The following is a 57671-nucleotide window of genomic DNA, read 5'->3' as shown; positions in this document are numbered from 1 at the left end:
CGCTGTTTGGCTCTGGGTGCGCTTCGATGAACAGACCTGCCAGGCCAACCGCCATACCGGCACGCGCCAGTTCGGCAACCTGCGCCCGACGGCCGCCAGAAGCTGCGCCGAAGGGATCGCGAGTCTGCAGAGCATGGGTCACGTCAAAGATCACCGGATGGCCGCCCGTCACGTTTTTCATAACGTTGATGCCAAGCATATCGACCACCAGGTTATCGTAACCAAAGTTACTGCCGCGATCGCACAGGATCACCTGATCGTTACCGCCTTCCTTGAATTTGTCGACGATATTGCCCATTTGGCCCGGGCTGACGAACTGTGGCTTCTTGACGTTGATCACCGCACCGGTTTTCGCCATCGCTTCCACCAGATCGGTCTGACGCGCCAGGAATGCCGGCAGTTGGATCACGTCAACCACTTCGGACACCGGCTGAGCCTGTGACGCTTCGTGAACGTCGGTGATGATTTTCACGCCGAAGGTTTTTTTGATTTCTTCGAAGATCTTCATCCCCTCTTCCAGACCCGGCCCCCGGTAGGAGTGGATAGAAGAACGGTTGGCTTTGTCAAAGGAGGCTTTGAAAACGTAAGGGATGCCCAGTTTTTGCGTCACGGTGACGTAGTGTTCACAGATGCGCATCGCCAGATCGCGCGATTCCAGCACGTTCATACCGCCAAACAGCACAAACGGCAGATCGTTCGCTACGTCGATGTCACCAATGCTAACCACTTTCTGTTTCATGCTTTCGCCTTTATTGAAGTTACCCGTCGTGCCGCAAGCCTTGGCCTGTCGCGTTCAGGGCATAGTAAATGAATTAATGCAGCGTAACCTGTTTCGGTTCAATCGAGTGGATCTGTACCTTGATCACTTCGCTGACCGGGTCTTCAGGACACTGTTCGACAAAATAGTTAAGATCGGAAATCGCGATATGGTTGCATTCCAACTGGGCGTAAATCAGCCCGCGGTCACGGATTTCGTAAGGGTCTTCCGGATCGAAGCACAACACCGTTTCGCTGGCGCGCAGCGCCATTTCCATCTGTTTTTCTTCCATCAGGGCGGCTTTGAGCGTATCCAACATCTTACGCACCACCATGACGTTTTCTGACTCATCGAGATCGTCGTCTTCCAGTTCGGCGCCCAGACCCAGGTTGCCCTTGATCCACACTTCCAACTGGTGTTCGTTCAGCGTCTCGCCGTTCAATGGATTGATCAACCACATCTCTTCATCCAGCCAGTCTGCCCGCAGGATCAGTTGAGTGGGGAAAATAACCGGCAGCAGCGGTAAATCCAGATGAGCGGCGATATGAAGGAAAATGGTGCCGAGCGAAACCGGCGTGCCCTGACGACCTTCCAGCACCTTGTCGAGCCAAATAGCGTCGGACAGGCGATACACGCCGCTGGCGCCGCCAAAACCCCAGGTTTTGAAGAACAATTCAATGAGTGCGTCCAGTTGCTGTTCCTGGCTGAGATCCTGCGGCACGGCCGCACGCGCTTCGTCGACCAGCTGTTGCAGCTTGCGTTCGACCTCGGCGGCGGGGAAATCACGCCGCACGGACTGCGATACCAGGATCACGCCCTCGCTCAGCAGCGAGGTGTTAAATTCAAAATCAGCAATACTACTCATAAGTATCCCATCAGAAAGGGTATTTTCGTCGTGGCAAGTTTAATTATCAGGTACAAACAGCCCAATGCCAGCACAAACGCCAGTGTGCGCAGGTTCTGGTTTTTGGTCTTCTTGCCCAATGCGACGTAGCCAAGCAGGATATAGATAATAACGCCAAACAGCTTCTCGGTCAGCCATGAGTCCATACCCAACAGCGGATATAACTTGAACATCACCACCAGTGCGATGCCGCTGACGAACAACACCGTATCATTTATATGCGGGGTTATCTTCACCCAACGTTTGTTCATCATAGCCGAATTGCGCCATTTCCAGAAGAAACGCAATACAAACAAGACAATACTGATGGTGACCGTCAACAAATGCAGATGTTTTAACGCCGAGTAGACTGCCATATCGCTTCCTTATTTAATCGCTGTGTGCTTCGTTATTTTTGGTTTTCAGTGATTGCTGCGGCCATTGGCCAAAGGTGACGCGATCGTTACCGCCATAATCGCGTCGGGTATCGATCGAAATAAAACCGGCGGCCTGCAGCAGTGCGCGTACGCTTTCTCCCTGCTGCCAGCCATGTTCAAGCAGCAGCCAACCCTGTGATTGCAGGTGATACGGCGCCTGCTGCACGATAGCGGACAAATCCGCCAGCCCCTGCTGTGGCGCCACCAGAGCGCTACTTGGCTCAAAACGTACGTCGCCCTGTGCCAAATGCGGGTCGGCGGCGTCGATATAAGGAGGGTTGCTGGCGATCAGAGCAAAAGTTTCTCCGACCAGTGGGGCATACCAACTGCCCTGAAGGAACTGCGCGTTGCCGATCGACAGCTTCTGCGCATTGTGCTTGGCCAACGCCACCGCTTCCGGCTGTAAATCGACGCCGGTCACTTTGCAGTCTGGGCGTTCGCTGGCTAACGCCAGGGCGATGGCGCCGGTACCGGTACCGAGATCGAGAATGGCGCAAGGGGATGAGGGCAAAAGCTCCAGCGCCAACTCCACCAGGCATTCGGTGTCCGGACGCGGGATCAGGGTGGCGGGCGATACCGACAGCGGCAACGACCAAAATTCGCGCTCGCCAATCAGATAAGCTACCGGCTCACCGCGTTCACGGCGTGCCAACAATCTCTCCAACTGCTCTTGCTCTTGCGGCGTCAGCACGGTTTCGCCAAACGCCATCAGGAAAGTTCTGGCCCGGCCGGTCACGAACCCCAGCAGGATTTCCGCATCGCGTCGGGCGCTTTCACTCTGCGTCAGGCGGGCAACCGCCGCCTTCAGCCAGGATTGATAGTCCATTACTCCTGCTCGGCGGACAGCGCAGCAAGCTGGTCAGCCTGGTATTCCTGCACAATCGGCTGGATCAGCATGTCGAGCTTGCCTTCCATCACCTCGTCCAGACGGTACAGCGTCAGGTTGATACGGTGGTCAGTGACACGCCCCTGCGGGAAGTTATAGGTACGGTTGCGGTCTGAACGATCGCCACTGCCCAGCAGGTTACGACGGGTTGAAGCTTCTGCCTGCTGGCGCTTGGCCATTTCTGCTGCACGGATACGCGCACCCAACACCGCCATCGCTTTGGCTTTGTTCTTGTGCTGTGAGCGCTCGTCCTGACACTCCACCACAATGCCGGTCGGCAAGTGGGTAATACGGATCGCCGAGTCGGTGGTGTTAACGTGCTGACCACCTGCGCCTGAGGAACGGAAGGTGTCAATTTTCAGATCGCCCGCGTTGATCTCCGGCAGTTCAGCCTCCGGTATTTCCGGCATCACCGCCACGGTGCACGCGGAGGTATGAATACGCCCCTGCGACTCGGTTTCCGGCACGCGCTGTACGCGATGACCGCCGGATTCAAATTTGAGCTGGCCGTAAACACCGTCGCCAGAAACCTTGGCAATCACTTCTTTATAACCGCCATGCTCGCCTTCGTTGGCGCTCATGATCTCGACGCGCCAGCGGCGCATTTCGGCATAGCGGCTGTACATGCGGAACAGGTCGCCGGCGAAAATCGCCGCTTCGTCGCCGCCGGTCCCGGCGCGTACTTCCAGGAAACAACCGCGCTCGTCATCCGGATCTTTCGGTAACAGCAGCAGTTGCAGCTGCTGTTCCAGCTCTTCCGTCGCGGCCTTGGCCTGTTTCAACTCTTCCTGCGCCATTTCACGCATTTCCGGATCGTCCAGCATCATTTCCGCCGTAGCCAGATCGTCCTGCACCTGACGCCATTCCAGGAAACAGCGGCTGACATCGGTCAACTGTGCATATTCGCGCGACAGCGCACGGAACCGATCCTGCTCGGCAATAACGCCGGCATCGCCGAGCAGCGCCTGCACTTCTTCATGGCGCTCTTGTAACGCTTCCAGTTTGGCAACAATAGAAGGCTTCATGCGTGGTATTAAACCCTGTTAAAAGAGAAAACTAATGCTGATCCAGCCCGAGGCTGTCGCGTAATAATTGCAACCGCTCCACGTCGCCATCGCCGGCGGCCTGCTGGAGGGATTTGGTAGGGGCATGAATAAGACGATTGGTCAGCCGATGGGCCAGCTCGTGGATAACCTGCTCCACGTCGGCGCCCTGCGCAATCGCGGCCAGGGCTTTGGCTTCCATTTCCGCACGGATCTGATCGGCCTGCGAGCGGTAGTCGCGGATGGTTTCCACTGCGCCCTGTGAGCGCAGCCAGGCCATAAAGTTGGTGCTTTCCTGCTGAACGATCGATTCCGCCTGCACCGCCGCGGCTTTGCGCTGCGCCAGGTTGCTTTGAATGATGGCGTGCAGATCGTCCACGCTATACAGATAGGCGTTGGCCAGCTTGCCTACTTCCGGTTCAATATCACGCGGTACGGCGATATCCACCAGCAGCATCGGCTGGTTGCGACGCGCTTTCAGCGCGCGCTCCACCATCCCTTTACCGATGATCGGCAGCGGGCTGGCGGTAGAACTGATGATGATATCGGCGTCCGCCAGGCGTTCGTCGATTTCCGGTAATGTGATCACTTCCGCGCCAACTTCGTCCGCCAGCAATTGCGCACGTTCGCGGGTACGGTTGGCAATAATCATATGCCGAACTTTGTGCTCGCGCAGATGGCGCGCCACCAGTTCAATGGTTTCACCGGCGCCCACTAGCAGCACGTTCAATTCGGCAAGTGATTCGAAGATTTGACGCGCCAACGTACAGGCTGCAAAGGCCACAGAGACCGCACTGGCACCGATTTCTGTTTCGGTACGTACGCGTTTTGCGACAGAGAAGGATTTTTGGAACAGCCGTTCAAGCTCACCGGAAAGCGACTGGCCGCGTTGCGATTCGGCAAAGGCTTTTTTCACTTGGCCGAGGATCTGCGGTTCACCCAACACCAGCGAATCCAGACCGCTGGCTACGCGCATCAGATGGCTGACGGCGTCGTTGCCGTGGTGCCAATACAGGCTTTTGCTCACTTCTTCCGGGCGCAGATGGTGGTATTCACACAGCCAGGCAACCAGCTGTTCGTGAATATGTTCCTGTTGCTCCACGCTAAGATAAAGTTCGGTGCGGTTGCAGGTAGACAACACGACACCGCCCTGCACCAACGGTTGTTGGAGCAAGCTGGTTAGCGCCTGTTCGATCGACTCTGGGGAGAAGGTCACCCTTTCACGCAGAGAAACCGGAGCGGTTTTGTGATTTATACCTAACGCCAGCAGGGTCATTGCTTCGAGTAATACTTCTTTTGGTACGGGTTCTCGTTGAACGGCATTCTACTTGATGCGCGGGCTCAATAAAAGTAACAACCGCATCTTCCGTTCAATCGCTGAAATAGTCAGCATCAATCGATAAATTGCTAATAAATACAGCGGGATGACAATTAATTCGACGACATAACATACTGAATTTTAGTGCAGTATGCGATATTCCGCACAGTATTCAGCAATAACGATAACCCCTAAGCCGCCAGGCGGCGATCAAATATCCGGCGTTTACCAACCTAAAGTGCCGCAACGAAAGGTGGGATCCAAAAGAAAAGAGACCTGCTGACAAAAAACATGCTTTGCCTGAAGATAAAAAAATGCCGCACCCGCGAAGCATAACAGCGAAATAACAATGCGTACTGACAGCTTCATGACCTTGTATTCTCCTCCGGCGATAAACTATTGCAGCATACTGCTAGCAACCTCAACTAAACGCCAACGGCCTCCGCCCGACCAGAGAGATATTCTTGTGCCCACAGCGGCAGGGTTGGGCGATTGTGTTAATCTTATGTGCAAACGCAGCGCATACCCCCGAGGCTAACAGCGGTGACAAAGCCGGCCAGATTCAAAGCGATGCAGCAAAAAATTGACGCGCCGGCGCTACCCCGCTAGCGTAAACGCTGATACCAAGGTCTCGCTGTGCGTGCCCGTAAGGACAAAAGGACAAGAGAAAGTTATGCCAATCCGCAAAGTTAGTTTGCTACGCCTGATCCCGCTGGCCAGCCTGGTGCTGGCTGCCTGTACCACCACCAAACCCAGCGGCCCGGCCACCAGCCCGACATCACCGCAATGGCGCGCCCATGAGCAAGCGGTGCAACAGCTTGAGCAGTATCAGACCCGGGGCTCTTTCGCCTACCTGTCCGATCAGAAAAAAGTCTACGCGCGCTTCTTCTGGCAGCAGTATTCGTCTGATCGTTACCGCCTGCTGCTGACCAACCCACTTGGCAGCACCGAGCTTGATCTCAACGTGCAGAAAAATGTGGTGCAGTTGACCGACAATCAGGGCAAGCGCTATGTCAGCGACAATGCCGAAGAGATGATCCGCAAACTGACCGGTATGGCAATCCCGCTGGACAACCTGCGCCAATGGATGCTCGGCCTGCCGGGTGAAGCCAACGACTTCAAGCTGGATGACCAGTATCGCCTGAACTCGCTGACCTACCAGCAAGGCGGACAGACCTGGACCGTTGACTACCAGGACTACAACAACAGCCTGCAACCGCAGTTGCCAAGCCGACTTGAGCTGAAACAGGGTGACCAGCGCATCAAACTGAAAATGGATAATTGGACGCTCAAATGATCCGTCAGTGGCCATCGCCAGCTAAACTTAATTTGTTTTTATACATTACCGGCCAACGTGAAGACGGCTATCACCTGTTGCAGACGCTGTTTCAGTTTCTGGATTACGGCGACACGCTGACCATCGATGTGCGACAGGATGACCGTATTCACCTGCTGACCCCGGTGGCGGGCGTGCCGGATGAAGAAAACCTGATTGTCCGCGCCGCACGTCTGCTGCAACAGTATTGCGATCGCCATGGACTGAATACCGCGCCACGGGGTGCCGACATCAGCATCGAAAAGCGGCTGCCGATGGGCGGCGGGCTGGGGGGTGGCTCCTCCAACGCCGCTACGGTGCTGGTTGCGCTGAATGAACTGTGGCGCTGCGGTTTGAGCGACGACCAGCTTGCAGAACTGGGGCTGGCGCTCGGTGCCGACGTCCCTGTTTTCGTGCGTGGCCATGCAGCGTTCGCCGAAGGCATCGGTGAGCGTTTGCAGCCGGCCAACCCACAGGAAAAATGGTATCTGGTGGCGCATCCGGGGGTCAGCATCCCTACCCCGGCAATTTTTGGCGATGCGGAATTAAAAAGAGACACCCCGGTTCGTCCGTTAAGTGTGCTGTTACAGGCAACTTACGCAAATGATTGCGAACCTATAGCAAGAAAACGTTTTCGCGAGGTTGAACAGCTTGTTTCTTGGCTGTTAGAATACGCGCCGTCACGCCTGACTGGCACAGGTGCTTGTGTGTTTGCTGAATTCGACACAGAAACCGCCGCCCGTCAGGTGTTAAATCAAGCCCCGGAGTGGATACGTGGTTTTGTAGCGCGTGGCGTTAACGTCTCTCCACTACATCGCATCCGTTCCGGGCAGATGAAACCGTAGTTCTCGTTTCGCTGCGCAGGGTCATTCACACCTGGCCCTGTAATCCCTGCGCCGCTTCGGTTTCACGTTGTTTTTTTACACACCCGTATGATATTGCGCCGGCGTCGCTAACTGCCCCTTAGCGAAGGCCGAATGACAATATCTTCTCTGGACGCATGCCTGAGGTTCTTCTCGTGCCTGATATGAAGCTTTTTGCTGGTAACGCCACCCCGGAACTAGCACAACGTATTGCCAACCGTTTGTACACCAGCCTTGGTGACGCCGCAGTAGGTCGTTTTAGCGACGGCGAAGTGAGCGTGCAAATCAACGAAAATGTACGCGGCGGTGATATTTTCATCATCCAGTCCACCTGTGCCCCTACCAACGACAACCTGATGGAACTGGTCGTTATGGTAGATGCCCTGCGTCGCGCCTCCGCAGGTCGTATTACTGCTGTTATCCCTTACTTCGGTTATGCCCGCCAGGATCGCCGCGTGCGTTCTGCTCGTGTGCCAATCACGGCCAAAGTTGTAGCCGATTTCCTCTCCAGTGTAGGGGTTGACCGCGTTTTGACGGTGGATCTGCACGCTGAACAGATCCAAGGCTTCTTCGATGTTCCGGTAGATAACGTGTTCGGTAGCCCGATCCTGCTGGAAGACATGCTGCAACAGAATCTGGAGAACCCAATCGTGGTTTCCCCAGACATCGGCGGCGTAGTGCGCGCCCGCGCAATCGCCAAACTGCTGAACGACACCGATATGGCTATCATCGATAAACGCCGCCCGCGCGCGAACGTTTCTCAGGTGATGCACATCATTGGTGACGTAGCAGGCCGTGACTGTGTACTGGTTGACGATATGATCGATACCGGCGGTACCTTATGTAAAGCGGCTGAAGCGTTGAAAGAACGCGGTGCCAAGCGCGTATTTGCCTACGCGACGCACCCGATCTTCTCCGGTAACGCCGTGGAAAACATCCGCAACTCGGTAATTGATGAAGTGATTGTCTGCGACACCATTCCGCTGTCTCCAGAAATCAAGGCCCTGAAAAACGTACGCACTCTGACGCTGTCTGGCATGCTGGCTGAAGCCATCCGCCGTATCAGCAACGAAGAGTCAATTTCTGCGATGTTCGAGCATTAATCAGTTCTCTTTTCGGTGCGGCGCCCTGCCGTACCGAAGGGATTGATGGCCCGAAAGCAGAAAAAGAAAAACCCGTTGGTGCATAGCAGCAACGGGTTTTCTACGAGTAGTCAAACATGACCTTAAGCCTTAATGCGCGGCAGATTTCCTTTGCCGTAACGCCTGTTCCCTTCTCTCTTTCTAATCAATGTGACGAACGATGATGATCGTTGCGGCAACGTTTATCAAAGTGTTTTACCCACCAGTAACGGTCCGCTACCTGCTCACGACCGCCAATACGCGCACCAACCAGCCACAACAACGCACCCACGAAGATACTCATGATTGCGCCATGGGCGAAAAACTGCGGCAGGTTGAACTGCGAAACTTCAGCAACAATGGAGTATCCGACACCGCCGATCATCACGACCAGGCCCAGCCCCATAAAAAAGTTGCCCATTCTGTCCGCGTTTCTACGTTTCATATGCCACCTCCATAGTGCCATGTGCCAACCGGGATAACTCTCTAACTGGTTAACCCACTTTGATAAGTTAAGTATAGACCCTGGTTGGACAAGGTGATTGCGGAGAGGATCACAAATGGTAAAGAAAACATGACAAAACTTTACCAGAATGAGTCTATTAGCGATCAAATTGAATGATTCCGCTAATGAATTATTCTCTTTTCTGTCTATAGTTCCGTCAATGCGCGACCGGGCATATCAGGATTTTGTCATTCGTGGCGTCGACAGGTAGACTATTGCCCTTTCCATTATATCGATCATAGCGAATCTCCCAGTGAGCAGTATTAAATTGATAGTCGGCCTGGCGAATCCGGGCGCTGAATACGCGCAGACGCGGCACAACGCCGGCGCCTGGTACGTCGATTTACTGGCCCAGCGCCATAACCAGCAGCTCAAAGAAGAGAGCAAGTTCTTCGGCTACACCGCCCGGCTGAACCTGGCCGGCAACGACGTGCGGCTGTTGGTGCCTACCACCTTTATGAACCTCAGCGGCAAAGCGGTATTGGCGATGGCCAATTTCTATCGCATCGAGCCGGACGAGATCCTGGTGGCGCATGACGAGCTGGATATTCCCCCCGGCGTTGCCAAGATCAAACTGGGCGGCGGCAACGGTGGCCACAACGGGCTGAAGGATATTCAGAACAAGTTTGGCAATAACCCGAATTTCTATCGCTTGCGCATCGGCATAGGCCACCCGGGCGATAAAAACAAAGTGGTAGGTTTCGTGCTCGGCAAGCCACCGGCCAGCGAACAAAAAATGATTGATGAAGCGATCGATGAAGCCGCACGCTGTACGGAAGTGTTGCTGACTGACGGGTTGGAAAAAACCGTTCGTCGCCTGCACAGCTTCAAGGCGCAGGCCTGATCATCGTTGCAGCGGGCGTCGCGCCCGCTGCAATCTGCCTTAGGTGCGCAGTTTAAAGGTTTCTTCGCCGACGTTTGCGTCATCGGTTTGGTAGCCCTCTTCCGCCACGTAATATTGCGGATCGTCCAGTTCATGGCTGCAAAACGGGCCGGCCTGTTTCAACAGGCGTACACAGTCACCGCTCAGATGACGTAGCCGAATGGTTTTCCCCGCCGACAGATAGCGTGCCGTCAGTTTATCAATCGCCTCCACGCCGCTGGAATCCATCACCCGGGTACCGGCAAAATCCAGCACCACATTTTGCGGATCGTTTTTCGGTTCGAACAGTTCGGCAAAGGCCGTGGTGGAGCCGAAGAACAGCGGCCCGTCCAACTGATATACCGCCACCTCACCTTCCACCCGATGCTGACGCACGCGAATACGTGCCTGCTGCCAGGCAAATACCAGCGCCGAAATGATCACCCCGCTGATCACCGCCATCGCCAGATCGGTAAAGATGGTAATCAGGGTCACCAGCAGCATCACCAGCGCATCTGCCTTCGGCATCCGGCGCAGACGGCGCAGCGAGCTCCACTCAAAGGTGTTGTAACACACCACCAGCATCACCCCGGCCAGCGCCGCCACCGGCAACAGGCCGATATAGCCCGACAGACTGACCACAAACAGAATCAGCAGTATTGCGCCTACCGCGCCGGAGATGCGCCCACGCCCGCCTGAAGTGAAGTTGATGATCGACTGGCCAATCATTGCGCAACCGGCGAAACAACCAAACAGGCCACAAACCGCGTTGCCAGCCCCCTGGGCGATGCTCTCGCGGTTGCCGTTGCCTTTCTTGCCGCCCATTTCATCCAGCACCGTCATGGTAAGCAGCGATTCGATCAGCCCCACCAGCGCGATTACCACTGCGTACGGCAACACCACTTTCAGCATCTCGAGGGTAAAAGGCGCCATCGGCAGGCTGAAGTGCGGTAATGCACCGGAGATGTCCGCCAAATCGCCGACCCGCAGCGTTTGCAGGTTAAACCCGATTGCCAGAGCAGACACCACGATAAGCGCCGCCAGTGACGCGGGGATGATGCGCGTTAACCGTGGGAAGAACACCACCACCAGGATCGCCAGCGCCACCAGCCCATACATCAGCGGCCCCTGCCCGGCAATCATATGCAGTTGCGCCAGCATAATGACAATCGCCAACCCGTTCACGAAGCCGTGAACCGCGGGCAGCGGCACCAGTCGGATAAACTTACCCAGGCGGAAAATGCCGATCAGGATTTGGATAACCCCGGCAAAAATCGTCGCCCACAGTACGTACCCCATGCCGTACTGCGCTGCCAGGCTCATCAGCACCACCACGATTGAACCGGCCGCACCCGACACCATGCCCGGCTTGCCGCCAAACAGCGCGGTGACCAGCCCGATAATAAAGGCGGTGTGCAACCCGACGATCGGAGAAAGCCCGGCGACCAGCGAAAAGCCGACCGCTTCCGGGATCATTGAAACCGCCACCACAAAGCCCGCCAGCACCTCGTTCTTGACGGCCGACAGCCTGAAATTGTTCAGGTTAAACATGGATTATTCACTTCTGACAGATAAAACACATTCCCGCAGCACGGGAACCAAGGCCGCAGGGCGCGGCAAACCTCAGGAGGGAGAGAGCTTAGGGTGGACTGGGCAAGAAGGACATCCGGCACGTTTCCTGTAGGTTAATCAGAAGTGTCAGTATGTGTAAATGTGATCTAAATCTCAATCAAAAACCGGCACTGCCTCGGCATTTACCCATCACACACAGCCAGATCGAGAAAAACGGCCATTACGTGTATAATGGCGCCATTATTTCGTCCTTTATGCAGTGGGTTAAACCTAACCGGCTGATAGTTAAGATATTTAAGGTGATAACAACATGGGATTCAAATGCGGTATCGTCGGCCTGCCTAACGTAGGCAAATCCACCCTGTTCAACGCGTTGACCAAAGCGGGTATCGAAGCAGCCAACTTCCCGTTCTGCACCATTGAACCTAACACCGGTGTGGTGCCGATGCCCGATCCGCGTCTGGACCAGCTGGCCGAGATCGTCAAGCCACAGCGTATCCTGCCAACCACCATGGAATTCGTCGACATCGCCGGCCTGGTCAAGGGCGCGTCCAAAGGTGAAGGTCTGGGTAACCAGTTCCTGACCAACATCCGCGAAACCGAAGCGATTGGCCACGTGGTTCGCTGCTTCGAAAACGACAACATCATCCACGTTAACAACAAAGTTGACCCGGCTGACGACATCGACGTCATCAACACCGAACTGGCCTTGTCGGATCTCGACACCTGCGAACGCGCGATCCACCGCGTGCAGAAGAAAGCCAAAGGCGGCGACAAAGACGCGAAAGCGGAACTGGCAGCTCTGGAAAAATGCCTGCCACAGCTGGAAAACGCCGGCATGCTGCGTGCGCTGGATCTGTCCGAAGAAGACAAGGCGGCAATCCGCTACCTGAGCTTCCTGACGCTGAAACCAACCATGTACATCGCCAACGTCAACGAAGACGGTTTCGAAAACAACCCGTACCTGGACAAAGTGCGTGAAATCGCTGCGGGCGAAGGCTCGGTTGTGGTTGCCGTGTGCGCCGCAGTAGAATCCGATATCGCCGAGCTGGAAGACGAAGACCGCGAAGAATTCATGGCGGAACTGGGCCTGGAAGAGCCGGGCCTGAACCGCGTGATCCGCGCCGGTTACGAGTTGCTGAACCTGCAGACCTACTTCACCGCCGGTGTGAAAGAAGTCCGCGCCTGGACCATCCCGGTTGGCGCTACCGCCCCGCAGGCAGCCGGCAAGATCCACACCGACTTCGAAAAAGGCTTTATCCGCGCCCAGACCATCGCTTTTGAAGACTTCATCACCTACAAGGGTGAGCAAGGTGCCAAAGAAGCTGGCAAGATGCGTTCAGAAGGTAAAGACTACATCGTTAAAGACGGTGACGTCATGAACTTCTTGTTTAACGTCTAACTCCCGCCTCTGCAGCAAACTCCAAAATCCACGCCCCGGCGTGGATTTTTTGTTTTAACCGGTAATGTTGATTTTGGGCCATACCAACGCAATAATATACAGCGTATAAATATGGAGCATTCAATGATCACTACACACGTTTTCATCGCCACCAGCCTGGACGGTTTTATCGCTCGGCAAGATGGCGACATCGACTGGTTATTGCAACGCGACGCCTCGGCAGAAGATCATGGCTTCGATACCTTTATCGCTGACAAAGACATGATCCTGATGGGGAGAGGGACTTATGAAAAGGTACTCACCTTCGATAGCTGGCCTTATGACCTCCCGGTACTCGTACTGTCCAAACAACTGGCTAATGAGCCGGTCCCTTCTGCCCTGACAGGTAAAGTCCGGTTCGCCAACCTCACGCCAAAATATGCGCTTGAGCAGTTGGCTACACAGAATGTGCACCGCGTCTATGTGGATGGCGGGCAATTAATACAGTCCTTTCTGCGCGAAGGGTTGGTTAGCGATATGGTGATCACCAAGGTTCCCGTACTGCTTGGTTCGGGCAGGCCTCTGTTCGGCTCGCTGCAACAGGACATTGATTTAAAATTACTGTCGAACCGGAGCTTTCCTTCGGGCCTGGTGCAATCCCACTATCAGGTATTGCCCCAATGACTCGTCCACGCGGGCGTCCAACCAACGGAAAAGGAGTAACGCGGGATGACATTCTGGATTCCGCTCTTGGCCTGCTGGATGAAAGTGGTGGACAAGGGCTGACGATGCGTACACTCGCCACTCGGCTGGGCGTCACGCCGATGAGCCTGTATCACCATATTGGTGATCTGGCCGGGCTATTGCGTGCTTTGTCCGATCGCGTCTATGCCGAAGCCATGGAGGGGTTGAACGGATTGGCTGATCCGCGGACAGAAATTCGAACATTGCTCACGCGCTATCATCGCGCAGTCGGCTATCATCCCCAGCTCACGCTGGCAATCTTTGCCACGCCTGAGGCCTTTGCCGGGGTCACCCGTCAGATTACCGATCGCCTTACGGCCTTGCTGGCTGAGATGACGACAGAGCCCCTACAGTGGCGCGATATTTTGGTTGATCATGCCCATGGCAGCGGTTTGGCCCTTGTCGCGGTACGGGGAGACTCTCTACAGGCGCAGAGCCTGCAAGTACAGTATCTACAGGCCCTTGATCGTCTGCTGGACAGCGTATCATCGCGCCCGTAGCACCTTATCCACCAGCCCCCACTCTACGGCTTGGTCGGCGCTCATAAAGCGGTCACGATCGAGTGAGCGCTCAACCTCTTCGTAGCTACGACCGCAGTGTTCGGCGTACAGGCGGATCACTGTGTGCTTGGTGCGTTTCATCTCTTCGGCGTGGATAAGGATATCTGACGCTTGCCCCTGAAAACCGCCCAGTGGTTGGTGCACGTGCAGGCTGGCATTAGGCAACGCCATCCGGTGGCCGGCTTCTCCCGCCATCAGCAGGAATGACCCCATCGAGCGAGCTGTGCCCATACACAGCGTATGCACCGGTGCGTTGATGTACTGCATAGTGTCGTAGATGGCGAAGCCGCTGGTGATCACCCCGCCCGGTGAATTGATATATAAATTTATGGGTTTATCCGGGTTCTCAGCTTCGAGAAACAGCAGTTGAGCACAGAGCATTTCTGCCACCTGATCGTTAACCTTGCCGTTCAGGAAAACGATGCGGTCGCGCAGCAGCCGCGAATAAATATCGAACGAACGTTCTCCTTGGCTGGTCTGTTCTACCACCATCGGGACGAGCAGCATCGATTCACGCATCGGTGAACTCCTGTTTTCAGATTGGAATAATGAGTTGAGCGTCAGGCAGCGCGCATCAGCTGCAATCCACCGTCGTTCACTGCCGTCAACCTGGCGTCGTCGAGTTGGTGAATGACGCGTAACAGGCTTCTGCCGTCGGCGATGGGCAAAATCTGCAAGGTCACGGTACTTTCGAGGTACGGCGGTCGGCCATCACGCATCCGGTAGCTGATTGCTTCGCCCGGCGTTATCGCTACCGGTTCGGTATCGGCCAGTTCGGCATTCGGTAACCATTGTTCGCGCAATGCCGGGATCCCGATAGCCCGCCAGACTTTCTCTGGCGGCGCATCGAGTTGATACTCCAGCACCAGCGGCGGCTGCGTGGCGTCGGTTGGGGTCATTGATCCATGTCCTTTAGCAAAACGTTCAGCCTGTCGATGCGTGCCGGCCAGAAGGCACGGTATTTGTCCAGCCATTGCGCGATGACCGCCAACCCTTGCGGGTCAACCTGATAATTGACGAAACGGCCCTGGCGCGCCTCGCATACCAGCCCCGCCTGCCGCAACACGGCCAGGTGTTGAGACATCGCAGATTGGCTGATCGTCATGCCTTCACGCAGTGCGCTGGCATTCATGCCGCCAGCGGCCAGTTTTTCGAAGATGCTGCGCCGGGTGGGATCCGCCAGCGCTTTGAAGAGGTCATTTTCATTCATGACTACACATTAGTAGTCACTTATCTAATGCGCAAGTTTAGCGCGGAAAATAATCACGCTCACGCCAAAGAAAGGGCGTGATCATAATGCCACGCTCAAAGCACCGAGACCGATAAACAGCCCGGCGATGGTGGCGCTCATCAGATTAGACAAGGTAGCGGCCAGCAGCGCGCGCAAGCCCAGGCTGGCAATATCCGAAGCGCGTTCCGGTGCTACCGCGCTGAACGCCCCCACCACCACGGCTATCGAGCCGAAGTTGGCGAACCCACACAGTGCGAAAGAGATGACGGCGATGGTTTTAGGATCGAGCACCGCGACGCTGTCTTTGAGATAGGCTGAAAAATTCACGTATGCGACAAATTCGTTTATCGCCAGCTTCTGGCCAATCAGCCCACCTACTACCCCAGCGTTATCCCAGCTAACCCCCATGATATAAGCCAAAGGCGAGAACACATATCCGAACAACCTTTCCAGGCTAAGCTGTTGCCAGCCAAACAGGCTGCCGACGCCGCCAATCAGGCCATTAATCAGCGCAATTAACGCCACAAAGGCCATTACCACGGTAGCGACGCCCACGGCTATTTTCAGCCCGAGCATCGCTCCACTGGCCGCGGCTTCGATAATGCTCGCCGGGCGTTTTTCACTGAACGCCATCTGGCTGAACTCGACCTGCGACGCCTCGGTTGCCGGGCTCAGCATACGTGCGAACAGAATGCCGCCGGGGATCGCCATCAACGATGCCGCCAGCAGATATTCAATCGGTACGCCAAGGCCGGCATACCCCACCAACATTGAGCCGGCGATCGACGCCATTCCGCTGCAAATGACGGTAAACAGCTCATTGCGGCTCATCTTGTTAATAAAAGGCTTAAGCACCGCAGGCAGCTCGTTTTGCCCTAAAAAAATGGTGGTCACCGCGGCAAAAGCCTCCACCTTGCTGATGCTCAGCATCTTTTGGAATACGTAGCCCAACAGATTAATCACCCACCCCATCACGCCGAGGTAATAGAGAATCGAAATCAGTGCGGTAATAAAAATAATGGCCGGCAGAACATGAAAAGCGAAAACAAAACCTGCGCCGTCAAACAAGACATTCATTTTCGGGCCGACCAGTCCGCCAAAAATAAATGAGCTACCGGCATCGCTGTACGAAATGACTTTATTGACTCCACCGGCAATAGCATTAACCACCCACTTACCGGCGGGCACATATAACATAATTGCGCCCAACAGCACTTGCAGTATTAATGCGCTGAAAACGGTTCTCAGGCTGATTCGTTTACGGTTGTTGGAAAAAATAAAAGCAATAAGGAGAAGAATACAGATACCTGACAGGCTGCGTAGTAAGTCCATAAATCCGTCCCTTAATACCCGTCGTATTTCAGCCGTAGCGGAAATGTCATTGGGTATGTAAATGTACCTGTCCTGAAAGGTGAAAAGGGCAAAGCACTCCCCTCCACCTTTCAGGCTGGCGTTTTTATTTAATGTTGTTTATAGGGTAAAACTTAAGGAATAACGCGTCGTCTTAGGCGGCGGCCTCCTGATAACAACAGGCAATTTGCGCGGCCAGCTTGGCGTTGTTGAACACCAATTGAATATTGGCGGTCAGGCTGTCGCCCCCGGTCAATTCAGCCACTCTGGCCAGCAAAAATGGCGTGCTGTCCTTGCCCTGAACGCCTTGTTCAACCGATTCCCGCACGGCACGCTCAATGGCGGCATTAATTTTTTCCTCCGGCACCGCATACTGCGCCGGGATCGGGTTGGCAATCACCATGCCGCCCTCCAGCCCGGTCTGCCACTTGGTGGCCATGGCGCGTGCGATCTCCGCCGGGGCATCCAACTGAATGCTGACCCTGAAGGGGCTGGTACGGCAAAAGAATGCCGGCAGCGTTTGGGTCTGGTAGCCGATCAGCGGTACGCCGTGGGTTTCGAGGTATTCGGTGGTCAGCCCCAAATCCAAAATAGACTTGGCACCGGCGCAGATCACCGCGACATTGGTGCGTGCCAGCTCCTGCAGATCCGCCGAGATATCAAACGTGTGTTCTGCGCCGCGGTGCACGCCGCCGATGCCACCGGTGGCAAAGACGTGAATGCCCGCCATCTCGGCAATAATCATGGTTGAGGCCACGGTGGTCGCCCCGTGTTTACCGGCGGCGACGATGAACGGCAGATCGCGACGGCTCACTTTCGCCACCTTATGTCCCTCCTTGCCCAGCAGTTCTATTTCCTCACGGCTCAATCCCGCCTTCATGCGGCCGTTGATGATGGCGATGGTCGCGGGCACCGCGCCGTGATCGCGGATTTTTTGTTCCACTTCCAGCGCCGTCTGCGCGTTCTGCGGGTACGGCATGCCGTGAGAAATGATGGTGGACTCCAGAGCCACAACCGGGCGTTTGTGGGCCAAAGCCTCGGCCACCTCCGGCGAAATGTCCAGATAGTCATGGGAAATCATTTTATTTTTCATACTTGTAGCTCCAACAGTTTTTGTACGCTGCCATTCGACAGGTTCGGGTTATTGGTAAATTCGGATGCCAGCGTCAATGCCGAGCAACCCTGCGCAAAACGAATGCTGTCCGCCAGCGTCATATCTTCCAGCCAGCAATGGGCCAGGCCCGCCATCATGGCGTCGCCGGCCCCAGTCACATTGACGATGTCGACAACCAGTGGCTGCGACCAGCCGTTTTGCCCATCAATTTCGCTGTAATAAACCCCGGCTGGCCCCATGCTGAGCGCCAGGCGTTGTACCCCTTGTTGATGGAACCACCGGGCCACCGCTGGCGCATCCTGCGGCCCGTGGATCGCCATACCGCTGAGGATCTCGGCTTCGAGGCGATTGGGCTTGAGAGTATGGATATGCGAGAGCCAACGGCGGATTTTGGGCGCTTTAAATGCCGATACGGTGTCAACAAACACCGGTACGCTGCCGGAGTGCCCGAATAGCCAGGCCAGTGCGTCCTCGGTCAGGTTGCAGTCAACCACCAGCACGCCCGCATGCAGGATCAACTCTTTAGACGTGGCCAATAATGCCGGCGTGAGTTTCTCGAGAATGCGCATGTCGTTAATCGCCACCAGCATTTCGCCGTTGTTATCGAGTAAGGAGACATAGGTCGAAGTATTTTCACCGTGCAATTTATGGAAGCTGTCGACATGTACCCCCGCCAGCTTTGCCTGTTCGAATAAGGTTTCGCCATAGAAGTCGTCACCGACGACGGAAATAAGGTGACATTCCCGGCCTAACAAGGCGACATTCTGCGCAATATTTCTGCCCACCCCACCTGGCGTGCATTTTATTTTTCCCGGGTTGGAATCTTCATACACTAATTTAGAGGAAGCATAACCGCAGACATCCATATTGGTGGAACCTACGGTTACCACATAGCTGTGCTCCGACAATATATAACCCTTACCCTTTATATATCCTTTATTCATTAAATTCATAATGTGTCCGGCGACACCAGAGCGGCTAATACCTAAAACATCGGCAATTTCCTGCTGTGGGATCAAAGGATCACGTCTCAGAAGATGCAATATCTGTTTTTCTCTGCTGGTCATATTGGACACTTGTTTGTTTTTAAACATACGTTTGTTTTATATCGGGCATGAAAAACAGTAAAGTGGGATTGAAGGCTTTAGCGAAGATTTGGGAAGAGGATCGTAAGATGAATGAACCGGGTTTCAGCGTTAATTCTGTGATACCCATCAAATAATAAAGTCGGTTTTATCTTTCAAAAAGAGTCAAAAATAATCATTAGCCGAGACACAGCATTTTATTCTTATAATAATCTCAACAAAACAAACGGATAGAGTTTTCCGTGACGCAACCTAACATTTGTTGGGTTTACCGAACCTTACCCTTTTCTGATGGAGCTTGGGCAAGCCGTGTTGTCCCCGAAAAGAGATACCTTTCACATTTGTATTGAAATGAGGTCACGTTCTGGAAACTTGGTGCCCCTCAGCGAATGCCGAGGGGACGTGGATAAATCACTAATGCGCTTACAAAGTGGTACAGCCCAGATCGCCACTTGGGGCTTTTTTACCCTCCTGCGACTCCAGCGCAATCCTCGCTAATGGCGTGTCCTCATCATAGCGGGCTTGGGCGTCCAGGCTCTTCGAATAGCGGTTGTATTTCCACCAGGCGTAGCCGAGGAACACCACCAGCCCCCCTACGTTATAAAACACAATGGTCATGATACTGGCGCCGGTCGGGAAGGTTGACGCGATAAAGCCTACGGTAAAAATGACAATCAGCGTGCTGACAATCGCAATCCCCTGCAGCCGGGAGCCCATTTTAAAATCACGCTCCACGCGGTCGTACTTCAAACGCAGGTTCAGATAGGCCAGCATGATGAACAACGGCGGCAACATCGAAGCGGCAGCGGTCATGTTTATCAGCGTATTCATTAACTCCTGCACGCTGTCCGAACCCAACGTCGGGATCAGCATCAGCGGGATCACGATAAAGAACTGCAGCCAGGCGGCGCGGGTTGGCACGCCATGCTTATTCAACCGAATGGTCTTCTCGCCAAAGATGCCCTTGGGGATCTCGGTGAAGAAGATTTTGACCGGTGCGGCGGTCCACATCAGCAATGAGCCAAACATCGCGGTAAAGGAAACCAACCCCACGAAACGGTTCATCAGCACCGCAGGCAGGCCAAAGTGCGCCGACAGGCCTTCGAATACCTGCACCGTGCCACCGGTAAAGTGCAAATCGGCACGGCTAACGAACACGTTAAGCAGCAAGGACGCTACCGAATACAGCACGCCAATCACCAGCCCGGAAATGACAATCACCTTAACAAAAGAGCGGCTGCCGCCCTTGACGTCGTTGACGTACACCGCAACCGACTCTGCCCCGCCCGCGGCCTGAAAAATCCAGGCGGTAATGCCGAGGAAGGCCCAGCTAAAGCTTGGGGTCATGGCTTCTACGGTAATCGGGTTAGCCGGCTCTATACCGCCAATTACCGCCGCACCGGCCAGAATGATGTAGGAAAACGTCAGCAACAGCATCAACGATGAGGTCACAGAGGTCATCGGGCCCAGCAGTTTGGCACCGCTGTTTGAGATATAGGTCGAAAATGCGAACAGGAAAATACTGATGATCGCGGTAGTTAATGGCGTAAAGACGTAGTCATACCCCAAAAACGCGTAGGAGGCGTAAGCGATGACCCTCGGCAGCAGCGCGGTGAAGAAGAATAAATTCACGAACCAGTAGGTATAGGCGGTCATAAATGCCCAGCGTCCGCCTAACGCGCTTTTTACCCAAGCGTATACGCCCGCCTCGGAGTTTTTATTCAACGAGACGAACTCAGCAATGATCAGGCAGAAAGGAATAAAATAGATAATGGTCGCCACCAAAAATACTGGGGCGGATGCGATGCCAAGCTGGATATTATTATTTATCACATTATTGAAGCTGAACACTGCCGCGAACGTCATCGCCAGCAGGCCAAACTTGCCGATAGTATTTCTATTCGACACAGCCATAGACACTCTCCGAAATTTGTAGGGTACTTATACCCGTCATACTTCAAGCTACTTGGGTGTTGGCTGCACTATTCGGCCCATCCGTGGGCCTCACCCCTTACGGGGCCGCTGCAAGCAACGTTCAAATCTGCTCCCGGCAGATTTGCCACTCACCCCAGGATCGATCTTGATTAAGCTCCTGGGGCTTCGCTCAGTTGCCGCCTACAAGCAACTCGAATTATTTTGGGTATATATTGGAATAAGAGATTGCCGCTATTTATTCATAAAATAGCTGTCTTCGACGGTCACTTTTAAAATGACTTTTTTTACCTGGTGACTCTCTTTGAATCGGTGCGCCTGATGGTTCTCAAAAATAACCACGTTGCCCTCGCCTACGCGGTGTATTTCCCCCTGCCCGTTGAAAATTTCGCGGTCGGTTTCATCCTGATAGGCCACTACCGAAGTCAGTTCGCTTTTATCAGCAACCTCAATGTTCTCCTGGCCGGCCAGGTAATAGTGCAGATCAAAATAGCGGCGATTCCCCTCCAATCCACCATGCTGCTCCCCAGGGCCGGACGCCAGTCGGTAGACCAGCGAGTCGCCGACAGAATGAAAGACATTCGGCTCGATATTATTAATATTATTGATGGCCTCCATGCAGCGTAGCCATTTTTTCCCTGAGCGGTAAATGCGCTGAAACTCCGCTAGTGATTCGATAATAATCATGAGTTCGCCTTTTCTGACTGAGCGTTATTATTGACCGGCGCGTAATTAAACTCGGCCAGCTTCTCTGCCTGGGTTTCCTGCCGATTGAAAGGCACCAGCGTAAAGCCGTAGCTGAACGGCGACAGATAAACCCGATAAGAATCCAGCACCTCCGATCCCCAGGAGTTGGAACCAAGGCCCAGAATTTGATCGTCAAGGTTTAACGTCAGGTAATCACTTTCTTGCAGCTCGTTAATGTGCTGAGCCTGATGCAGCATGTCGGCGCTATAAGGCCACAGGCTGAAGTTGATCGGCCGTCGCGGCTGAATAAATATCCCTTTGCCTTCGCCATCCTGCAGGCTCAGCCAACGGACTTCTTGGCGGTTGCCGTTATCCTGCGGGAACGGATAGTGTTCAAACAGCTCGCCCACCCGCTGCTGATAATGGCCGATCAGGTTGGCCTGGCAGCTGTCCTGATAGTTTTCACCCGGCCCACGGCCATAGTATTCCACCTGTTCAAAGCGGCGGCTGAGGCCGAAATCCAGCCCAATCTTCGGAATGACCTGTTGGAAGTCGCCATAAGGCGCACCCGACAGATCCAGGCTGACATGCCCCTGCGGCGATATCTGCCAGCGGTAACGGCAGCGCATGCCGAAATCGAACACCGGCGGTGCAATCAGGGTGCAAACCTCAATCACCAGGTCGTCGCCCTGACGCTCCCAGAGCAGACTGCGGAAGTGATGCTGCATAATCTGCAGGTGGTGCGGATGCCAAATCCCTTCGTACTCTTGCTTATGGTTGTCGATCACCGGTTTGAAGAAGGAAAGGTGTGGCGCACGCCCCACCACTTCGTCCCCCGCCACCTGCCAAGAGAGCAGTTCACCGCTCAGACGTGAGAAAGCCAAACTGAAATTGTCGCCGCTTACCACCAACCGGTGGTTTTCTTCATGGCATTGCAGCGGCGAAGCGCGTTTATCTCCCGGCGGCGCAATGAGTAGCGGCGCAGCGGGTTGCAACAGATGCTGATACTGCCCAAGCAAATCACCACTTTCGCTGTAACGGGTGGCGCTGTCCTTATACACGGCAACGTCAATAAAGGTTTCTTGCGTGCCCAGCGCCAACTCAGGAAAATGCAGTTCTTCAGACTCGCCCGGCTGCAGGTGCGGCAGTTTGATGTCATAGCTGGCCAGTTGACGCCCCCCGGCCTTCACGCTGACGACCAGCGTAATATCGGCCAGCGAACTGAACCAATAGCGGTTTTTAACTCGCAGCACCGGCGTCCTCTCGCCTGCGCCGTTGACCTCTACCGGACACAGCACCTGCTTATATTCACGCAGGCCAGGACCGGGGCGCTGATCCGGGTAGATCAGGCCATCCATGCAGAAGTTATAGTTATTCGGGTAATCGCCGTAATCACCACCGTACTGATAGCGTTCGCGTCCCTGCGCGTCATGGCTGAGCAAACCGTGATCGCACCACTCCCAGATGTAATGCCCCTGAAGGCTGGCATGGCGGTTAAACACCGACTGATATTCGAACAGGCCTCCCGGCCCATTGCCCATGGCATGAGCGTATTCACACAAAATTCGCGGCTTGGCATGGGGATACTCGCCAAAGGCATTCATCATCGCCACGCGCGAATACATGGTGCTGATCACATCGACCACTTCCGCATCGCGGTCTTCTTCGTAATGCACCAGGCGAGTGGGATCCAGCGCCTTGCAGCGTTTAGCCATGGCGCGGATGTTACAGCCATAACCGGACTCATTGCCCAGGGACCAGATAATGATTGAGGGATGGTTTTTCTGCGCCATCACATGGCGCTCAATGCGCTCGACGTAGGCATTTTCCCAGCGAGGATCGTTGGTGATGCGGCTAATATCGCCAACGTTAGCGAATCCGTGGCTTTCCAGGTCGGTTTCCGCCATCACAAACAGGCCGTAGATATCACACAATTCGTAAAAGCGCGGATCGTTCGGGTAGTGGGCGGTTCGCACCGAGTTGATGTTGTGTTGCTTCATCAACACGATGTCGCGCTCAACCCGCGCCATGTCCACCGCGCGCCCTTTGCGATGATCGTGATCGTGGCGGTTCACGCCATGCAGCTTTAAATAGCGTCCGTTGACATAAAATAGCCCCTCACGCACGCCGATCTCACGGAACCCGACACGCTGCGGCACCACCGACACCAGATTACCGGCGTGGTCATACAGGCTAAGCAGCAATTGATACAGATAAGGGTTTTCTGCATTCCATTGCTGCGGCTGGCTGACCGGGATCTCAAATCGGCAGCGGGCAGTGGCCCCGATACTGAGCTCATTTTCCCAGCGTTCGGCGACGCAGGCTTCACCGTCAAAAAGCTGAGCCTGCAGGCGATAACCGCTTGCCACGGACGGGTTCAGGTTGCCAAGCTCGACATCCAGCGCCAGCACTGCGTCGCAATACTGTTCATCGAAACGCGTGACCAGCGTGAGATCATGAATATGGGTGCGTTGTTGACCGATCAGGTAAACGTCGCGGAAGATGCCGGCCATCCACCACATGTCCTGATCTTCAATATACGTCGAGTCAGCCCACTGCATGACGCGAACAGACAGCAGGTTTTCGCCCGCTTTCACATAGTCGCTAAGATCAAACTCGGCGGACAAACGGCTGCCTTTGCTGAAACCGACGTAGCGGCCGTTGAGATACACCTCAAAGTAGGTTTCCACGCCGTCAAACTTGATGATGACCTGCTGGTTTTCCCAGTCGCCGTCCAGCGTAAACTGGCGTTGATAGGCACCGGTCGGATTGTTGGTCGGCACGTAAGGCACGTCGATCGGGAAGGGATAGCCCTCATCGGTATACTGCAATTGGCCGTGACCTTCCATCTGCCACATGCCCGGCACGGTGATGTCGCCCCAGTCCGCCATCAGTTGGCTATAAAACGCCGCCGGCACCCGATTAGGGTGTTCGAAGTAACGAAACTGCCAACGACCGCTCAGCAGTTGAAATGCCGCACTGGCGTTGCGATCGAAGCTTAATGCCTGCGTGGCATTACGATAGCTGAAGAAGCTCGCTCGCGGCGGTAAGCGATTCTCTGACTGTTTTTCTATGTTTTCCCAATTATTCACGTCACGTCTCCCGACAACTTTCAATGGGAGAACGATAGTAAATATTTAGTAAAAACTACAGATCATATTTACCTAATGACGACGGGATCACAATAAATATGAAATGTCTTTTTTAATCATGACGTTAATTTTTGGCCGTTCGGCCTCCCTGTGCTGCCGCAATCGGCATAGGGCACAGGGGACCTTTTCAGGCAACGGTGGTATCGCGCAACTGAAGCGAACTGGGAACAAAGATCGATAATGGAATGGTCCGTTCGTCACGAATACGCTCAGTCAACAGATTGACGGCCTGAGCGCCCATGGTTTCGGAGGGTATGCGAACGGTTGATAACGCAGGGAAAATAAAACGTGCCGTGGGGATATCGTTCACGCTGATCAGCGCAATCTGGCCAGGAACCTGAACCGAATGCTCGTGCAAGGCACGCAGTACCCCGATGGCGATAGAGTCGGTCGCGACCAACAGAGCTGGCGGATAACCGCCCTTCTTCTCCAGCATTTGCCTGGCACACTGGTAGCCCGCCTGGCTGCTGAAGTCGCCGGTGTAAATATCCTGCGGCCGCACCACGTTTTTCAAGCGGCCGTATTCCACAAAGGCTTGCTCACGCTGATCGGCCAGCGCCGGATCGTCACGTCCGCCGATAAACCCAATGCGCGAGTAACCGCATTCGATGAAATAGTCGATCACCTTCTGGCTGATCTTGGTCAGATCGACATTGACACAGTCGAACTGCGGATCGTCGATGACACCGTCCACGAACACCACCGGCACTCGCTGCTGGCTTAGCTGTTCGTAAAGCGCAGGCTGCGGCCGGCCGATGACCAGCAGCGCGTCAGCCACAGGCAAGGGTTTTTCACCGTTGAAGTCGTAGCAGGCCACCAGCGAAACATCCAACTTTTCGCATTGAGTTTCAATGCCATAGCGCATCGCCAAATAGTAGGGGTCGTTAATCTCTATGGCTTGTTTATAGGTGAAAAGCGCGGCGAAAGTCAGCCGATGCCCGCTGTGACGTTTTGAGGGCTGGACTTTGTATTCGAGACGCTCCGCCGCTTCCAGGATTTTTTGCCGGGTTTGCGCCTTCACGCTCAGCGTGGGGTCGTCATTCAGCACCCGCGAAACGGTAGCAACAGACACGTTTGCAGCTTCTGCGATTTCTTTCAGTGTGGCCATAGAGTCTCAACGAATAGACAAAAACGCTAGCTTACCGGGACAGCTCAACGAGGTATACGCCTCGATACTCTCCCCCCTTTAAACCGCCAGAAACGTCCTTTTACCTCCAGCGCGGCGGTAGCTGGTGCTATGCGTAACTCTGCGGTTCGCAACGCCCGTAGCGAAGATACCCATTTCACTCTTTGTGATCAAGTTAACGATTTACTGATTTTGCGGTATTTTTTACTAAAACATTTACTAATATATTCTCCGTTTACCGCCGCTATGCGACGGTATTTTTATCTCCTCCCAGGGAATGGGGCCGGCCCACATGGCGTTAACGGTTCGAGTTGGCGGGTCCCCCCGCAGGCTCGCCATTGACCCAAACCCAATGCGTGTCCAGATGAAAATTAAATCCAATAATAAAATATTGCCCACGTTACTGCTGATGTTGCCGCTGCCGCTGTTAGCTCAGGAATCCGTGGTGCCGGCGGAACATAACGTTCTGCCGCCCCCCGAACTGACAAATACCGGCCCGACCGCCCTGCGCTTTTACGGCGAGTTGGGTATCGGCGGCAGCGTCTATTTAAACGGGGAGCACCAACACAAATACAGCGATGGCACCTATATCGAAGGCGGACTGGAGATCAAGCACGGCCACTGGTTCGGCCTGCTCTACGGCGAAGGCTGGACGGTACAGGCCGACCATCAGGGTAATGCCTGGACGCCGGACCACAGTTGGGGCGGGTTTGAGGGCGGCATCAACCGCTTTTACGCTGGATACCGCACCGATGACGGCACCGAAATGATGCTTAGCCTGCGTAATGATTCTTCGCTGGACGATCTGCAATGGTGGGCAGACTTTACCCCGGAATACGGTTATGTGATCCCCAATACCCGCGATCTCACCTATGCAGCCAAGCTGCAGAACCTGACCGGTAAATTCCGCTACAGCCTAACTGCCGCGCCAGAAAGCCGCATCGACGAGAGCAAGGCACTGTTGCACTTTGGCAAATATGACCGCTATTCGGATAAGTACCGCTACCGGGCTATGGTCAACGGCTATACGCAATACGATCTGCAGGAAGGCCTGACGTTATTAAACGGTCTGGAAATCACCGACGGCATGGGACAACTCTATTTGCTGGGGCTGAAAGGGAAAAATTTGGCCGGCCGGGTCTGGCAGCACACCGGCAAGGGGGACGGCAATCACCCTGGCTCGGAGTCGGGCCTGATGCTGAGCGCCATGGTTGAGGCCGCCAAGGGACTGTATTTCTCGACGGCCTACAGCTACGCCCGCCACCGGCTGGACAATGCGCCGGACACCGCGACCTCTTACGCGCAGGTCGGTATCTGGTACGAATATGCCGGCGGCAGGCTGGCCACCGCGTTGGACAGCAAATTTTATATGACCAACGACAGCACCGACGCCAGCAACTCGGTGTTTCTGATGCAGTATTTTTATTGGTAACGCATAAAGGCAAACATAATGAAGATGATTAATAAACTGCCGTCTCTGGCCCTGGCTATCTCCGCGGCCCTGACGATACCAGGCTGCATCTCTCACCCGGGTAACGAAAGCCCCCTGCGGGCGGAAGCCTATAAAAACGTGATTAATCGCAGCGGTGCCCCACACTACATGCTCGATTACGATTTCGATGAACACCAACGCTTTAATCCGTTTTTTGATCTTGGCGCCTGGCATGGTCATTTGCTGCCAAACGGCCCGGAAGGCATGGGCGGCTTCCCGGGTCCGGCGTTGCTCACCGAAGAATACATTAACTTTATGGCCAATAACTTCGACCGGCTCAGCCTGTATAAAAACGGGGAGAAAATCCACTTCAGCATGACCGCCTACAGCATCCCCGGCGCGCTGATCCAGCGGCTTACCGCCCCAGGGATCACGGTTAAACTGACGCTGCGATTCGCTACTGCCCGCACTTCACTGCTCGAAACCCAAATCACTAGCGATACGCCGCTGGAACTGGTGTGGGATGGCGAACTGTTGGAAAAATACTATGCCAAAGAACAAAAACCACAGTCCCCGCCAACCATCGAGCAGGCATTCCCCGACTATACGCGGCAGCTGTTGCCGACCAGGGACGGCCTGCGGGTTACCTTCGGCAGGGTGCGCGCGGCTTCACAACTGATGACCTCCGGCGAGTCCGAATACCAAATTCATAAATCGCTGCCGCAGCAAACGACGGTCAATGGCCATAGGTTTATCGCCAAAGCCACGATTTCCGGCTCCACCACCTTCTATACCACCTACTCTCACCTGCTCACCGCCGCAGAAGTCCAGCAGGAACAAAGCAAGATTGCTTCGATCCTCGCCGATCCCCAGCGCTACATGAGCGCATCGGCGCAGCGTTGGGAAAATTATCTCGACCAGGGACTGTCAAATCCGCATGCCACCCAGGCGCAGGAACGCGTGGCGGTTAAAGCGATAGAAACCTTAAACGCCAACTGGCGCGGGGCCGCCGGGGCGATGAAATTTGATTCGGTGACGCCTTCTGTCACCGGGCGTTGGTTCTCCGGCAACCAGACCTGGCCCTGGGATACCTGGAAGCAGGCGTACGCAATGGCGCATTTTAATCCTAACGTCGCCAAGGATAATATCCGTGCGGTGTTCGCTTTCCAGATCCAGCCAGACGACCCGCTGCGCCCGTGGGATGCCGGCTTTATTCCCGATTTGATCGCCTATAACCCCAGCCCGGAACGCGGCGGCGATGGCAGCAACTGGAATGAACGCAATACCAAACCCAGCCTGGCGGCCTGGGCGGTGATGGAGGTGTACAACACCACCGGCGATAAACAGTGGCTGGCCGAGATGTATCCGAAGCTGGTCGCCTATCACGACTGGTGGTTGCGCAACCGGGACCATAACGGCAACGGGGTGCCAGAGTATGGCGCCACGCGCGACAAGGCACACAACACGCCGGACGGTCAGATGCTGTTTACCGTTAAACGCGGGCAGCATCAGCAAAAGCTTGCCGGGTTGAACAACTATAATCGGGTGGTACGTTCCGGGCGTTTCGACAGCATTGAAATCCCGGCTCAGGTCGCTGCGTCCTGGGAGTCGGGCCGTGACGACGCCGCCGCCTTTGGCTTTATCGACCCGGATCAGTTGGCCCGTTACCTGGCACAGGGCGGTAAACGACAGGACTGGCAGGTGAAGTTTGCTGAAAATCGTGCGGCGGACGGTACTCTGCTCGGCTATTCGCTGCTGCAGGAATCTGTCGATCAGGCCAGCTACATGTACAGCGACAACAGATACCTGGCCGAGATGGCCGATATTCTGGGTCACAATGCCGAGGCCGCTACCTTCCGCAGCAAGGCCGATAAACTGGCGGATTACATTAATAACTGCATGTTCGATAGCACCAGCGGTTTCTTCTACGACATCCGCATCGAGGATAAACCGCTACCCAATGGCTGCGCCGGTTACCCCATCGTAGAGCGAGGTAAAGGGCCTGAAGGTTGGTCTCCACTATTTAATGGCGCCGCCAGCCAACAACATGCCGACGCAGTGGTTAAAGTGATGAAGGATCCGCGCGAATTCAACACCTACGTCCCTCTCGGTACGGCAGCGCTGACCAATCCGGCGTTCGGTGCCGATATTTACTGGCGGGGGCGGGTCTGGGTAGATCAGTTGTATTTCGGGCTGAAAGGCATGGAGAGCTACGGCTATCGCGCCGACGCTGTCGCCATGGCCCAGGCTTTCTTCAACCATGCCGACGGGCTGATGACCGACGGTCCCATCCGCGAGAACTACAACCCGCTGACCGGCATGCAACAGGGCGCGCCGAATTTCTCCTGGAGCGCGGCGCACCTCTACATGTTGTATAACGACTTTTTCACCCGGTAATCTGTCCGTCACCCTGCCAGAGTGAATACTGGCAGGGTTAATCAACTGGCTACTGTTTGATTGGGATGACCAGTACGTCGACATTCAATTGGTTGATGGCATGCTGGGTTGAGGAAAACAGCTTGTTCCACAGGTCATGGTGATGGCCAAAAACCACCAGATCGACACTTTTATCCACCACGGCATTCTTCAACTCTTCGATAAAATCGCCGTGTCCGATGATCACCTCATTGATCGGGTAATTCACATTCTGGGTCAGCGGCTCCAGCTCTTTCTTGATCTTCTCTTCAAAAGGTACGCCGTCGTAGCTTCGCTCAGAAAAACCAATCGCCGCATGGTAGGTATCGTAGTGGATATCCACGTAGATCAGAGAGAGCCTGGCCTGCAGCGCCGCGGCCAATCTCGCGCTTTTTTCCACCAGCCGTTTTCCGTCATCACTCAGGTCGGTGGCAATCATAATATGTTGATAGCACATAGCGCCTCCTGTCATTGATTCATAGAGACCCCGGTTTGCACGGCAACATTTCTGTTGTCCCGTTATGGATAATTTTAGTTCAGAAACCGGAGAGATGAACGGGCATCTTGCCGTTGGAACAGCCCCGTTACCGGGGCTGGAGATACCATGATGACGCGGGCCGTCAGCGCGTTATTTCTGGCTTTGGGTGTAAGGGGTATATACGCCCGTCAGGCTTTCGAGGAAGGCAACAATATCATCGACATCCTGCTGCGGCAGTTCGGTACCCACCTGATAGCGCAGCATCAGTTTGACCGCCTCATCCAGCGTGGCGACATCCCCGCGATGGAAGTAAGGCGCCGTCAGTGCCACATTGCGCAGGCCGGGCACCTTCTGCCGTAGCCTGTCGCGCGCTTCGCTGGTGACGTTCATCCGCCCGATATCCGCGGCGGTAATTTCCCCAAAATTGAAGTCGCGTTTCAGCCCCAAAGGCTCGAAGGAACGCCCACCGAGAATGGTTCCTCCGTGGCAAGTGGCGCATTTGTTGTCCTTAAACAGTTGATAACCGTGTTTCTGCTGCATCGTCATGGCTTTGTCATCGCCGCGCAGCCAGTTATCGAAAGGCGAATCCGGCGTGATTAAGGTTTTTTCAAATTCGGCGATGGCATCCGTAATAGTGTCGCCGCTGAGGCCCTGCGGGTAGGCGGCGACAAAATCACGGGTTAGTACCGGATCCTTGTCCAGCTTGCCGATGATCTCCTCCCAGGATTTGGAAGCCATTTCGATAGGGTTGAGCGGCGGTCCACCGGCCTGTACCTGCAGCGTTGGCGCACGGCCATCCCAGAACTGCTCGCTGTTGAACACGGAGTTGAATACCGTTGGCGCATTTATCGGCCCTACCGCGCCGCCAACGCCAATCGACGTTTTTCTGCCGTCTACGCCTCCGGTATTGAGCGAATGGCAGTGGGCACAAGAGAGTGTGCTGTCTCCGGAAAGGCGCGGGTCGTGATACAGTCGGAAACCCAGCGCCACTTTCTGTGCGTCGACAGGCAATGCCTTGGGGATCGGCTGAATCGGCTCATTACGGTGTTCCGCCGCAGCCTCGTTACTGGCGTAGTAACGCGCGCGCTGCTGCGCTATCCAGCCAAGCAAGGTCTCGCGCTCTTGCTCATCCACCTGCCCCGCCCAGTGCAAGGCGACATACCGTGTCGGCGGCATGGTCTTATGCTGCATTACCCATTCAATCTTGTTCAGATCGCTTTGTGATACCGCTTTATCTTCGATCAGGCTGGCACGTACAGGTTCCAGGTTAAAAGACTGATACCCGAGGCGGATATCGTATTCCATCAGCTGTTTGGCAATGGGAAATGAGGCATAGAAGGGGAGATCGGCAGAAGGTGTATGGCAATAATCGCAGCCCTTTTCTCTCAGCAATCCGAGAACCTGGTTATTCTTCTCCAGCGCAGATCGCGGTACCTGACTGTACACCGTACGCTGAGTATCGTGATACCAAACATAGCCCGAAAGCCCCAGATAACATAAGACAATGCCGGTAAGGGACATCGCCGCAATACGGGTGACCTTTTTCATTTTCAATCCTTATAAGGTATTGCCCATCCAATAGACAGTTGCCCGGTAATAGTAGAGAGGAAGATGCGCTGCATAATTGATAACAATCAATGAATAACCCAGCCTGCGCCTATAGCTGTAATAGTGTTTGCCTATCAGCGTGCCGATATAAAATCGGCGGCTATTTTCTTGAAGCATCCCGGCATTGAAATATCCCCAAGATTTCAAACGCCCCTTTATTTTCCAAACCCGGATAGTGCTTTGATTTTATAAAAAATTAATTCGGTAAACGTGACGACAGAAATAAATCACCGGCTCTACCCGCTCATTTTCATATTGAAACGCTTCTTTAGGGTTTATGGCCCTTCCCTTGTGCTCTGCTCTCAACCGGTCATTTTGGCTAAAAGCGCCGTTGACAGGATTTTCATCTAATGCGAGGATAATTGTATCGATTCGACACCAACTTCAGGTTCAGATAAACAAGCAAAAGGATAAATAACTATGTATATCAATGTTTTTGACACTCATGTACATACCAGGGATGGTCGCTATCTGCATTTCGACGTGTTCACCGACAGCAACGATCTGGCTCAGGCAAGACACTATGCGCAACAGTTCCTCAAACAAAACAACATTGAGGAGGACAATATCAGCCAAAGCAGCTGTGCATTCTGCCACAGCGAGTCCTCCAGCCCTGAGGTGGAGCAGGCTATTGGCCAAACAGGCTATTACATTTTTAAAATGCAGGGTTGCCAGGGGATGTCATGACAGCTTACCGGCCGATAGACTGCGAATTGCATGATTATTTGGAAATTGCCTGCCTCTACGGTTACCGGCTGAACGTTGAATTGGTTAACGGGCAGTGTTTCCAGGCAACGGCGTTAACCACCCAGACGCTGGAGAATGAGGGAGAGTTTATTTATTTCGATAATCAACGGGTTTGCCGCCTGGATCAGCTTTCGGCCATTACCCCGCAAGGGAGTCATGCCCTCTTCGGTCGCATCGCGCTGACGCAATGAGGGCAGGACAAGATAAGCCGATGGCAGGGATCACCGCACGCGCTGGGCTTCGAACCACACGTTGCACACCGACAGGATCAGCGTGTTGGCATCTTTTACCAGCACGTTATCCCCCGGTACGCCGTCGGTACCCTGATCGGTAATGCCTTTGATTGTGGTATCGGCATGCTGGATCATCACCCGTTCAACCGCCGGCGTGCTGATGCCCAGCATCGGGAAGTCGATATAAGAACTGCTGCCGGAGTTGTCCTCAACAAACTCCTGTGCTTCCACCGTGCTGAGGGTCGCCCCCTCGCTTTTCAACTCGGTACCGTTCCAGGTGAAACTCCCTGCTTTATAACCAATCTTGCCGCCGATCAGGCCTTTCGCCTGCTGTTCATCCCAGCAACCCACGGTTTGGGTCGGCAGGATCTTGCTGATATGCCAGTTGCCCAATAACGTTTTCGGGATCGGTTCCGCCACGCTCTCCGCCGCCTGAACCTGAGCCGCTGATACGCAAGTCAAAACCACCAATGGCAGCAACGCCTTGCGCCACATGTTAAATCGCATTGTCTTTTCCTTTCGCTATTCGCGCCCCGGTTGGGCTTTCCGTCATCATAATAAGCAGGCGGATCCCCCGTCAAAACAAACTGTATACCAGGGCACAAACAGGATACGCCAGGCCGATTACCCCAGTGGCCACCCCCGGCGCCCCTCTTCCCCTTCAACCCACTGCGCTTCTCCCGCTAACGGTAAGCGCCGATCGTCCAGATAACGGTAGTGGCGGCGAGCCTGCTCTAACAGGGTAAAATCCAATGTGGCTGACAGCGCCCCCTCCTCGCGGCCCAATCCGGCGACTTCGCGCCCCAGCGGATCGACAATCAGGCTTTCGCCGGCAAACTGCAATCCATCACCCTCACCGCAGCGGTTGGTCATGGCGACAAACATCTGGTTATCCTGCGCGCGGGCCAGCGCGGCATTGCGGTGCACCGGGCCATAGGGATCCATATTGCCATTCGTCACCAGCAGCAATTGGCAGCCCATAACGGCTAACGCCCGGGCATTTTCCGCGAACTCAAGATCGTAGCAAATCAGCAGCCCGATACGCGTTCCGCGCCAAACGCCGCACACTAACGTATCGCCGCGAAGAACGGTATTACGCTCATCCGGCCACAAATGGGTCTTGCGATAGTGCAGATAAATCCCCTGCTCCGGCGTGATCAGCACCGTACTGTTGAACACCCCCTTATCGGTACGTTCAAGAAAGCCAATCACCAGCGCGACATCGTATTGGCGGCTGGCCTGAACCAGTTGCAGCAATTCCACGCCGTCGCTTTGCAGGGCATAATCGGTGTCACCCTGCGCCGCAGCGAAACCGGTGAGCTGGGTTTCCGGGAACAGGATAAGGTTGCCGCCCTTGGCGTAACGCTCAATGAATGCCAGGGCCTGCGCCAGGTTGTCGGCAACGCAACCTTCCCGGCAGGGCAATTGGGCCAGGGTTATTTCCATTTTATCCTCCACGCGGAACACAGTAATAATAATGGTAGTATGCCCGAAACAGCCGTTCTGGCTATTCCATGACAGGGGTAACATCAGTGGGTAACAGCAGCCTTATTTCTCCCGAGACGCTGGCCTGGCATCGGGCATTCGGCCAACTGGTCGATAACCTCGACGGGGCGGATTTCTGGCTGAGCTGTGCGCGCCTGTTGAAGGGGCATATCCCGTTCGAAAACTGGGTGGCGCTGCTGTTTTCTCCCCAGCATCCACCACAGATCCTGGCTGCCAGCGACGAAAGCGACGGCAGTGACGAAGCGCTGTTTCACGATTACCAGAAAGGCCTCTACCTGCTCGATCCTTTCTACCTGGACGCCTGGGCGCGCCAACGCACCGGGCTGTTGCGCCTGGATGACGTTGCACCCGCCAATTTTGCGGCGACGGAATACTATCAACACTATTTCAACCACAACGTCGGTGGCGATGAGGTGCATTTCAACCTGCTGGTGGAGCCGCAGCGCATGCTTTGCCTGTCGTTTGGCGCCTCGCGGCGCTACAGCGATCGTCACCTCGGCATTCTGGCTCTGGTCGAAAGTTGGCTACTGCCATTGATGCGTCAGCGGATGCGTTTCGAAAACGCCAGCGATGATGGCGACAGCAACTTCTCACTGTCGTCGTTGCCCGGCGGCGCGCAATTGACGGAACGGGAAAACCAGGTCAGCCAACTGATGCTGGCAGGCTGTTCTACCAAGGAGATCGCCCGCAGCCTGCAGATTTCTATCGAGACGGTACGAGCGCATAAAAAGCACCTGTACTCGAAACTGGGCATCAACACGCAGTCCGAACTGTTTGCGCTATTTTGGCGCAGCCGCGGAGCCTGAAATCCCTCATAGCAAATCGCTATTAATCATAGAGAATCAGTATTTTATTTTAGCCAGCCGATTATCTAGAGTCAGTGCCACTCTTCAGCCTGCAATAACCAGCAGGCTATTTTGACAAGGACTCTGGGAAATGACATTTACGCTGAAAAAACTCGCCGCAGCGCTGGCGGTAACAAGCAGCCTGCTGCTGACTGCCTGTGGACCGACGGAACAAGACAACCACCACATCAAAGTCGGCATCAGCTCCGGCATCGATCAGGCTATGTGGGCGACCGTACAGAAAATCGCCAAACAGAAATACGATCTGGATGTGGAAGTGGTGACCTTCAATGACTACGTGTTGCCCAACGAAGCACTGAATAATGGCGATCTCGACATCAACTCCTTCCAGCACAAGCCTTATCTGGAAAAACAGATCCAGGAGCGCGGCTACAAACTGGTAGCGGTAGGCAATACTTTCGTTTATCCCATCGCCGGTTATTCCAAAAAAATCACGTCGCTCAGCCAACTGCCTGACGGTGCCCAGGTTGCGGTGCCCAATGACCCGACCAACCTCGGCCGTTCGCTGCTGCTGTTGCAAAAACAGGGGCTGATTGTGCTGAAAGAGGGCGTCGGGCTGCTGCCTACCTCATTGGATATCGTCAGTAATCCGAAGAAATTGAAAATCGTCGAGATTGAAGCGCCTCAGTTGCCGCGTGCGTTAGACGACAAACAGATCGCCCTGGCGATCATCAACACCAACTACTCCAGCCAAATTGGTCTGTCGCCCGCCAAGAACGGGCTGTTTGTCGAAGACAAAGATTCGCCTTACGTCAATGTTTTCGCCACTCGGGTGGATAACCAAAACAACGAAAACGTGAAGAATCTGATCAAGGCCTATCAGACCGATGAAGTTGCCGCCAGCGCCGCCGAAATCTACAAGGGCGATGCCGTTAAAGGTTGGTAATCTGCATTTCCCCCGTGGCAACCGTCACGGGGTAATCCTATCCTCCCTCACATTTCCCGCCATTTTTTGAACGCTTTTCACCCGCCTTGATCACAAATCAAACAATGCTTGTTAGGTGATAAAAGCTGCAATGTTGTATACAAGTTTGCGTAAATGTTTTCTATTTGTTTCAAAAAACCTCGGGTGAAAATAATGAAAAATAGAAAAATCAAGCTGTTGCTGGCTGCGGGTGCTCTGGCTGCCGTCGCGGCGCTGGCGGTCGCCGGCAAGGTGGAGAATGCCGACAAGACCTTCCTTTCCGTAGCCACCGCCTCCACCGGCGGCACCTATTACCCGATGGGCGTCGGGCTGGCCAACGTCTGGAGCAACCGCCTGAAGCAGAACGGCATCCAGGTTAGCGGGCAATCCTCTGCGGGATCGATAGAGAATATCGATCTGCTGCAGAAAAACGAGGCGCAACTGGCGATCCTGCAAAGCCTGATCGCCGTCGAAGCCTACCAGGGCGTACGCAACTTTGAAGGCCGCGCCTACGGCCATCTGCGTTCCATCTCGATGCTGTGGCCGAACGTAGAACACTTTGTGATGCTGGAAAACAAAGTCAAGGACGGCACCTTGAATGACATCGCCGGCAGCCGTTTCTCAGTTGGCCCACAGGCTAGCGGCACCGAGCAGTCCACGCTGATCATTTTGCAAGGGGTTAACCTGAGCAAGAAATCGCTGACGCCGGAATATCTGGGCTATGGCGACACCGTTTCAGCCATGCGCGACGGGCGACTTGACGGCGGCGCCCTGCCTGCCGGGGTACCGGCGGCAGCGGTAACCGACATGTTCGCCAGCGGCGTGCCCTCACGCATCCTCAACGTCACCGATGAACAGTTGGCCAACATCAACGCCATCGCCAATTCCTGGTTCCGTTTTGATATTAAAGCCGATACCTACCCACGGCAGAGTAAGGCGGTTTCCACTATCGCCCAGCCCAATATTTTGGTCGCGCTCAATGGCCTTGATGAAAAGCTGGTGTATGACCTGACCAAAACCCTGTTTGAAAACCTGCCGGAAGTGCATCAGGTCCACAGCGCCGCCAAATACATTTCGCTGGAGAATGCGCTGAAAGGCGTCTCTGTGCCGCTGCATATGGGCGCTTATAAATATTATCTCGAGGCCGGGGTCAGCGTGCCCGACTATCTGATCCCACCGGAAGCGGCAGCGCTTGCCGTCAATCGATAAGGAGGTCGTATGAGCACTAACAACCTGTCGCCGCAAAATGCCGTCGATCTGGACAAAGAAGCCGGGGCCGGTAGTCGCCCGCTGAGCGGTATCTATTTGCAGTTGGCCACGGTGCTGGCCATTGCGATTTCCGCTTACGCTATTTATGCCAATGCACTGTCGAATACCCAGGAGTTTTATCGCAATACTACGTTTCTCAGCGGTATCTTAATCCTGGGCTTCATACTGTTTCCGGTATCACGCCGCCACGCCACCAGCAAATTCAACCGCTGGGACTACCTGTTCATTATCCTGACGCTGGTCAGCTACGGCTATTTCTACGCCAGCTATCTGGACTTGCACGTGGTGCGCAAAAGCATTCCCAATACCACCGACTACGTGATGGCGGTGATCGGCATCGGCGTGCTGTTTGAAGCCGCACGGCGCACCACGGGGTATTTCATTCCCGGACTGGCGACCTTCGCTATCGTCTATGCACTGTTCGGCCAGTACTTTATGGGCATTTTCGGCCACGGCGGCTTCTCGTTCGAACGCCTGCTGTACCGGCTGTTTATGACCAGCGAAGGGATCTTCGGCATCACCCTGTCCACCGCCTCCACCGCTATCGTGGTATTTATCCTGTTTGGCGCGTTCCTCAGCGTCAGCGGGGCCACGGCATTGTTCAACGATTTGGCGCTGGCGATGGCCGGTCGGCGTCGCGGCGGCCCGGCGCAGGTCGCGGTGATCTCCTCGGCGCTGACCGGCTCCCTGAGCGGCAGCGCGGTGGCTAACGTCGCCACCACCGGCACCTTCACCATCCCGCTGATGAAAAGCATCGGCCTGTCGTCCCGCTTTGCCGGTGCGGTTGAAGCCACCGCCTCCACCGGTGGAATGATCATGCCGCCGATCATGGGCGCCGCCGCCTTTATCATGGCCGGCTTCCTCGGCATTTCGTATACCACCATCGTGATCGCCGCCATTATTCCCGCATTGCTCTATTACGCGGCGCTGATTATTGCCATCGATCTAGAGGCTAAAAAGCAGGGTCTGAAAGGCATCAGCAAAGAAAATATTCCCAAAGTGAAAGCGGTGCTGAAGGCGCGCGGCCTGCTGTTGCTGCCGTTGATCATCGTTATCGGCACCCTGTTGTTGGGCAAAACGCCGATCTATGCCGGGTTCCTCGGCATTATTTCGATCATCGTCGCCAGTTGGATCACCCCCGATACCACCGTACGCATGACGCCGAAAAAAATCGCTGAAGCACTGAACGAAGCGGCTCGCGGTTCTATTCAGGTGACGATAGCCTGCGCCGCCATCGGGGTAATCATCTGCGTGGTCACCATGACCGGTATCGGCTCCACGCTGGCGTTTAATATCGTCGCGATGACCAACAATACCCTGTGGATGATCCTGCTGGTGGTGATGCTGGTGTGCATCGTACTGAGTATGGGCCTGCCTTCTACCGCGCTGTATATCGTGGTGGCGGTTACCGTTTCGCCGATCCTGATCAAAGCCGGCGTGATGCCGCTAGCGGCGCACTTCTTTGTGTTCTGGTTTGGCGCCTTGTCCAACATCACGCCGCCGGTAGCGCTGGCCAGTTACACCGCCGCCAGCATCGCTCGCGCCGACCCGATGCAGACCTCGTGGGATGCCGTGCGCCTGGCGTTACCGGGCTTTATCATCCCATTCATTCTGGTCTATAACCCGATGCTGCTGATGCAGGGCGACGACCTTAATGCGCTGTCGGTGATCCATATGGTGATCAGCGCATTGGTGGGGATTTATGCGCTGTCGATCGCCAGCGCCAATTTCTGGATGATGAAAACCCACTGGCTGGAGCGGGTATTGTTTACCTTTGCGGCTATCCTGCTGATTAAACCGGGGCTGCTGACCGACTTGGGCGGCGCGGCGCTGATTGTTACTGCGGCGTCCGTGCATCTGTTGCGTTTCAGGCGGAGTCATCCGCAGAGGGCTGTAAATGATCAATAAGGTTACGCGCCAGAAAGCTTCTCATCAGGTCCTGGCGCAGTTGAAGGAAGGCATCTGTAACGGCACCTTCCCCGTCGGGGAAAAACTGCCGTCAGAGAACCTGCTGGCGGAGGCCTTTGGCGTCAGTCGGGTGCCCGTGCGTGAGGCGCTCGGCATTCTGGAGGTCAGCGGCATCATCTCCTCGCGGCAGGGGGGCGGCCATCGGGTGGAACAACATTCCCTGCTGAGCAAATACCAGCCGCTGGTGTTGGAAATAGCCGATCCGGATGAAGTGGAAGCGCTGCTGGAAATGCGTGAGGTGATTGAGCAACAGGCGGCGTGTATGGCCGCCGAACGCCATACCGAGCAGGAACTGCGGGCGATTGAATTGGCCCTTAACGACTTCAAACGCTGCACCCTCGACGAAGGTTTGATTGGTCATCGAGAGGATTATCTGTTCCACCGCGCCATTATGCAGGCCTCGCACAACCCGTTTTTCGTGCAGATCCTGGATAACATGCACGAATTGTATCTCGGCGTGTTGGTGTATTCACTCAGCAAGAACCTGGGCCGTCAGGACGAGCGCCAACGGGTGATCGACGAGCACCAACGGGTATTTATGGCAATCAAGGCTCGCGATCCGGCGGCAGCCACTGCCGCTATGCAAAACCATCTCAGCAACGTACGCGGCAAATTGCGCCGCCTGGACCATGAGGAGTTAGGATAACCATGCATGACGTGATCATTATCGGCGCAGGTCTGGTAGGGTTGGGCGTCGCCAACGCGCTGCAGGAAACGACCCCCCTGCTGCGCATCCTGATCCTGGAAAAAGAAAATGGCCCGGCGGCCCACCAAAGTGGCCATAACAGTAACGTAGTGCATTCCGGCATTTACTACACACCCGGCAGCCTAAAGGCGCGGCTGGCAAAACTGGGCAACCAAAGCATGTTCGCCTTCTGCCGCGAGCATGACCTCTATCAGGATCAATGCGGCAAAGTGATTGTGGCCACCCAATTGAAAGAGCTGGCTTTACTGGAGAATATCTACCAGCGCGGGCGACAGAACGGGCTGGCGGTCAGCCGATTGTCGCAGGCGCAGTTAAAGGAGCGTGAGCCGCACGTCAACGGTATTGAGGCACTGCTGGTACCCGATGCCGGTATCGTCAACTACAGCCAGGTGGCGGCAAAGCTGGCGGAAGTGATCCAGCAACGCGGCGGCGAGATCCACTATGGACAACAGGTTGAGGGCATCGTTGAAAGCAGTGGCGGCGTTAGCGTGCGTACCCCTCACACAGAATATCAGGGCAAGTGGCTGGTTAACTGCGCCGGCCTGTTCAGTGACCGCATCGCCGCCCTGGCCGGCTATCAGACCGGGATGAAGATCGTGCCGTTCCGGGGTGAATACTTTGTGCTGAACGACGAAAAAAACTATCTGGTGAACCACCTGATTTACCCGGTACCGAACCCGGATTTCCCTTTCCTCGGCGTGCATTTTACCCGTATGTACAACGGCAAGCGCGACGTTGGCCCCAATGCGGTGCTGGCATTCAAACGTGAAGGTTACCGCAAATGCGATTTCAGCCTGCGGGATCTGAGCGAGGTGCTCGGCTATCGAGGATTCTGGAAAATCGCCGGCATTTATCTTGGCGAGGGGCTGGCAGAAGTTCGACGCTCCCTGTCACGCAAACTATTTACCGAAAACGCACGCCAGCTTATCCCCGAGCTGCAACCGGAAGATATCCGGCCCGGCCCGGCCGGGGTTCGTGCCCAGGCGCTGACCGCCGACGGCAAACTGGTGGATGATTTTCATTTTGTTAAGGGCCGCCGCTCGCTGCACGTCTGCAATGCGCCCTCCCCGGCGGCGACCGCCTCACTGGAGATCGGCCGCGAGATCGTGCGACAACATCTTGCTGCGCTGTAATGTTAAAGCCCGCTGCCGCGGGCCTTTCCAGCTTACTTTGCCGCGTATTTTTGCATATTGGCCGGCGTGACCAGTTCAAACGGGATCCAATAATAGGGTTCCAGCTTTTCGCCCTTGATCATCCGCTGAGCCACGTCGACCGAGGCCTTGCCCTGGCCGACGGCGTCCTGGAAGACCGTGACCTGCATCTTGCCGGAAGATAATGCTTTCAGGCCGTCCGGGGTGGCGTCGATTCCGCCGATCAGCACTTTGTTGTCCTTTTTACCGGCCTGTTGCAATGCCATGATCGCGCCAATCGCCATCTCGTCGTTGTTGGCCGCGACGATATCAATGGACTCGCCGTTGGTTACCCAGTTCAGCATCAGATCCATACCCTCGCTGCGTGAGTAGTTGGCACTTTGCTTCTGCACCACTTTCATTTTCGGGTACTTCGCCACCACCTGCTCCACGTCTTTGGTGCGTTGCAGTGCACCGGCATCGGTCAGGTTACCGATCATGATGGCCACGTTGCCCTGATAATTCGCCAGGCGCGCCAGCTCTTCCATCTGCAAGGTGCCGGACTGCTTCTCGTCGGAGCCGACAAACACCACGCCGGACGGCAGCGTGCTGTCGCCCGGCGTACGATTCACATACACCAGCGGAATACCCGCCCTGGTCACCAACTTGGTGATCGCAGGCGTGCCCGCCGAGTTGACCGGGTCGACGATAATCGCGTCCACCCCGGCGCTGATAAAGCTCTGCACCTGATCGGTCTGGCGACCAACGTCACCGCGGGCATCTTCGAATTGCACGGTAATACCGCGCGCCTTGGCCTCTTTGTCGATCGAATGGCGGATGATGGTGAGGAAATTCTGGTCAAAATAGGCCATCGACACGCCGATAGTTTCCGCCAGTACCGAGGTGGAACAGCTAAGCGCCGCCACCAGCACGATTCTTTTTAGGTATTTCATGGTGATTCCCCTGAGGTAAAAAAAAACCGCCGGGCAAGCCGCACCGGCGGAGATTTACGGCAATCAGTGTTTTTTGCGGTTACGGTGCATGTCGATAGACACCGCGGCGACGATAATCACGCCTTTGATAATGTCCTGAATATAGGAGTCCACGCCGATAAAGGTGAATCCGCTTTTAATCAGCCCGAGGATCACCGCACCGATCAGCGTGCCGGTAATGCGCCCAACGCCCCCCATCAGGCTGCTACCGCCAATGACCGCGGCAGCAATCGCATCCAGCTCGTAGGACATCCCCATGCTCGACTGACCGCTGCTGACGCGCGCCGCCAGGACCACGCCCGCCAGTCCGGCCAGACCGCCGGCGATGGTATAGACCGTCACCAGGTATTTATTGACGTTGATACCGGAAACTCTGGCGGAGGTCATGTTGCCGCCGATGGCGTAGATGTATTTGCCGTAGCGGGTATGCTTCAACGCGATGTGGAAGATCACCGCAATCACCAGGAAGATGATCACCGGCATCGCGCCCTGGCCGATTGAGGTAAAGCCGTCGGACAAGAAGCTGACCGGGTTACCCTGGGTGTAATACTGCGCTAGGCCACGTGCCGACACCATCATGCCCAGAGTGGCGATAAACGGTGGAATGCCGGTACGGGTGATCAGGAAGCCGTTGATAAACCCACAAACAATACCTACCCCGATCCCCGCGCCGATCGGGATCGCCGCCGGCAGATCGAGGAGCGCCGGGTACATCGGCGAAATGCTGTCTGAGGTTTGCGCCAGGCTGGCCGCCACCACCGCCGTCAACGCAATCAGCGAGCCGGAAGAGAGATCGATACCGGTGGTGATAATGACCTGGGTCACGCCCACCGCGATGATGCCGATAATCGCTACCTGCAACACGATCAGCAGCAGCCGGTTAGGGTTCATCAGAAATGACTGATCGCGGATGTACCAGCCGAGGATTTCAAAGACCAGCGCGATGCCGATCATCACGATAAAGATGCCGGTATCTTTCGGCATTTTGCCGCTCAGGCCAGAGAACAGGGGCGCTTTACCCGCAAGCGGCTTCTCAATTTTTACATTACTCATGGTGGTTCACCTTTGCGTTATTCAGAGGCCAGCGCCAGGATTTTTTCCTGATCCGCTTCTTCTTTATCCAAAATGCCGGTAATACGGCCGCCGTGCATCACCATCACCCGGTCGCTCATGCCGAGAATTTCCGGTAATTCCGATGACACCAAAATAATGGCGACGCCGCGGTTCGCCAGCTCGCTGATCAGGCGATAGATCTCCGCCTTGGCCCCGACGTCGATGCCACGCGTTGGCTCATCGAGGATCAATATTTTGGGCTGGGCCAGCAGCCAGCGGGCAATAAGCACCTTCTGCTGATTACCGCCGCTGAGGTTATTGATGATTTGGTCCATGGTCGGGGTTTTGATGTTGAGCTTTTTGATCTGCTCCATGCAGTCTTTGGCCATTTGCACATGGCTGACAAACCCGTTCTTGCCGATGTACTCCGACAGGTTGACGATGCTCATGTTCTCAACCACCGACAGCACCAAAAACAGCCCGGATTTTTTGCGATCTTCGGTGAGAAACGCCAGGCCGAGTTCAATAGCTTTTGAGGGCGAATCGACCTTTGCCGCTTTGCCTTCGATAAAAATGCTGCCACCGTCCGCCGGGTGCATGCCGAACAGGCTTTCCATTACTTCGCTGCGGCCGGCCCCCACCAGCCCGGCGACGCCGAGGATCTCGCCCCGTTTCACGCTGAACGAGACATCGTGGAACCAGTCCGAACGCCGCAGTCCTTCGACCCGCAGCACTTCCTCGCCGATATTGTTGTTGAATTTAGGGAACATCTGGGTCAGTTCGCGCCCTACCATCATGGTGATCAGCGACTGTTTGGTCAGGTTTTCGGTTTTATCGCTGGCAATAAAGGTGCCGTCGCGGAAGATGCTCACCTCGTCGGTGATGGCAAAAATCTCGTCCATCTTGTGGCTGATGTAGATAATGCCTTTGCCCTGCTCACGCAGCTCACGAATGATGGCAAACAGATGCACCACCTCGCCTTCGGTCAGGGCCGAGGTGGGTTCGTCCATGATCAGGACGTCCGCGTTGTAGGACACCGCCTTGGCGATCTCCACCATTTGTTGGCTGGCGATGCTCAGCTCACCCACCAGCGTTTCCGGCTTGAGTTTGATGTTCAGCCGCGCCAGCAGCTCGCGGGTTTTCTTGTTCAGTTGGTCATGGTTTACGAAGCCCAGCTTCGCCGGCTCACGCCCCAGCCAGATATTTTCCGCCACCGTCATATAAGGCACCAGGTTCAGTTCCTGGTGAATCATGGAAATGCCCGAATGCAGCGCCTGCAGCGTGTCGCTGAAGGTCACCGGTTGGCCTTTTATTTTAATGGTGCCTTCATCGGGGTGATAAATACCGATTAAACATTTCATCAGCGTGGATTTTCCCGCGCCGTTTTCGCCCATTAAAGCGTGCACGCTGCCTGGTTTGATTTTAATTGAGACCTTATCCAGCGCCTTCACGCCGGGAAACTGCTTACTGATGCCTTCAGCCTCAAGAACATAAGGATACATACTGATAACCTCCGCCGTTCGTCAATGCATCCCTGCCGTATTTACCGTCGAGTGTCGGATAAATACGGCAATGGATATAACCGCGCTGCTTTAACGCTTATTTTCTGTTCTTGTCGGCAAATTCCTGATAATTGGCCTTGGTGATCAGCTGATAAGGGATCAGGACGTTGCTTTCCACCTTCTCGCCTTTAACCAGCTGAATCGCAGTTTGCACCGCGCCTTCGCCCTGGCCTTTAGCATCCTGGAATACGCTCAATGCCAGATCGCCCTTCTTGATGAATTCCAGCGCGTCCGGAGTCCCATCCACGCCAGCTACCAGCACGCCGCTCTTCTTCGCCTGTTTCAGCGCCAGGATCGCACCAATGGCCATTTCGTCATTGTTGGAGGCGATGGCATCAATCTGCTGACCGGTCAGCACCCAGTCGGTGGTAATGTCGACGGCTTCTTTACGGCCCCACTTGGCGGTTTGCTTGTCGAGAATTTTGATGCCGGGATACTTGGCCGCCACCTCTTCCACGCCGCGGGTGCGGTCGCGGGTCGCTTCATTGGACAGTTCGCCCATCAGGATCATCACGTTGCCCTTGCCGTTCATCAGCTTGGCCAACTCTTCCATCTGCAGCTTACCGGCCAGTTTGGAATCTGAGCCTACGTAGGCCATGCCCGCAGGCAGCGTCACTTCCGGACGGCGGTTAACGAACACCAGCGGGATCTTGGCGCTTTCCGCCAGTTTGATCATCGGCTTCACGCCCTGGGTATCGACCGGGTTGAGGATAATGGCGTCGACGCCCTGGCTGACGAAGTTCTCAATCTGTTGGATCTGCTGAGCGATGTCCCCTTTGGCATCTTCAAATTGACCGCTGACGTTGCCGTCCTGTTTCATTTTGCTCTGCATGGACTGGCGTAGGATGGTGAGGAAATTGTCATCGAAATAAGCCATTGAAACGCCGATTTTGATGTCTTTTGCCAATACGCTGGCCGGCAGCATGCACATCAATACCGAGGTGACGATCAGTTTCTTCAGCTTCATGTTCTGTACCCTTTAATCGTTAGAGTGAAGAGGCCTGTTGATTTGACAGCTAATGAAAAATATTTTTTACATTCAAACAACAATCCGGTCGGTGATATCCCTTTGATACGGCAGATTTACCGCTTTTCTTCCGTCTTCTGGCAGTGTGTGAAATTTTGATCAATGTCTCAAAATAGATTAAAAACAATCAATTGAAATAAAACCCTTGCCTAACTCGTTACGTCATATCGTAACTTTCAAATGTTTATTTCAAAATTTAGATTATTGAAACTTTTTAACCCAAACAAGCGAAACATGCGTTTTGGAATAACCAAGTAACAAAAACATGACACGGATCTAACAAATGGCGCAAAAGCCATCAGCGTACGCGTTCCTTTAGTGCGTTCAGCGACGAGAAACGCTCTGCCGTGATGAAAAAACGCGAGGGGTTCTCTCAGTAAATATGCGAGCGAGCGCGCAGTTTGTGGATCCACGGTTTCATCCCGCGGTTTACTCGACAATACTGAATGGACATGTGTTTTCAGGAGGATCTGACATGCAGCTCAGCAGTAAGGTACGGATGAACCGACTATTCAATAACGGCAAGTGCCTCGACGTGGCGATTGATCACGGCATTGCCAATGAACCGGATTTTTTAATCGGTCTGGAAGATATTGAACGGGTCATGAATAGCCTGATCGTCGCCCGCCCCGACGCCATTCAGGTGAACTACGGCCAGGCGGATTTGCTGCAATGCTCGACGCAACGCGATAAACCGGCCCTGGTGATGCGTACCGACGTCGGCAACGCTTATAACGCCGCGCGTCACCGTGAAATGTGGGCGGTGTTGCATAATCCGGAAGCGCCGATCCTCGCCGCGCTGCAGATGGATGCCGCGGCCGTGGTGGTGAATCTGTACCTGATCCCCGATGAACCGGGCATTTTCCGCCAGTGCGTGGAAAACATCGGCCGCCTGCGCCATGCCTGCGATCGCTATGGCATGCCGCTGATGGTCGAACCGCTGGTTATGGCGCCGGCCGGTCAAGGGTCGGCTTACGGCTCATTGGGCGACGTCGAAAAAATGGTGCCGCTGGTGCGCTTGGCGCGTGAACTGGGCGCCGACATCATCAAAGCCGACCCTACCGAACGGGTGGAAGACTTCCACCGCGTCGTTGAAGCGGCGCGTTGCCCAACGCTGGTCCGCGGCGGCGGTAAAGGTGAACTGGGCGCGGTGCTGGAGAAATCTGCGGCGCTGATGGCACAGGGCGCATCCGGCATGGTGTACGGCCGCAATGTGTACCAACACGATAATCCGTCAAAAGTGGTGCGCGCGCTGATGGCGATCATCCATCAGGGGGCCAGCGGCCAAAAAGGGCTGGAAATCTATCATCAACCCTGATCCCGGCTTTTGTAATTAAAATAATCCCTCCCCCGGCGGCAGCATGTTATAACCTGCTGCCGGTCGCTGCCCCGCGCCCCATTCCCCGCTAAAATCCTGATACGCCCATTCGGAGAACCGCCATGCCCAAACAACGGATACCGCTGAAACTCAGCACCACCCTCACGCTGATGGTGTCTGCCATTATTGCTTCGGTGCTGCTGGTGGTGTACGCGCTGTTTTTTGTGCAGATGAGTCACGAGGGGCAAGATCAGCAGCGCCAAAAGGCGATGGCAATTGCCGAAACGGTGGCGCTTTCCGGTAACGTCGTTGACGGCCTGCAGCGGGAAGATCACAGTGGCGCGATCCAGCGCTTCGCCGAGCAGGTGCGACATCAAAACGAGCTGCTGTTCGTCACCGTGGTGGACATGAAAGGCATCCGCTACTCGCACCCTAAACCCTGGCTGATCGGCAAGCATTTTATCGGCGACGATTTAGAACCGGCCCTGCACGGGAAAACCAACAGCGCCATCAACCGTGGCGCGCTGGCGCCTTCACTGCGCGTCTTTGCACCGGTCTACGACAGCGAGCGCCGACAGATAGGGGTAGTGGCGCTGGGCATCGCTCTCGATACCGTCCACCGGGTGGTGGCCGAAAGCCGCTGGATTATCTATTTAACCCTCGCGTTCGCCGCGCTGGTCGGCACGCTGGGTACCTTCTTCCTGGTGAAAGCGCTTAAGCGCATCATGCTCGGTTTTGAACCCTACGAAATCTCTAACCTGTTTGAACAGCGCAACGCCATGCTGCAGTCGATTAAAGAAGGCGTCATCGCGGTCGATAACCAGTCACGTATCACCATTGTTAACGACGAGGCGAAACGCCTGCTGCGCCAAAGTGGCCCCTTCGAAAATCTGCTGCTGGAGTCCGCCAGTAAGTACTGGCCGGCCCAACTGCATCTGGCGGAAGTTTTGGCCAGCGGCAAACCGCTGCGCGACCAGCAGATCAGTTTTAACGGCAGCGAGCTTTTGACCAATACCGTACCGGTGATCGTCAAGGGCCAGGTGATTGGCGCCATCGCCACCTTCCGCGATAAAACCGAAATCAGCCAGTTGGTGCAGCGCCTGAGCGGTATGGCCCACTACGCCGACGCATTGCGCGTACAGTCGCACGAGTTTATGAACAAACTGCACGTGATCCTCGGCATGCTGCATATGAAGGCTTACCAGCAGTTGGAAAACTACATCATCAACACCGCCAGTAACTACCAGGAAGAGATCGGCGCGCTGCTACGAAAAATACAGTCGCCAGAGGTCGCCGGCTTCTTTATCGGCAAAATCAGCCGCGCCCATGAGGCCGGCATTGAGCTGACCATCGATGAGACCAGCCTGCTGCCTGAAACCGACGACGCGGAAACCACCCATGTGCTGATCAGCGTGCTGGGCAACCTGATTGAAAACGCGATTGACGCCATCGACGGCGTTGAGGGACACGAGATCAACCTGAGCTTTCATCACAATGAGAATCACTTACACTGTATAATCAGCGACGACGGCCCCGGCATCGATCCGGCTCTCGGCGCCCGTATCTTTGAGCAGGGTGTGTCCACCAAAGGGCCGGGACGCGGTATCGGCCTGGCGTTGATCCGCAGCAGCCTGGAAAAACTGGGCGGCAGCATTGATTTTGAATCTGAACCGGGTGTACTGACCCAGTTCTTTGTCCATATTCCCTATCAGGCCAAGGGCTGACCATGATTAACGTATTGATTATTGATGACGACCCGATGGTAGCGGAGTTGAACAAATACTACCTCAGCCAGGTAAGCGGCTTTCACTGTCAGGCCACCGTCGCTACGCTGGCGCAGGCACGCGAGTTGCTGGCCGATACCGATGTCAGTATCGATCTGGTCCTGCTGGATATCTATATGCAGCAGGAGAATGGCCTGGATCTGCTGCCTGGCCTGCGCGAGCTGGGTGAAAAAACCGACGTCATTATCATTTCCTCCGCCAGCGACGTGGACACGGTGCAACGCGCCTTGCACTACGGCGTGGTGGATTATCTGATTAAACCCTTCCAGTTCGGCCGTTTCAAAGAGGCGCTGAGCAACTACCAGCAGCAGTCGCAGATCCTGGCACAGCGCGAATTCTCACAGGCCGATGTCGACAGCCTGCTGCGGCGTCAGCCCAACAGCAGCGAAGGCAAGAAACTGCCGAAAGGGTTAACCAGCATTACGCTGAGTACGGTATGCGAATGGATCGAACAGCAGCACGATGGGGAGTTTTCGACCGACAACCTGGCCAACGCTATCGGCATTTCGCGCGTATCCTGCCGTAAATACCTTATCTATCTGGCGGAAAGTGGCATTCTGGGCACCCGCATCCTGTACGGCACCACCGGCAGACCGGTCTATCTTTACCAATTAAAGCCGGACGCGGTCGCCATGCTGAAAGAGTATTGCCGCTAGACGATGCCTCCTGGGGGCTCATCACGCATCATTGCGTCCAGGGGCCACTCTTTTAATCTCACTACCTTTGCAGAAAGGTGCGCAGCGCGGCGACAAAATCCTCTTGGCGCTCCACGTTGGACAGATGCACCACCGGCAACACCAGCAATTCGGCTGCCGGGACGGTACGGGCCAGCAACTCACTATGCGACAGCGCCGTGACCGGCCTGGTGTGGCTCCCCAACTGGCTGTCGGCCCGTTACCTGCGCAGCGGGGAACTGGTGCCTGTACTCAGCCAAATTCGCCTGCTGCCCAGTGAAATCCACGCCGTCTGGCCTCACAGCCGTTATTTACCGGCCAAAACGCGGGCGGCGATCGACATCCTGCTGACGCAGATGCCAAGCCAGTTGCCAGGGAGCTAAGGGTGGCGTTTGTGCCCGGGAAAATCCGTCATCCCGCGCGGCAGGTTGCACAGTTTGCGGTATTCTTGTTTCCGCTTGCCACAAGGGTAGTGGTACTCGCCATACAGCGTTTTAAGCTGCTGCCGGTTCGCCTGCTCGGCGGCGGCGCGTTGCCGTTCCAATTCAAGCGCCTTCTCATTGGCCAACGCCACGCCCTCGGCACTCCATACTTTATGTTTTAACCCGCTGCGCTTTTGCTGGTACTCCTCAGAGATTTTGTTATCCAGCGGCTGTACGGCATGGTATTGCCAGTCAACCGACGCTTGCAATGAGAAGCAAGACCACTGCGCCACGCAGGCAAGAAAAATCCGTTTCACTGATAGACTCCTGATATTAAATTCACCTGTTGACTCACAAAACTATCTTCTGGCTATGGCGCTCTTACCGACTAAAAACAGCGGCACAGGTGTTGCCCGACATACACGCGGTAACATCGCGGACTCCAGCGTTTTGCGCTCAAGGCGTATCACGGCAAGGCGCGCCTGTTCCGAACGTAATTGCTCTACGTACCACAGATGTTGCAACAGCCCGTTAAACCGTAATCGGTAATCCACGCGGCTTTCCCCCGTCTCGAAACCGGCGCGCTGAGCGTGCTTGTCAACAAACGAATAGCAACAAGAAGACGCCAACAGGGCGAGTGCCGCTGTCATTAAAGAGGTTAATTTCAAAAGCAAAAACTCCATTAGTGCATGAGGCTAGCAACCGTTGATAAGCAGCGGTCGTTCTTCGCGCGGCAATGCCGATGGATGCGTTTCACTCGCGGCGGCAGCCTTGCCCCTCTGCCCTTTGCAGGCTTTACGCTGAGCCAGCGTATTGTCTTCACTTTGCGTCGATATCAGAGGTCGCTGTTTCTCATTGCCCATCTCGTCCCAGAAGTCATGAGCCACCTCTTTGAGTTTCTTGCGAAACAGCACCGAAGAGACGCCTTCATGCTCCCGCTCATAACGCGCGGCGGCAGCCTGCTGGCACCAGGGCAATAATAGACATATGAAAATAACGGGGATGCCTTTTTCCACAATAAACTCCTGTAATAAAGCCCATAATGGCGCTCATTCCCATTAAATAATGAAAAGCACTTATTGCTGTTAAAATAAACAACGCGAGAAGAACAACATATTACCCGGCAAACCGTAAACCTTAATTAAATGAGTGCCATTGGGTTTATAATTCGCAGGATAAATATATTTAGTGAATTAGCGATCCCACAATGTTGACCAATCGATGGTTCCACCGATACTCGGCCCTCTCTCGTTAAGTACCGCAGAGGCTGACTCTCCCGCGCTGATGCGCTGCCGTTGCTCACGTGTCGCCGGCTTTGGCTGTTCCCAGCCAGGGCTTGAAGAAGAAAAGCCGGGTTGAATATTGCTGCAACCGCTTAGCATGATTAACAATACCGGGATCCCTTGGCAAAATTTCATATATCCTCCTTTAAAATAAACCCTATCATTAGCAACGGTAAATAAAAAATGACTTTTTTTAGTTTAATAACCCCCTTCAAACGCGAGCAACGTCAAAACGACCTTATTAATTTTAAATAAGGTGACTAATGATTTAATTGACAATAAAAAGGCTTACAGTACCGACGATAATAATTAATCAATATATTGACGATATGGCGCGCAAAGCACGCCACCGCGCTAGTCTTGGTTATCCGGTTGCCAGGCCAGAAGATCGCCAGGCTGGCAGTCGAGGATCCGGCAGATTTTATCTAACGTCTCCAGCCTGACGCCCTTCACCTTGCCGTTCTTCAGCAGGGACAGATTTTGTTCGGTGATCCCCACCTGTTCCGCCAGTTCCTTCGAACGCATCTTCCTTTTGGCCAACATGACATCAAGACTTACTATTATCGCCACTCTATTCTCACACGAAAGAAAGCTGTTCTTCATTCAGCCGCAACGCTTCCAGGAACACCCGGCTAAACACCAGGATTGCGCAGCCTACGATCAGCGAGCGTACCGATTCGCTGTTGATACCATAATAAATTATTAGCAGCATTTTTTCATTGGCCGTCAGTATCATCACCTGCAACATCCCGGCCAGCGAGGGGAAAAGCACATCGACAATCAGCAGGATACCGATGATCTGTAACAACAGCATATTGTTGCGGTGCCAAACGTTACCGCGATAGAACTGGTAAAACAGCCCGGCGCCGCACAGTAATGCGCTGTAATAAGGCACGTAGGCGAACATGTCCAACAACAGGGTGGCCACTAAAGCCCAGCGTTGCTGCGGAACGGCATAGGCGTTCAGTTCTGGGTAATAGTCACGGTAGGACGCCACGATGCTGTTGAACGCCTCGCCCTGCACCCAACCCTGGACAATCATAAACATCTCCACGCCGGTGCTGACAATCAGCATCGTCATGATCAACAAACACAAGCAACGTACATAAAGCGGAAGGTGGATCCGTGGCGCAGCGCCCATAGCGATTTCATCCTTAAAAACAGCAATAAGTTATCGTAAAACGATAATTTATTGCTGTCAACGATCAACTGGACTGATGAGCGGCTGGGTGACAGGCGTAAAAAAGGCCGGAAACCCGGCCTTTTCTCAATGCTCGATGGATTTAGACCAGCTCAATCACATCAAACTTAACTTCACCGCTGAGGTCGGCTTCGTAATCAACGCCTTGCAGACCAAAACCGAACAGACGCAGGAACTCGGCCTTGTAGCCCAGGTAATCGGTCAGTTCGTTGATGTTGCTGTCGTCGATTTGTGCCCAGATTTCACGACAGGTGTTCTGCACGTCGTCGCGCAGTTCCCAGTCGTCCAGACGCAGACGGTGCTTCTCATCGGTATCCGGTGCGGTGCCGCTGTACAGCTTGGTGGCGAACAGACGTTGGATCTGCTCGATACAGCCTTCGTGGATCCCCTGCGCTTTCATGATTTTGAAAACGATAGAGATATACAGGGGCATAACCGGGATAGCGGAGGAAGCCTGAGTCACTACCGACTTCAGTACGGCAACGTAAGCCGCGCCGCCTTTGGCCTTCAGTTTCTGATCGATGGCCTGCGCCGCGCGATCCAGGTCTTCTTTGGCTTTGCCCAGCGTACCGTGCCAGTAGATTGGCCAGGTCAGATCGGTACCGATGTAGGAGTAAGCGACTGCCTGCACGTTGTCCGCCAGCACGCCGGCTTCTTCCAGTGCGTCCATCCACAGCTGCCAGTCCTGGCCGCCCATCACTTTGACGGTATCGGCAATTTCCTGCTCGTTGGCCGGTTCAACCACGGCTTCAACCAGCACGTCTTTGTTGGTGTCGAGCGCCACGGATTTGTACGGTTCGCCGATAGGTTTCAGCGCAGAGCGCACCACTTCACCGGTTTCCGGCATTTTACGCACCGGCGAAGCCAGCGAGTAAACCACCATGTCGATCTGGCCCAGATCCTGTTTGATCAGGTCAATGACCGTTTGGCGGCATTCGTTGGAGAACGCATCGCCGTTAACGCTTTTCGCGTACAGGCCTTCTTCTTTAGCTGCCTTGTCAAAACCGGCAGAGTTATACCAACCGGCAGAACCGGTTTTGCCTTCGCTGCCCGGCTTTTCAAAAAATACGCCGATAGTGGCCGCACCGCTGCCGAAGGCGGCATTGATACGTGACGCCAGGCCGTAACCGGTGGAAGCACCGATCACCAGCACTTTTTTCGGCCCGTTTTTCAGTTCGCCACGTGATTTAACGTAGGCGATTTGCTCACGGACATTGGCTTCACAACCTGCCGGGTGAGCGGTAGTGCAGATAAAACCACGAATTTTAGGTTTGATAATCATAGTAATTTTTTCTTGGTAGCTAAAAACCGAAGGACAATATACCTGATTTTATCAATATACTTAAGCTGGGTGCATGGCAGATTTGCAACAAGCCCAGTGAGCAGACCAGTCTCACTCGTTAAATCTCAGCCTTAAAGGAAGTGCGCACGTGAGTTTTATCGCCAAATTACACGCCGACGAAGTGGATATTGATCTCAACCTGGTGACTTCCATGCTCACCGACCAGTTTCCACAGTGGGCGGCGCTGGCGATAGCGCCGGTCGCTATTGCCGGTACCGATAACGTGATGCTGCGGCTGGGCGACGAGCTCTATATTCGTCTGCCGCGCACGCCGTCTGCAGCGGCGGCGCTTGAGCGGGAAAACCGTTACCCGGCGTTGCTATCCCGTTATCTGCCGGTCCCGGTTCCCATTCCGCTGGCGGAAGGTCAGCCGCAAGCAGGCTACCCTTTCAACTGGTGCGTAGGCCGTTGGATTCAGGGGAAAATGCCGGTTTGCGGCGAAGGCAGCCCTGGGCTGGCGCAACAGCTGGGGGAATTTGTCCACGCACTGCATGCCATCCCTGTTACCGAGCCTGAGTTGCAAAAGAGCCTGACCTCCTATCGTGGCGGCCCGCTTGGCGCCAGAGACGCCCTCACCCGCAACGCGATAGCGCAATGTGGTGACTATCTCGATACGGACATTCTGCTGCACGTATGGGAAACCGTTAGCCAGATACAGGAGAGCAGCGCTGCCCCATGCTGGATCCACACCGATATCCAACCGGGCAACCTGCTGGTCAACGAAGGTAAGTTAGCGGCGGTGATCGACTGGGGTGGTATGGCGATTGGCGATCCGGCGGTGGATTTGATTGTCGCGTGGAATTTATTGAGTCAGGACAACCGCGAGGATTTTAAACGCGCCGTGGATACCGATAAAGCCACCTGGCTGCGTGGCCGGGCCTGGGCATTGTCGATTGGCGTGATTGCGTATGCGTATTACGTTGAAAAAGAGCCTGCGTTGGCGCGGACTTCGCGTTATCAGATTGAGCAGGTAGCAGCGGACGTTGGGTTCTCGCTTTGAGGTTATCAGGTCAGGACATTCGGCCCTGACCTGCATACGGCTATCAGACCTTGTTCTTTTCCAACTGCTCAACCAGCGTATAGCGCAGTGAAGAAGCGTCAGCCGGGACGTTTTCCAGTTCTGTCACTTTAACCTTCAGGCGGTAGCGGTAACCGGGCTCGAAGGTAAAACCTTCGATCTGGCTGTAAAACATTTCCCACTGGCCCTGCACAGAGTGGCGAACCTGCATGCATTTCATTGGGGCTACGCCCATGCAATCTACCAGCGCGCTGTTAACCAGCAACACTTCCGTATGATCTCCGTCTTTATTCACGGGTTGGCTCACTTTCGCTCCCTCCTGGCTGCAGCCGGCGAGGCCGACTAAGGCGATAAATAACAACGCTTTGATTTTCAACGTAATGCACCATTGAGACTTTAGGTGGGCCGATAGTAACAAAGCCACTGCCACCGCGGCCAGCAGCATGTTCTTAATTTTCAGTGAACGAGCCGAAACTCCGGCGAATCGCTACAGGTTTGGGTCTCCGCGACCTGAATCGCCTGATGGCACATCCCTACGGAACAAAAATACGCCCGCTATTTCTGGCGCGGCCACTACGGTTTTTTCTAGTTCATACGGTACACACAACCCGCCCCTGCCAACCAGATTTGCCAAGCTCACCTTCTGGGGCTAAGTTTATGAAACTACTAATCCTACAGGGGTTTTCTATGCGTTCGCTTTCTTGCCTTTTGCTCGCAAGTTCCTTGGCTTTATTGTCGGGCTGCGCCAACCAGCCGCAGGTGACCAGCGACTATGACCACAGCACCAATTTTAGCCAATACCATACCTACGGCTTTGCTACAGAGGCCGAGGGGCAGTACTTAACGCTGACGGGTAAATATATTCATAGCGCCATAGCGCAACAGATGGAGCAGCGCGGCTATAAGCTGAGCGCATCCCCAGACCTGTTGGTTTACAGCAGCGCAATGAAACAAAACAAAGTGCAGGTGAATGACTCCCCCGCGCCGATTGGCCGCTGGGGCTATGCCGGCTGGGGCGGATACAATCAAACGCTGTGGACCTACACCGAAGGCACCCTGACGGTGGATCTGGTGGACAGCAAGAAGAAACAGCTGGTCTGGCGCGGAACCGCCAGCGACACGCTCAACTCAGACGCGCAACCTGCCAGCCAGGCGCAGCTTCAACAGGCGGTAGCCGCGCTGTTTGCCGCTTATCCCTTCCGGGCTGGAGCTGCAAACCGCTGATGTTTTTGAATCATTAACAGGAAAGCTTAGCCACCCGCACAAGCCCTATTTCAGCCAATAGGGCTTGATGTATCTGTTGCACTGTTAAGCTGACAGATCACCACGTTATCCCCCCAACACCTCTCGTCCCCCTCGTAGCTATCATGCAGAAAAACGATCTTCCTCTGTAGCGCGTTTTATTACCGGAATTTGAGTCTGGGGAAAGCCGGGGTTGCAGCTTATTTTTTCTAATTTCTAAAATACGCTTATAAATCAAACACAAAAAAAGACCGAATACGATTCCTATATTCGGTCTAGGGAAATGGCTCTTGGGAGAGAGCCGTGCGCTAAAAGTTGGCATTTTGTGCAAGGCTTGTTCAGCCGTGCACTTTAAGAGTAGCTTACCGCGCTATTTTTGCCAGCCAGCCGCACGGCTGGTGATAGTTTCATTGCGGAATTAATTTCGTGCAATTATCCATCACCGGTTAACCTCGCACTAAGCCATTGGGGGATAAGCGATTAGTTCGCGCAGAGCTTCTCGGCGCGTTCGCGGTACGGCTCAACACTCATCTTATGGCCCGGATTGGCGGCGTCATCGAGCAGGATCACGTCCAGCGGTTGAGCGCGTTGCTGCCCTGCTTTCACCTGCGCTTCTGCGGCCGCGTTAAGCGGGTACTGCATCAGCGTGCTGTTGTTGAGCACGAACAACGCACCGCCGCTGCGGCACTGCAGCGTCACTTCTTCTTTGGTGAACGCCCACTGCTTGCCGTATTCCAGCTTGGTGATGTTCACCAGTTGATCTGCTGCCAAAGCACCGGTCGCGGTTGCCAGCAGCGTCATGCCAAGTAATACCGATTTCATGTTATGGCCTTAGGGTTGCTATTTGATTCAATTTTCCCGCAGTTTGGGGGCATCCGGCAAGCCGGAATGTTATACCGGCGCATAGGTTGCAAATAAACTGACCAACAGCAGCACCACCGCCCCTAACCCCAACTCCGCCCAGCAGGCAAGCACCAGCCCGCGCTGCGCCAGCCTTGGCATGCTGCTCATCGCCGGGACGACGGCGTAGCGGTTGGCTAATGCCACCATAACCATCAGCGCCACCAGCGCGGTTTTAAACAGCAGCAGGCGTTGGTACGGAGAATCTACGTCCAACGGCCAACTGCCGAGAATGATCAAACTGTTGATTACGCCGGTCAGCAGCACCAGCGCCACAGCCAGGTGTCCCCAGCGCGAGAAGCGTATCAATGTGGTCACCGCGTCGCTGCGCCACTGCGGTTGGGCCAGATAGCGCAAACAGACCAGCAGCGGCAACAGGCTGCCAAACCAGTACCCGGCCGCCAGCAGGTGCAGCGCATGATTGAAACGATGCAGTGCGCCAAGCCCCCCACCATGCATCGCCGCATGGCCGATAAACGCCATGCTGACCAACAGCAATGTGGAAAGCAGTGCCAGCAGTTGTGTACGACGTGGCTCGGCGAGCCACAGGCTCAGCAACGCCAGCATTGAAATGCCCAGGTGCCAGCGCCAAACCTCGCCAAAGGTGGTGCCCAGTACCGCCCACCACACGTCTAGCCGCCAGGTATCTGCCCAGCCGTCCCCCATC

59 protein-coding genes (2 of these 59 cut by a window edge) are annotated in these 57671 nt (G+C 54.9%); 23 read left to right on the top strand and 36 right to left on the bottom strand.

Translation table 11 applies throughout. The features are described 5' to 3' along the window. The 6 genes from kdsA to hemA form a co-directional block, all read right to left on the bottom strand. A protein-coding gene (gene kdsA / locus AAZT04_RS05840; RefSeq protein ID WP_020826450.1) for a 3-deoxy-8-phosphooctulonate synthase crosses the window boundary here: on the bottom strand, positions 1–739 show its 5' portion. It extends 116 nt beyond the left edge of the window; 739 of the gene's 855 nt are visible here — the first part of the coding sequence; it begins with the start codon at positions 737–739; its stop codon lies off the left edge, out of view. Between the two features lie 73 nt (positions 740–812). Beyond that, a complete protein-coding gene (sirB1, locus tag AAZT04_RS05835; protein ID WP_020826449.1) occupies positions 813–1622 on the bottom strand; it encodes an invasion regulator SirB1 in 810 nt (269 codons plus the stop codon). Continuing rightward, positions 1619–2017: a SirB2 family protein gene (locus tag AAZT04_RS05830; protein WP_046373829.1), complete on the bottom strand. Its 399-nt coding sequence runs from the start codon at positions 2015–2017 to the stop codon at positions 1619–1621. The genes sirB1 and AAZT04_RS05830 overlap by 4 nt, the downstream gene beginning before the upstream one ends. A 13-nt stretch (positions 2018–2030) precedes the next feature. Beyond that, positions 2031–2903, bottom strand: coding sequence for a peptide chain release factor N(5)-glutamine methyltransferase (prmC, locus tag AAZT04_RS05825; protein ID WP_434679249.1), 873 nt, complete (start codon positions 2901–2903; stop codon positions 2031–2033). Beyond that, positions 2903–3988, bottom strand: a complete 1086-nt coding sequence (gene prfA / locus AAZT04_RS05820) for a peptide chain release factor 1 (protein WP_020826446.1) — start codon at positions 3986–3988, stop codon at positions 2903–2905. Before prfA ends, prmC begins: the two co-directional genes overlap by 1 nt. 31 nt (positions 3989–4019) lie before the next feature. Next, a complete protein-coding gene (hemA, locus tag AAZT04_RS05815; protein WP_037420462.1) occupies positions 4020–5282 on the bottom strand; it encodes a glutamyl-tRNA reductase in 1263 nt (420 codons plus the stop codon). A 715-nt stretch (positions 5283–5997) separates the two neighbouring features. Here hemA and lolB point away from each other — a divergent pair. The 3 genes from lolB to prs all read left to right on the top strand — a co-directional run bounded on the left by lolB (position 5998) and on the right by prs (position 8605). Next, the gene (gene lolB / locus AAZT04_RS05810; protein WP_020826445.1) at positions 5998–6621 is read left to right on the top strand and encodes a lipoprotein insertase outer membrane protein LolB; all 624 of its coding nucleotides are present in this window, start codon (positions 5998–6000) and stop codon (positions 6619–6621) included. Then, entirely contained in the window at positions 6618–7484 is an 867-nt protein-coding gene (gene ispE / locus AAZT04_RS05805; protein ID WP_020826444.1) for a 4-(cytidine 5'-diphospho)-2-C-methyl-D-erythritol kinase, read from the top strand. The genes lolB and ispE overlap by 4 nt, the downstream gene beginning before the upstream one ends. Positions 7485–7657: 173 nt before the next feature. Continuing rightward, the gene (gene prs / locus AAZT04_RS05800; RefSeq protein ID WP_041414469.1) at positions 7658–8605 is read left to right on the top strand and encodes a ribose-phosphate diphosphokinase; all 948 of its coding nucleotides are present in this window, start codon (positions 7658–7660) and stop codon (positions 8603–8605) included. 184 nt (positions 8606–8789) lie between these two features. Here the strand turns inward: prs and ychH are convergent, their stop codons facing one another. Continuing rightward, positions 8790–9068, bottom strand: coding sequence for a stress-induced protein YchH (gene ychH, locus AAZT04_RS05795; protein ID WP_041414467.1), 279 nt, complete (start codon positions 9066–9068; stop codon positions 8790–8792). 313 nt (positions 9069–9381) lie between these two features. Here ychH and pth point away from each other — a divergent pair, with 313 nt between their 5' ends. Next, positions 9382–9972 carry an aminoacyl-tRNA hydrolase gene (gene pth / locus AAZT04_RS05790; protein ID WP_020826441.1) on the top strand — a complete coding sequence of 197 codons (591 nt, stop codon included), beginning with the start codon at positions 9382–9384 and terminating at the stop codon, positions 9970–9972. A 39-nt stretch (positions 9973–10011) separates the two neighbouring features. Here pth and AAZT04_RS05785 read toward each other — a convergent pair whose 3' ends face one another. Beyond that, positions 10012–11541 carry a SulP family inorganic anion transporter gene (locus tag AAZT04_RS05785; RefSeq protein WP_129940307.1) on the bottom strand — a complete coding sequence of 510 codons (1530 nt, stop codon included), beginning with the start codon at positions 11539–11541 and terminating at the stop codon, positions 10012–10014. Positions 11542–11872: 331 nt separating this feature from the next. Between AAZT04_RS05785 and ychF the strand changes: the two genes are divergently transcribed. The 3 genes from ychF (at position 11873) to AAZT04_RS05770 (ending at position 14187) form a co-directional block, all read left to right on the top strand. Next, the gene (gene ychF / locus AAZT04_RS05780; protein ID WP_020826439.1) at positions 11873–12964 is read left to right on the top strand and encodes a redox-regulated ATPase YchF; all 1092 of its coding nucleotides are present in this window, start codon (positions 11873–11875) and stop codon (positions 12962–12964) included. A gap of 123 nt (positions 12965–13087) precedes the next feature. After that, complete coding sequence (locus AAZT04_RS05775) at positions 13088–13627, top strand: dihydrofolate reductase family protein (RefSeq protein WP_129940306.1); 540 nt, start codon at positions 13088–13090, stop codon at positions 13625–13627. Continuing rightward, entirely contained in the window at positions 13624–14187 is a 564-nt protein-coding gene (locus AAZT04_RS05770; RefSeq protein WP_129940305.1) for a TetR/AcrR family transcriptional regulator, read from the top strand. The genes AAZT04_RS05775 and AAZT04_RS05770 overlap by 4 nt, the downstream gene beginning before the upstream one ends. On the opposite strand, the gene AAZT04_RS05765 is transcribed toward AAZT04_RS05770, so the two are convergent. The 10 genes from AAZT04_RS05765 to ebgR all read right to left on the bottom strand — a co-directional run bounded on the left by AAZT04_RS05765 (position 14173) and on the right by ebgR (position 25906). Beyond that, positions 14173–14766, bottom strand: coding sequence for an ATP-dependent Clp protease proteolytic subunit (locus AAZT04_RS05765; protein ID WP_434679242.1), 594 nt, complete (start codon positions 14764–14766; stop codon positions 14173–14175). The genes AAZT04_RS05770 and AAZT04_RS05765 overlap by 15 nt on opposite strands. 41 nt (positions 14767–14807) lie before the next feature. Then, positions 14808–15146, bottom strand: a complete 339-nt coding sequence (locus AAZT04_RS05760) for an SRPBCC family protein (protein ID WP_434679240.1) — start codon at positions 15144–15146, stop codon at positions 14808–14810. Next, entirely contained in the window at positions 15143–15457 is a 315-nt protein-coding gene (locus tag AAZT04_RS05755; protein ID WP_046373836.1) for an ArsR/SmtB family transcription factor, read from the bottom strand. Before AAZT04_RS05755 ends, AAZT04_RS05760 begins: the two co-directional genes overlap by 4 nt. An 81-nt stretch (positions 15458–15538) precedes the next feature. Next, entirely contained in the window at positions 15539–16810 is a 1272-nt protein-coding gene (locus AAZT04_RS05750; RefSeq protein WP_128864276.1) for a NupC/NupG family nucleoside CNT transporter, read from the bottom strand. Between the two features lie 172 nt (positions 16811–16982). Continuing rightward, positions 16983–17921 (bottom strand): pseudouridine-5'-phosphate glycosidase, encoded by a 939-nt coding sequence (locus AAZT04_RS05745; RefSeq protein WP_020826414.1) that lies wholly within the window; start codon positions 17919–17921, stop codon positions 16983–16985. Further along, positions 17918–19036 (bottom strand): PfkB family carbohydrate kinase, encoded by a 1119-nt coding sequence (locus AAZT04_RS05740; protein WP_142815406.1) that lies wholly within the window; start codon positions 19034–19036, stop codon positions 17918–17920. Before AAZT04_RS05740 ends, AAZT04_RS05745 begins: the two co-directional genes overlap by 4 nt. Positions 19037–19450: 414 nt before the next feature. Next, positions 19451–20941: an amino acid permease gene (locus AAZT04_RS05735; protein ID WP_176983930.1), complete on the bottom strand. Its 1491-nt coding sequence runs from the start codon at positions 20939–20941 to the stop codon at positions 19451–19453. Between the two features lie 252 nt (positions 20942–21193). Beyond that, positions 21194–21646, bottom strand: coding sequence for a beta-galactosidase subunit beta (locus AAZT04_RS05730; RefSeq protein WP_434679236.1), 453 nt, complete (start codon positions 21644–21646; stop codon positions 21194–21196). Continuing rightward, on the bottom strand, positions 21643–24738 hold the full coding sequence (gene ebgA, locus AAZT04_RS05725) for a beta-galactosidase subunit alpha (protein WP_434679234.1): 3096 nt from the start codon (positions 24736–24738) through the stop codon (positions 21643–21645). The genes AAZT04_RS05730 and ebgA overlap by 4 nt, the downstream gene beginning before the upstream one ends. Positions 24739–24925: 187 nt before the next feature. Beyond that, on the bottom strand, positions 24926–25906 hold the full coding sequence (ebgR, locus tag AAZT04_RS05720; protein WP_116690719.1) for a transcriptional regulator EbgR: 981 nt from the start codon (positions 25904–25906) through the stop codon (positions 24926–24928). A gap of 427 nt (positions 25907–26333) precedes the next feature. Here ebgR and ygjJ point away from each other — a divergent pair, with 427 nt between their 5' ends. Then, the gene (gene ygjJ / locus AAZT04_RS05715; RefSeq protein WP_371078524.1) at positions 26334–27356 is read left to right on the top strand and encodes a protein YgjJ; all 1023 of its coding nucleotides are present in this window, start codon (positions 26334–26336) and stop codon (positions 27354–27356) included. Positions 27357–27374: 18 nt separating this feature from the next. Beyond that, positions 27375–29753 (top strand): alpha-glucosidase, encoded by a 2379-nt coding sequence (ygjK, locus tag AAZT04_RS05710; RefSeq protein ID WP_434679232.1) that lies wholly within the window; start codon positions 27375–27377, stop codon positions 29751–29753. Positions 29754–29802: 49 nt separating this feature from the next. Here ygjK and AAZT04_RS05705 read toward each other — a convergent pair whose 3' ends face one another. Continuing rightward, positions 29803–30228 carry a universal stress protein gene (locus tag AAZT04_RS05705; RefSeq protein WP_046373839.1) on the bottom strand — a complete coding sequence of 142 codons (426 nt, stop codon included), beginning with the start codon at positions 30226–30228 and terminating at the stop codon, positions 29803–29805. Between the two features lie 171 nt (positions 30229–30399). After that, positions 30400–31797, bottom strand: a complete 1398-nt coding sequence (locus AAZT04_RS05700; protein WP_434679230.1) for a cytochrome-c peroxidase — start codon at positions 31795–31797, stop codon at positions 30400–30402. Between the two features lie 480 nt (positions 31798–32277). Between AAZT04_RS05700 and AAZT04_RS05695 the strand changes: the two genes are divergently transcribed. Beyond that, on the top strand, positions 32278–32544 hold the full coding sequence (locus AAZT04_RS05695) for a DUF2024 family protein (RefSeq protein ID WP_020826410.1): 267 nt from the start codon (positions 32278–32280) through the stop codon (positions 32542–32544). Next, positions 32541–32795: a Rho-binding antiterminator gene (locus AAZT04_RS05690; protein WP_020826409.1), complete on the top strand. Its 255-nt coding sequence runs from the start codon at positions 32541–32543 to the stop codon at positions 32793–32795. The genes AAZT04_RS05695 and AAZT04_RS05690 overlap by 4 nt, the downstream gene beginning before the upstream one ends. Positions 32796–32825: 30 nt before the next feature. Here AAZT04_RS05690 and AAZT04_RS05685 read toward each other — a convergent pair whose 3' ends face one another. Then, positions 32826–33344 carry a hypothetical protein gene (locus tag AAZT04_RS05685; RefSeq protein WP_116690723.1) on the bottom strand — a complete coding sequence of 173 codons (519 nt, stop codon included), beginning with the start codon at positions 33342–33344 and terminating at the stop codon, positions 32826–32828. Positions 33345–33461: 117 nt separating this feature from the next. Next, on the bottom strand, positions 33462–34283 hold the full coding sequence (locus AAZT04_RS05680; protein ID WP_434679227.1) for a carbon-nitrogen hydrolase family protein: 822 nt from the start codon (positions 34281–34283) through the stop codon (positions 33462–33464). 86 nt (positions 34284–34369) lie between these two features. Between AAZT04_RS05680 and AAZT04_RS05675 the strand changes: the two genes are divergently transcribed. The 6 genes from AAZT04_RS05675 to lhgO all read left to right on the top strand — a co-directional run bounded on the left by AAZT04_RS05675 (position 34370) and on the right by lhgO (position 41189). Continuing rightward, entirely contained in the window at positions 34370–35149 is a 780-nt protein-coding gene (locus tag AAZT04_RS05675; RefSeq protein WP_427690169.1) for a response regulator transcription factor, read from the top strand. 130 nt (positions 35150–35279) lie between these two features. Next, positions 35280–36095, top strand: coding sequence for a methionine ABC transporter substrate-binding lipoprotein MetQ (gene metQ, locus AAZT04_RS05670; RefSeq protein WP_020826405.1), 816 nt, complete (start codon positions 35280–35282; stop codon positions 36093–36095). A gap of 192 nt (positions 36096–36287) precedes the next feature. After that, entirely contained in the window at positions 36288–37322 is a 1035-nt protein-coding gene (locus AAZT04_RS05665; protein WP_116690726.1) for a TAXI family TRAP transporter solute-binding subunit, read from the top strand. A gap of 9 nt (positions 37323–37331) precedes the next feature. Continuing rightward, on the top strand, positions 37332–39290 hold the full coding sequence (locus AAZT04_RS05660; protein WP_020826403.1) for a TRAP transporter permease: 1959 nt from the start codon (positions 37332–37334) through the stop codon (positions 39288–39290). After that, complete coding sequence (locus AAZT04_RS05655; protein ID WP_261159208.1) at positions 39280–39996, top strand: FadR/GntR family transcriptional regulator; 717 nt, start codon at positions 39280–39282, stop codon at positions 39994–39996. The genes AAZT04_RS05660 and AAZT04_RS05655 overlap by 11 nt, the downstream gene beginning before the upstream one ends. A gap of 2 nt (positions 39997–39998) precedes the next feature. Then, complete coding sequence (lhgO, locus tag AAZT04_RS05650) at positions 39999–41189, top strand: L-2-hydroxyglutarate oxidase (protein ID WP_434679223.1); 1191 nt, start codon at positions 39999–40001, stop codon at positions 41187–41189. Between the two features lie 32 nt (positions 41190–41221). On the opposite strand, the gene AAZT04_RS05645 is transcribed toward lhgO, so the two are convergent. From AAZT04_RS05645 to AAZT04_RS05630, 4 genes are all read right to left on the bottom strand, one after another. Further along, positions 41222–42139, bottom strand: coding sequence for a sugar ABC transporter substrate-binding protein (locus AAZT04_RS05645; RefSeq protein ID WP_020826400.1), 918 nt, complete (start codon positions 42137–42139; stop codon positions 41222–41224). Positions 42140–42202: 63 nt separating this feature from the next. Beyond that, positions 42203–43231 carry an ABC transporter permease gene (locus AAZT04_RS05640; protein ID WP_020826399.1) on the bottom strand — a complete coding sequence of 343 codons (1029 nt, stop codon included), beginning with the start codon at positions 43229–43231 and terminating at the stop codon, positions 42203–42205. Between the two features lie 17 nt (positions 43232–43248). Beyond that, entirely contained in the window at positions 43249–44733 is a 1485-nt protein-coding gene (locus tag AAZT04_RS05635; RefSeq protein ID WP_020826398.1) for a sugar ABC transporter ATP-binding protein, read from the bottom strand. Between the two features lie 97 nt (positions 44734–44830). Then, entirely contained in the window at positions 44831–45760 is a 930-nt protein-coding gene (locus AAZT04_RS05630) for a sugar ABC transporter substrate-binding protein (protein WP_020826397.1), read from the bottom strand. Between the two features lie 535 nt (positions 45761–46295). Between AAZT04_RS05630 and AAZT04_RS05625 the strand changes: the two genes are divergently transcribed. The 4 genes from AAZT04_RS05625 (at position 46296) to AAZT04_RS05610 (ending at position 49979) form a co-directional block, all read left to right on the top strand. Next, positions 46296–47138 (top strand): class I fructose-bisphosphate aldolase, encoded by an 843-nt coding sequence (locus AAZT04_RS05625; RefSeq protein ID WP_260628922.1) that lies wholly within the window; start codon positions 46296–46298, stop codon positions 47136–47138. Positions 47139–47260: 122 nt separating this feature from the next. Continuing rightward, positions 47261–48862: a sensor histidine kinase gene (locus AAZT04_RS05620; RefSeq protein WP_130015556.1), complete on the top strand. Its 1602-nt coding sequence runs from the start codon at positions 47261–47263 to the stop codon at positions 48860–48862. 2 nt (positions 48863–48864) lie between these two features. Next, positions 48865–49578 (top strand): two-component system response regulator DcuR, encoded by a 714-nt coding sequence (gene dcuR / locus AAZT04_RS05615; protein WP_048760591.1) that lies wholly within the window; start codon positions 48865–48867, stop codon positions 49576–49578. A 116-nt stretch (positions 49579–49694) separates the two neighbouring features. Continuing rightward, a complete protein-coding gene (locus AAZT04_RS05610; protein ID WP_260628923.1) occupies positions 49695–49979 on the top strand; it encodes a LysR substrate-binding domain-containing protein in 285 nt (94 codons plus the stop codon). Here AAZT04_RS05610 and AAZT04_RS05605 read toward each other — a convergent pair. From AAZT04_RS05605 to fabV, 7 genes are all read right to left on the bottom strand, one after another. Beyond that, complete coding sequence (locus tag AAZT04_RS05605) at positions 49976–50335, bottom strand: hypothetical protein (protein ID WP_434679218.1); 360 nt, start codon at positions 50333–50335, stop codon at positions 49976–49978. The genes AAZT04_RS05610 and AAZT04_RS05605 overlap by 4 nt on opposite strands. Positions 50336–50377: 42 nt before the next feature. After that, positions 50378–50686 carry a hypothetical protein gene (locus AAZT04_RS05600; protein WP_434679216.1) on the bottom strand — a complete coding sequence of 103 codons (309 nt, stop codon included), beginning with the start codon at positions 50684–50686 and terminating at the stop codon, positions 50378–50380. 27 nt (positions 50687–50713) lie between these two features. Next, complete coding sequence (locus AAZT04_RS05595; protein WP_434679214.1) at positions 50714–51034, bottom strand: hypothetical protein; 321 nt, start codon at positions 51032–51034, stop codon at positions 50714–50716. Between the two features lie 177 nt (positions 51035–51211). Next, positions 51212–51436, bottom strand: coding sequence for a hypothetical protein (locus tag AAZT04_RS05590; protein WP_071846562.1), 225 nt, complete (start codon positions 51434–51436; stop codon positions 51212–51214). 219 nt (positions 51437–51655) lie between these two features. Further along, a complete protein-coding gene (locus tag AAZT04_RS05585) occupies positions 51656–51871 on the bottom strand; it encodes a helix-turn-helix domain-containing protein (protein ID WP_041415317.1) in 216 nt (71 codons plus the stop codon). Between the two features lie 7 nt (positions 51872–51878). Continuing rightward, positions 51879–52442 carry a DUF2975 domain-containing protein gene (locus tag AAZT04_RS05580; protein ID WP_048760583.1) on the bottom strand — a complete coding sequence of 188 codons (564 nt, stop codon included), beginning with the start codon at positions 52440–52442 and terminating at the stop codon, positions 51879–51881. A 142-nt stretch (positions 52443–52584) separates the two neighbouring features. Then, positions 52585–53784, bottom strand: coding sequence for an enoyl-ACP reductase FabV (gene fabV, locus AAZT04_RS05575; RefSeq protein ID WP_020826387.1), 1200 nt, complete (start codon positions 53782–53784; stop codon positions 52585–52587). A gap of 148 nt (positions 53785–53932) precedes the next feature. On the opposite strand from fabV, the gene AAZT04_RS05570 reads away from it, so the two are divergent. Beyond that, on the top strand, positions 53933–54844 hold the full coding sequence (locus tag AAZT04_RS05570) for an aminoglycoside phosphotransferase family protein (RefSeq protein WP_260628924.1): 912 nt from the start codon (positions 53933–53935) through the stop codon (positions 54842–54844). A 43-nt stretch (positions 54845–54887) separates the two neighbouring features. On the opposite strand, the gene AAZT04_RS05565 is transcribed toward AAZT04_RS05570, so the two are convergent. After that, a complete protein-coding gene (locus AAZT04_RS05565) occupies positions 54888–55238 on the bottom strand; it encodes a DUF4377 domain-containing protein (protein WP_041415315.1) in 351 nt (116 codons plus the stop codon). A gap of 311 nt (positions 55239–55549) precedes the next feature. Here AAZT04_RS05565 and AAZT04_RS05560 point away from each other — a divergent pair, with 311 nt between their 5' ends. Next, entirely contained in the window at positions 55550–56086 is a 537-nt protein-coding gene (locus AAZT04_RS05560; protein ID WP_046373856.1) for a DUF4136 domain-containing protein, read from the top strand. 498 nt (positions 56087–56584) lie between these two features. Here AAZT04_RS05560 and AAZT04_RS05555 read toward each other — a convergent pair whose 3' ends face one another. Both AAZT04_RS05555 and copD read right to left on the bottom strand, forming a co-directional pair. Beyond that, positions 56585–56926, bottom strand: a complete 342-nt coding sequence (locus tag AAZT04_RS05555) for a YebY family protein (RefSeq protein WP_020826380.1) — start codon at positions 56924–56926, stop codon at positions 56585–56587. A 69-nt stretch (positions 56927–56995) separates the two neighbouring features. Next, a protein-coding gene (copD, locus tag AAZT04_RS05550; protein ID WP_129982538.1) for a copper homeostasis membrane protein CopD crosses the window boundary here: on the bottom strand, positions 56996–57671 show its 3' portion. The gene runs 206 nt beyond the window's last position; only the last 676 of its 882 coding nucleotides appear in the window; the start codon falls outside the window, past its right edge; it ends in the stop codon at positions 56996–56998.

This window comes from Serratia sp. Je.1.23.a (genome assembly GCF_051129805.1).
Lineage (GTDB): Bacteria > Pseudomonadota > Gammaproteobacteria > Enterobacterales > Enterobacteriaceae > Serratia > Serratia liquefaciens.
Note: the sequence above shows the minus strand (reverse complement) of the source record. Positions and strands in the feature narration are given on the sequence as shown.

Bases quoted from the DNA above. Each gene is read 5' to 3' on its own strand.
- sirB1 (WP_020826449.1), bottom strand. From the start codon at position 1,622: ATGAGTAGTATTGCTGATTTTGAATTTAACACCTCGCTGCTGAGCGAG.
- AAZT04_RS05830 (WP_046373829.1), bottom strand. From the start codon at position 2,017: ATGGCAGTCTACTCGGCGTTAAAACATCTGCATTTGTTGACGGTCACC.
- prmC (WP_434679249.1), bottom strand. From the start codon at position 2,903: ATGGACTATCAATCCTGGCTGAAGGCGGCGGTTGCCCGCCTGACGCAG.
- prfA (WP_020826446.1), bottom strand. From the start codon at position 3,988: ATGAAGCCTTCTATTGTTGCCAAACTGGAAGCGTTACAAGAGCGCCAT.
- hemA (WP_037420462.1), bottom strand. From the start codon at position 5,282: ATGACCCTGCTGGCGTTAGGTATAAATCACAAAACCGCTCCGGTTTCT.
- lolB (WP_020826445.1), top strand. From the start codon at position 5,998: ATGCCAATCCGCAAAGTTAGTTTGCTACGCCTGATCCCGCTGGCCAGC.
- ispE (WP_020826444.1), top strand. From the start codon at position 6,618: ATGATCCGTCAGTGGCCATCGCCAGCTAAACTTAATTTGTTTTTATAC.
- ychH (WP_041414467.1), bottom strand. From the start codon at position 9,068: ATGAAACGTAGAAACGCGGACAGAATGGGCAACTTTTTTATGGGGCTG.
- AAZT04_RS05785 (WP_129940307.1), bottom strand. From the start codon at position 11,541: ATGTTTAACCTGAACAATTTCAGGCTGTCGGCCGTCAAGAACGAGGTG.
- ychF (WP_020826439.1), top strand. From the start codon at position 11,873: ATGGGATTCAAATGCGGTATCGTCGGCCTGCCTAACGTAGGCAAATCC.
- AAZT04_RS05775 (WP_129940306.1), top strand. From the start codon at position 13,088: ATGATCACTACACACGTTTTCATCGCCACCAGCCTGGACGGTTTTATC.
- AAZT04_RS05770 (WP_129940305.1), top strand. From the start codon at position 13,624: ATGACTCGTCCACGCGGGCGTCCAACCAACGGAAAAGGAGTAACGCGG.
- AAZT04_RS05765 (WP_434679242.1), bottom strand. From the start codon at position 14,766: ATGCGTGAATCGATGCTGCTCGTCCCGATGGTGGTAGAACAGACCAGC.
- AAZT04_RS05760 (WP_434679240.1), bottom strand. From the start codon at position 15,146: ATGACCCCAACCGACGCCACGCAGCCGCCGCTGGTGCTGGAGTATCAA.
- AAZT04_RS05755 (WP_046373836.1), bottom strand. From the start codon at position 15,457: ATGAATGAAAATGACCTCTTCAAAGCGCTGGCGGATCCCACCCGGCGC.
- AAZT04_RS05750 (WP_128864276.1), bottom strand. From the start codon at position 16,810: ATGGACTTACTACGCAGCCTGTCAGGTATCTGTATTCTTCTCCTTATT.
- AAZT04_RS05745 (WP_020826414.1), bottom strand. From the start codon at position 17,921: ATGAAAAATAAAATGATTTCCCATGACTATCTGGACATTTCGCCGGAG.
- AAZT04_RS05740 (WP_142815406.1), bottom strand. From the start codon at position 19,036: ATGTTTAAAAACAAACAAGTGTCCAATATGACCAGCAGAGAAAAACAG.
- AAZT04_RS05735 (WP_176983930.1), bottom strand. From the start codon at position 20,941: ATGGCTGTGTCGAATAGAAATACTATCGGCAAGTTTGGCCTGCTGGCG.
- AAZT04_RS05730 (WP_434679236.1), bottom strand. From the start codon at position 21,646: ATGATTATTATCGAATCACTAGCGGAGTTTCAGCGCATTTACCGCTCA.
- ebgR (WP_116690719.1), bottom strand. From the start codon at position 25,906: ATGGCCACACTGAAAGAAATCGCAGAAGCTGCAAACGTGTCTGTTGCT.
- ygjJ (WP_371078524.1), top strand. From the start codon at position 26,334: ATGTTGCCGCTGCCGCTGTTAGCTCAGGAATCCGTGGTGCCGGCGGAA.
- ygjK (WP_434679232.1), top strand. From the start codon at position 27,375: ATGAAGATGATTAATAAACTGCCGTCTCTGGCCCTGGCTATCTCCGCG.
- AAZT04_RS05705 (WP_046373839.1), bottom strand. From the start codon at position 30,228: ATGTGCTATCAACATATTATGATTGCCACCGACCTGAGTGATGACGGA.
- AAZT04_RS05700 (WP_434679230.1), bottom strand. From the start codon at position 31,797: ATGAAAAAGGTCACCCGTATTGCGGCGATGTCCCTTACCGGCATTGTC.
- AAZT04_RS05695 (WP_020826410.1), top strand. From the start codon at position 32,278: ATGTATATCAATGTTTTTGACACTCATGTACATACCAGGGATGGTCGC.
- AAZT04_RS05690 (WP_020826409.1), top strand. From the start codon at position 32,541: ATGACAGCTTACCGGCCGATAGACTGCGAATTGCATGATTATTTGGAA.
- AAZT04_RS05685 (WP_116690723.1), bottom strand. From the start codon at position 33,344: ATGCGATTTAACATGTGGCGCAAGGCGTTGCTGCCATTGGTGGTTTTG.
- AAZT04_RS05680 (WP_434679227.1), bottom strand. From the start codon at position 34,283: ATGGAAATAACCCTGGCCCAATTGCCCTGCCGGGAAGGTTGCGTTGCC.
- metQ (WP_020826405.1), top strand. From the start codon at position 35,280: ATGACATTTACGCTGAAAAAACTCGCCGCAGCGCTGGCGGTAACAAGC.
- AAZT04_RS05665 (WP_116690726.1), top strand. From the start codon at position 36,288: ATGAAAAATAGAAAAATCAAGCTGTTGCTGGCTGCGGGTGCTCTGGCT.
- AAZT04_RS05660 (WP_020826403.1), top strand. From the start codon at position 37,332: ATGAGCACTAACAACCTGTCGCCGCAAAATGCCGTCGATCTGGACAAA.
- AAZT04_RS05655 (WP_261159208.1), top strand. From the start codon at position 39,280: ATGATCAATAAGGTTACGCGCCAGAAAGCTTCTCATCAGGTCCTGGCG.
- lhgO (WP_434679223.1), top strand. From the start codon at position 39,999: ATGCATGACGTGATCATTATCGGCGCAGGTCTGGTAGGGTTGGGCGTC.
- AAZT04_RS05645 (WP_020826400.1), bottom strand. From the start codon at position 42,139: ATGAAATACCTAAAAAGAATCGTGCTGGTGGCGGCGCTTAGCTGTTCC.
- AAZT04_RS05640 (WP_020826399.1), bottom strand. From the start codon at position 43,231: ATGAGTAATGTAAAAATTGAGAAGCCGCTTGCGGGTAAAGCGCCCCTG.
- AAZT04_RS05635 (WP_020826398.1), bottom strand. From the start codon at position 44,733: ATGTATCCTTATGTTCTTGAGGCTGAAGGCATCAGTAAGCAGTTTCCC.
- AAZT04_RS05630 (WP_020826397.1), bottom strand. From the start codon at position 45,760: ATGAAGCTGAAGAAACTGATCGTCACCTCGGTATTGATGTGCATGCTG.
- AAZT04_RS05625 (WP_260628922.1), top strand. From the start codon at position 46,296: ATGCAGCTCAGCAGTAAGGTACGGATGAACCGACTATTCAATAACGGC.
- AAZT04_RS05620 (WP_130015556.1), top strand. From the start codon at position 47,261: ATGCCCAAACAACGGATACCGCTGAAACTCAGCACCACCCTCACGCTG.
- dcuR (WP_048760591.1), top strand. From the start codon at position 48,865: ATGATTAACGTATTGATTATTGATGACGACCCGATGGTAGCGGAGTTG.
- AAZT04_RS05590 (WP_071846562.1), bottom strand. From the start codon at position 51,436: ATGAAATTTTGCCAAGGGATCCCGGTATTGTTAATCATGCTAAGCGGT.
- AAZT04_RS05580 (WP_048760583.1), bottom strand. From the start codon at position 52,442: ATGGGCGCTGCGCCACGGATCCACCTTCCGCTTTATGTACGTTGCTTG.
- fabV (WP_020826387.1), bottom strand. From the start codon at position 53,784: ATGATTATCAAACCTAAAATTCGTGGTTTTATCTGCACTACCGCTCAC.
- AAZT04_RS05560 (WP_046373856.1), top strand. From the start codon at position 55,550: ATGCGTTCGCTTTCTTGCCTTTTGCTCGCAAGTTCCTTGGCTTTATTG.
- AAZT04_RS05555 (WP_020826380.1), bottom strand. From the start codon at position 56,926: ATGAAATCGGTATTACTTGGCATGACGCTGCTGGCAACCGCGACCGGT.